The 57,671-nt window shown below is 42.7% G+C and carries 58 protein-coding genes (2 of these 58 running past the window's edge); 19 read left to right on the top strand and 39 right to left on the bottom strand.

Features of this window, described 5'->3' with window-relative positions:
- The 12 genes from IGI89_RS00605 to rpsP all read right to left on the bottom strand — a co-directional run.
- Nucleotides 1-282, bottom strand: the 5' end (the start) of a protein-coding gene (locus IGI89_RS00605) for an NAD(P)H-binding protein (protein WP_082741566.1). 369 nt of this gene lie to the left of the window's left edge; only the first 282 of its 651 coding nucleotides appear in the window; the start codon lies at nt 280-282; the stop codon falls past the left edge of the window.
- 135 nt (nt 283-417) lie between these two features.
- Complete coding sequence (locus tag IGI89_RS00610; RefSeq protein ID WP_034878711.1) at nt 418-843, bottom strand: Rrf2 family transcriptional regulator; 426 nt, start codon at nt 841-843, stop codon at nt 418-420.
- 191 nt (nt 844-1,034) lie between these two features.
- Nucleotides 1,035-1,439 (bottom strand): VOC family protein, encoded by a 405-nt coding sequence (locus tag IGI89_RS00615; protein WP_438735111.1) that lies wholly within the window; start codon nt 1,437-1,439, stop codon nt 1,035-1,037.
- Nucleotides 1,440-1,706: 267 nt separating this feature from the next.
- Complete coding sequence (locus IGI89_RS00620; protein ID WP_176285408.1) at nt 1,707-2,426, bottom strand: AraC family transcriptional regulator; 720 nt, start codon at nt 2,424-2,426, stop codon at nt 1,707-1,709.
- A gap of 101 nt (nt 2,427-2,527) precedes the next feature.
- Nucleotides 2,528-3,541 carry an alcohol dehydrogenase AdhP gene (gene adhP, locus IGI89_RS00625; RefSeq protein ID WP_008377614.1) on the bottom strand — a complete coding sequence of 338 codons (1,014 nt, stop codon included), beginning with the start codon at nt 3,539-3,541 and terminating at the stop codon, nt 2,528-2,530.
- Nucleotides 3,542-4,316: 775 nt separating this feature from the next.
- The gene (gene rplS, locus IGI89_RS00630; RefSeq protein ID WP_002357176.1) at nt 4,317-4,664 is read right to left on the bottom strand and encodes a 50S ribosomal protein L19; all 348 of its coding nucleotides are present in this window, start codon (nt 4,662-4,664) and stop codon (nt 4,317-4,319) included.
- A gap of 166 nt (nt 4,665-4,830) precedes the next feature.
- Nucleotides 4,831-5,577, bottom strand: coding sequence for a tRNA (guanosine(37)-N1)-methyltransferase TrmD (trmD, locus tag IGI89_RS00635; RefSeq protein WP_005237230.1), 747 nt, complete (start codon nt 5,575-5,577; stop codon nt 4,831-4,833).
- Nucleotides 5,567-6,091 (bottom strand): ribosome maturation factor RimM, encoded by a 525-nt coding sequence (rimM, locus tag IGI89_RS00640; RefSeq protein WP_087664384.1) that lies wholly within the window; start codon nt 6,089-6,091, stop codon nt 5,567-5,569. The genes trmD and rimM overlap by 11 nt, the downstream gene beginning before the upstream one ends.
- Nucleotides 6,092-6,246: 155 nt before the next feature.
- Nucleotides 6,247-7,071, bottom strand: coding sequence for a hypothetical protein (locus IGI89_RS00645; protein WP_438735114.1), 825 nt, complete (start codon nt 7,069-7,071; stop codon nt 6,247-6,249).
- Between the two features lie 86 nt (nt 7,072-7,157).
- On the bottom strand, nt 7,158-7,415 hold the full coding sequence (locus IGI89_RS00650) for a hypothetical protein (RefSeq protein ID WP_005228919.1): 258 nt from the start codon (nt 7,413-7,415) through the stop codon (nt 7,158-7,160).
- Nucleotides 7,416-7,527: 112 nt separating this feature from the next.
- Entirely contained in the window at nt 7,528-7,773 is a 246-nt protein-coding gene (locus IGI89_RS00655) for a KH domain-containing protein (RefSeq protein WP_005228918.1), read from the bottom strand.
- Nucleotides 7,774-7,784: 11 nt separating this feature from the next.
- Complete coding sequence (gene rpsP / locus IGI89_RS00660; protein WP_005228917.1) at nt 7,785-8,060, bottom strand: 30S ribosomal protein S16; 276 nt, start codon at nt 8,058-8,060, stop codon at nt 7,785-7,787.
- 254 nt (nt 8,061-8,314) lie between these two features.
- On the opposite strand from rpsP, the gene IGI89_RS00665 reads away from it, so the two are divergent.
- On the top strand, nt 8,315-8,866 hold the full coding sequence (locus IGI89_RS00665; protein WP_016613846.1) for an NADPH-dependent FMN reductase: 552 nt from the start codon (nt 8,315-8,317) through the stop codon (nt 8,864-8,866).
- A gap of 83 nt (nt 8,867-8,949) precedes the next feature.
- Here IGI89_RS00665 and IGI89_RS00670 read toward each other — a convergent pair whose 3' ends face one another.
- Together IGI89_RS00670 and IGI89_RS00675 are read right to left on the bottom strand one after the other, a co-directional pair.
- Nucleotides 8,950-9,483, bottom strand: coding sequence for a dihydrofolate reductase family protein (locus tag IGI89_RS00670; protein ID WP_005237235.1), 534 nt, complete (start codon nt 9,481-9,483; stop codon nt 8,950-8,952).
- A gap of 6 nt (nt 9,484-9,489) precedes the next feature.
- Nucleotides 9,490-10,068, bottom strand: a complete 579-nt coding sequence (locus tag IGI89_RS00675; RefSeq protein ID WP_016619836.1) for a DNA-3-methyladenine glycosylase I — start codon at nt 10,066-10,068, stop codon at nt 9,490-9,492.
- Nucleotides 10,069-10,168: 100 nt separating this feature from the next.
- Between IGI89_RS00675 and IGI89_RS00680 the strand changes: the two genes are divergently transcribed.
- From IGI89_RS00680 to IGI89_RS00690, 3 genes are read left to right on the top strand one after another with little or no spacing between them, the layout of a single operon-like run.
- A complete protein-coding gene (locus IGI89_RS00680; RefSeq protein WP_008377404.1) occupies nt 10,169-10,555 on the top strand; it encodes a GntR family transcriptional regulator in 387 nt (128 codons plus the stop codon).
- A complete protein-coding gene (locus tag IGI89_RS00685; RefSeq protein ID WP_005237238.1) occupies nt 10,552-11,433 on the top strand; it encodes an ATP-binding cassette domain-containing protein in 882 nt (293 codons plus the stop codon). Before IGI89_RS00680 ends, IGI89_RS00685 begins: the two co-directional genes overlap by 4 nt.
- Before the next feature lie 12 nt (nt 11,434-11,445).
- Nucleotides 11,446-12,606: an ABC transporter permease gene (locus tag IGI89_RS00690; RefSeq protein WP_438735117.1), complete on the top strand. Its 1,161-nt coding sequence runs from the start codon at nt 11,446-11,448 to the stop codon at nt 12,604-12,606.
- Between the two features lie 46 nt (nt 12,607-12,652).
- Here IGI89_RS00690 and IGI89_RS00695 read toward each other — a convergent pair whose 3' ends face one another.
- The 4 genes from IGI89_RS00695 to IGI89_RS00710 form a co-directional block, all read right to left on the bottom strand.
- Nucleotides 12,653-12,853: a CsbD family protein gene (locus IGI89_RS00695; RefSeq protein WP_008377398.1), complete on the bottom strand. Its 201-nt coding sequence runs from the start codon at nt 12,851-12,853 to the stop codon at nt 12,653-12,655.
- 398 nt (nt 12,854-13,251) lie between these two features.
- Nucleotides 13,252-14,670 (bottom strand): signal recognition particle protein, encoded by a 1,419-nt coding sequence (ffh, locus tag IGI89_RS00700; RefSeq protein WP_438735119.1) that lies wholly within the window; start codon nt 14,668-14,670, stop codon nt 13,252-13,254.
- Between the two features lie 14 nt (nt 14,671-14,684).
- The gene (locus tag IGI89_RS00705; protein ID WP_005228897.1) at nt 14,685-15,023 is read right to left on the bottom strand and encodes a putative DNA-binding protein; all 339 of its coding nucleotides are present in this window, start codon (nt 15,021-15,023) and stop codon (nt 14,685-14,687) included.
- Nucleotides 15,013-15,486 (bottom strand): DUF523 domain-containing protein, encoded by a 474-nt coding sequence (locus tag IGI89_RS00710; protein WP_016613840.1) that lies wholly within the window; start codon nt 15,484-15,486, stop codon nt 15,013-15,015. The genes IGI89_RS00705 and IGI89_RS00710 overlap by 11 nt, the downstream gene beginning before the upstream one ends.
- A 150-nt stretch (nt 15,487-15,636) precedes the next feature.
- On the opposite strand from IGI89_RS00710, the gene IGI89_RS00715 reads away from it, so the two are divergent.
- Nucleotides 15,637-16,341 carry a response regulator transcription factor gene (locus IGI89_RS00715; protein ID WP_005237242.1) on the top strand — a complete coding sequence of 235 codons (705 nt, stop codon included), beginning with the start codon at nt 15,637-15,639 and terminating at the stop codon, nt 16,339-16,341.
- The gene (gene pnpS, locus IGI89_RS00720; RefSeq protein ID WP_016613838.1) at nt 16,341-18,071 is read left to right on the top strand and encodes a two-component system histidine kinase PnpS; all 1,731 of its coding nucleotides are present in this window, start codon (nt 16,341-16,343) and stop codon (nt 18,069-18,071) included. The genes IGI89_RS00715 and pnpS overlap by 1 nt, the downstream gene beginning before the upstream one ends.
- 166 nt (nt 18,072-18,237) lie before the next feature.
- Here the strand turns inward: pnpS and IGI89_RS00725 are convergent, their stop codons facing one another.
- Nucleotides 18,238-19,146: a phosphate ABC transporter substrate-binding protein PstS family protein gene (locus tag IGI89_RS00725; protein WP_016619830.1), complete on the bottom strand. Its 909-nt coding sequence runs from the start codon at nt 19,144-19,146 to the stop codon at nt 18,238-18,240.
- A gap of 187 nt (nt 19,147-19,333) precedes the next feature.
- A complete protein-coding gene (locus IGI89_RS00730) occupies nt 19,334-20,503 on the bottom strand; it encodes a pyridoxal phosphate-dependent aminotransferase (protein WP_438735122.1) in 1,170 nt (389 codons plus the stop codon).
- A gap of 178 nt (nt 20,504-20,681) precedes the next feature.
- On the opposite strand from IGI89_RS00730, the gene IGI89_RS00735 reads away from it, so the two are divergent.
- Nucleotides 20,682-21,401, top strand: coding sequence for a DUF2087 domain-containing protein (locus tag IGI89_RS00735; RefSeq protein ID WP_034872475.1), 720 nt, complete (start codon nt 20,682-20,684; stop codon nt 21,399-21,401).
- 160 nt (nt 21,402-21,561) lie between these two features.
- Here IGI89_RS00735 and IGI89_RS00740 read toward each other — a convergent pair whose 3' ends face one another.
- The 8 genes from IGI89_RS00740 to map all read right to left on the bottom strand — a co-directional run bounded on the left by IGI89_RS00740 (nt 21,562) and on the right by map (nt 29,785).
- Entirely contained in the window at nt 21,562-22,089 is a 528-nt protein-coding gene (locus IGI89_RS00740; RefSeq protein ID WP_005237249.1) for a type II toxin-antitoxin system Phd/YefM family antitoxin, read from the bottom strand.
- A gap of 101 nt (nt 22,090-22,190) precedes the next feature.
- On the bottom strand, nt 22,191-24,551 hold the full coding sequence (locus IGI89_RS00745) for a heavy metal translocating P-type ATPase (RefSeq protein ID WP_438735124.1): 2,361 nt from the start codon (nt 24,549-24,551) through the stop codon (nt 22,191-22,193).
- Between the two features lie 118 nt (nt 24,552-24,669).
- On the bottom strand, nt 24,670-24,879 hold the full coding sequence (gene copZ / locus IGI89_RS00750) for a copper chaperone CopZ (RefSeq protein WP_005237251.1): 210 nt from the start codon (nt 24,877-24,879) through the stop codon (nt 24,670-24,672).
- Nucleotides 24,880-24,916: 37 nt separating this feature from the next.
- Nucleotides 24,917-25,363 (bottom strand): CopY/TcrY family copper transport repressor, encoded by a 447-nt coding sequence (locus IGI89_RS00755; protein ID WP_008377382.1) that lies wholly within the window; start codon nt 25,361-25,363, stop codon nt 24,917-24,919.
- A 141-nt stretch (nt 25,364-25,504) separates the two neighbouring features.
- The gene (locus tag IGI89_RS00760) at nt 25,505-26,491 is read right to left on the bottom strand and encodes an aldose epimerase family protein (protein ID WP_438735126.1); all 987 of its coding nucleotides are present in this window, start codon (nt 26,489-26,491) and stop codon (nt 25,505-25,507) included.
- 286 nt (nt 26,492-26,777) lie between these two features.
- The gene (locus IGI89_RS00765; protein WP_061053869.1) at nt 26,778-27,998 is read right to left on the bottom strand and encodes a glycosyltransferase family 4 protein; all 1,221 of its coding nucleotides are present in this window, start codon (nt 27,996-27,998) and stop codon (nt 26,778-26,780) included.
- Between the two features lie 19 nt (nt 27,999-28,017).
- Entirely contained in the window at nt 28,018-28,941 is a 924-nt protein-coding gene (locus IGI89_RS00770) for a YihY/virulence factor BrkB family protein (protein ID WP_005237256.1), read from the bottom strand.
- A gap of 79 nt (nt 28,942-29,020) precedes the next feature.
- Nucleotides 29,021-29,785: a type I methionyl aminopeptidase gene (gene map / locus IGI89_RS00775; protein WP_005228863.1), complete on the bottom strand. Its 765-nt coding sequence runs from the start codon at nt 29,783-29,785 to the stop codon at nt 29,021-29,023.
- Between the two features lie 176 nt (nt 29,786-29,961).
- Here map and IGI89_RS00780 point away from each other — a divergent pair, with 176 nt between their 5' ends.
- Nucleotides 29,962-30,408: a flavodoxin gene (locus IGI89_RS00780; protein WP_005237258.1), complete on the top strand. Its 447-nt coding sequence runs from the start codon at nt 29,962-29,964 to the stop codon at nt 30,406-30,408.
- Between the two features lie 54 nt (nt 30,409-30,462).
- Here the strand turns inward: IGI89_RS00780 and IGI89_RS00785 are convergent, their stop codons facing one another.
- Nucleotides 30,463-31,038: a TetR/AcrR family transcriptional regulator gene (locus IGI89_RS00785; RefSeq protein ID WP_005228861.1), complete on the bottom strand. Its 576-nt coding sequence runs from the start codon at nt 31,036-31,038 to the stop codon at nt 30,463-30,465.
- Between the two features lie 231 nt (nt 31,039-31,269).
- On the opposite strand from IGI89_RS00785, the gene IGI89_RS00790 reads away from it, so the two are divergent.
- The 11 genes from IGI89_RS00790 (at nt 31,270) to vanS (ending at nt 42,730) form a co-directional block, all read left to right on the top strand.
- Nucleotides 31,270-32,505, top strand: a complete 1,236-nt coding sequence (locus IGI89_RS00790; protein WP_140965672.1) for an aminopeptidase — start codon at nt 31,270-31,272, stop codon at nt 32,503-32,505.
- Nucleotides 32,506-32,648: 143 nt separating this feature from the next.
- Nucleotides 32,649-33,296 carry a metal-dependent transcriptional regulator gene (locus tag IGI89_RS00795; RefSeq protein WP_008377371.1) on the top strand — a complete coding sequence of 216 codons (648 nt, stop codon included), beginning with the start codon at nt 32,649-32,651 and terminating at the stop codon, nt 33,294-33,296.
- 9 nt (nt 33,297-33,305) lie between these two features.
- Nucleotides 33,306-34,832: a glucose-6-phosphate dehydrogenase gene (gene zwf, locus IGI89_RS00800; RefSeq protein ID WP_438735130.1), complete on the top strand. Its 1,527-nt coding sequence runs from the start codon at nt 33,306-33,308 to the stop codon at nt 34,830-34,832.
- A 103-nt stretch (nt 34,833-34,935) separates the two neighbouring features.
- Nucleotides 34,936-35,724, top strand: coding sequence for a bifunctional hydroxymethylpyrimidine kinase/phosphomethylpyrimidine kinase (gene thiD, locus IGI89_RS00805; RefSeq protein WP_438735131.1), 789 nt, complete (start codon nt 34,936-34,938; stop codon nt 35,722-35,724).
- A complete protein-coding gene (locus tag IGI89_RS00810; RefSeq protein ID WP_218193177.1) occupies nt 35,721-36,200 on the top strand; it encodes an ECF transporter S component in 480 nt (159 codons plus the stop codon). Before thiD ends, IGI89_RS00810 begins: the two co-directional genes overlap by 4 nt.
- Nucleotides 36,201-36,205: 5 nt before the next feature.
- Nucleotides 36,206-36,751, top strand: a complete 546-nt coding sequence (locus tag IGI89_RS00815) for a TIGR01440 family protein (RefSeq protein WP_008377364.1) — start codon at nt 36,206-36,208, stop codon at nt 36,749-36,751.
- Between the two features lie 345 nt (nt 36,752-37,096).
- Entirely contained in the window at nt 37,097-38,149 is a 1,053-nt protein-coding gene (vanC, locus tag IGI89_RS00820) for a D-alanine--D-serine ligase VanC (RefSeq protein WP_438735133.1), read from the top strand.
- The gene (locus IGI89_RS00825; RefSeq protein ID WP_008377360.1) at nt 38,146-38,718 is read left to right on the top strand and encodes a D-Ala-D-Ala dipeptidase/D-Ala-D-Ala carboxypeptidase VanXY-C; all 573 of its coding nucleotides are present in this window, start codon (nt 38,146-38,148) and stop codon (nt 38,716-38,718) included. The genes vanC and IGI89_RS00825 overlap by 4 nt, the downstream gene beginning before the upstream one ends.
- Nucleotides 38,715-40,817 carry a membrane-bound serine racemase VanT gene (vanT, locus tag IGI89_RS00830; protein WP_008377356.1) on the top strand — a complete coding sequence of 701 codons (2,103 nt, stop codon included), beginning with the start codon at nt 38,715-38,717 and terminating at the stop codon, nt 40,815-40,817. Before IGI89_RS00825 ends, vanT begins: the two co-directional genes overlap by 4 nt.
- A gap of 97 nt (nt 40,818-40,914) precedes the next feature.
- Nucleotides 40,915-41,610 (top strand): vancomycin resistance response regulator transcription factor VanR-C, encoded by a 696-nt coding sequence (gene vanR-C / locus IGI89_RS00835; protein WP_034872470.1) that lies wholly within the window; start codon nt 40,915-40,917, stop codon nt 41,608-41,610.
- Entirely contained in the window at nt 41,600-42,730 is a 1,131-nt protein-coding gene (gene vanS / locus IGI89_RS00840) for a vancomycin resistance histidine kinase VanS (protein WP_034872467.1), read from the top strand. The genes vanR-C and vanS overlap by 11 nt, the downstream gene beginning before the upstream one ends.
- An 83-nt stretch (nt 42,731-42,813) precedes the next feature.
- On the opposite strand, the gene IGI89_RS00845 is transcribed toward vanS, so the two are convergent.
- The 10 genes from IGI89_RS00845 to ftsA all read right to left on the bottom strand — a co-directional run.
- Nucleotides 42,814-44,253, bottom strand: a complete 1,440-nt coding sequence (locus tag IGI89_RS00845) for a glutamate synthase subunit beta (RefSeq protein ID WP_008377350.1) — start codon at nt 44,251-44,253, stop codon at nt 42,814-42,816.
- Nucleotide 44,254: 1 nt separating this feature from the next.
- On the bottom strand, nt 44,255-48,760 hold the full coding sequence (gene gltB, locus IGI89_RS00850) for a glutamate synthase large subunit (protein ID WP_438735136.1): 4,506 nt from the start codon (nt 48,758-48,760) through the stop codon (nt 44,255-44,257).
- Nucleotides 48,761-49,126: 366 nt separating this feature from the next.
- A complete protein-coding gene (gene ileS, locus IGI89_RS00855; protein WP_315042630.1) occupies nt 49,127-51,922 on the bottom strand; it encodes an isoleucine--tRNA ligase in 2,796 nt (931 codons plus the stop codon).
- Between the two features lie 583 nt (nt 51,923-52,505).
- Entirely contained in the window at nt 52,506-53,261 is a 756-nt protein-coding gene (locus IGI89_RS00860) for a DivIVA domain-containing protein (RefSeq protein ID WP_005237274.1), read from the bottom strand.
- A 20-nt stretch (nt 53,262-53,281) separates the two neighbouring features.
- The gene (locus IGI89_RS00865; RefSeq protein WP_005237275.1) at nt 53,282-54,064 is read right to left on the bottom strand and encodes an RNA-binding protein; all 783 of its coding nucleotides are present in this window, start codon (nt 54,062-54,064) and stop codon (nt 53,282-53,284) included.
- Between the two features lie 18 nt (nt 54,065-54,082).
- Nucleotides 54,083-54,346, bottom strand: a complete 264-nt coding sequence (locus IGI89_RS00870; RefSeq protein ID WP_005228822.1) for a YggT family protein — start codon at nt 54,344-54,346, stop codon at nt 54,083-54,085.
- 26 nt (nt 54,347-54,372) lie between these two features.
- On the bottom strand, nt 54,373-55,026 hold the full coding sequence (locus tag IGI89_RS00875) for a cell division protein SepF (RefSeq protein ID WP_438735139.1): 654 nt from the start codon (nt 55,024-55,026) through the stop codon (nt 54,373-54,375).
- 16 nt (nt 55,027-55,042) lie between these two features.
- Nucleotides 55,043-55,714 carry a YggS family pyridoxal phosphate-dependent enzyme gene (locus tag IGI89_RS00880; protein WP_008377340.1) on the bottom strand — a complete coding sequence of 224 codons (672 nt, stop codon included), beginning with the start codon at nt 55,712-55,714 and terminating at the stop codon, nt 55,043-55,045.
- A gap of 12 nt (nt 55,715-55,726) precedes the next feature.
- Nucleotides 55,727-56,971, bottom strand: coding sequence for a cell division protein FtsZ (gene ftsZ, locus IGI89_RS00885; RefSeq protein WP_005237278.1), 1,245 nt, complete (start codon nt 56,969-56,971; stop codon nt 55,727-55,729).
- Between the two features lie 31 nt (nt 56,972-57,002).
- On the bottom strand, nt 57,003-57,671 hold the 3' portion of the coding sequence (gene ftsA / locus IGI89_RS00890; protein WP_438735142.1) for a cell division protein FtsA. Its footprint extends 654 nt past the window's final position; 669 of the gene's 1,323 nt are visible here — the last part of the coding sequence; its start codon lies off the right edge, out of view; it ends in the stop codon at nt 57,003-57,005.

Raw genomic sequence — 57,671 nt, forward strand, 5'->3', positions numbered from 1 at the left:
AAACAGGTGCACTAATTTTGCTGCCAGATCCACATGCAAGTACGCTTGGTCAGGACTTGTCGCAAACGCATCGACCAATACGTCAAACCCGTCGAGGTCTCCTTCTGTTAACGAAAAAGCATCTTTTGTAAGTGTTTTGACTGTATCACCAAATTGTTCTTTGGCTTTAGCTTCATTTCTAACGATAGCAGTCACCTCATGTCCTCGCTGTACTGCTTCTTGATAAATAGCTGAACCTGCATTTCCTGTTGCGCCAATAACACCGATTTTCATGATAATCATCCTTCCTCATCTTTTGTTTGACTAAAACAGTTGTTACTAATCAAGTTACAACTAGAGTATAAAAGAAACTTTCTTTCCTGTCAAGAAATTGCTTAGCAGGTGAAAGTTCTTTTTACTGTGTTGTGTCCGTTCAATCTACTGTTTGGCTTCTCCTCGAATGCCTTCAATGATTGATTGCAACGAGATGGCACTCATCTCCTGCTCGATTTTCTTTTGCAGCACATCATAGGTTTCTTCTAATACCCCTTGAATATTCCCCCCAATTAAGCAGTTGGGGTTGGTTTTTTTGTCTGCATGTAAAAGATGGTGATCTTTTTCAACACTCGCATAAATGTCTAACAAAGAAATCTCATTTGGTTCCTTTGTTAGTTTAGGGTTTGGTTTTCCTCTTTGGCTTTCGATCAATCCAGCAACCCGTAAATCACTCATAATCCGGCGAACATAAGCAGGATTCGTTTCAACGCTCTGGGCGATCCGATCACTTGATAAATCAGTTCCTTTAAAGAGGTGGATGTAAGCGAGGATGTGAATGGCGTCGCTGTATTTGGTTGAATATTTCACTTCGTCTCCACTCCTTTTTCTTGTATCATACCTCTTTTTTAGCATTTAGACAAAGGGGACTGATCAATCTTACAAAACTCAAGAATCCCGTCAAAAAAAACAGCCCTCAAAAAGTTAGCACAAAAGCCTAACTTCTTGAAGGAACTGCATACTGAACCACTTTTTTACTTTTTATTTAAACGATCACTTTGCTAATAGCCATTCATCCATGCTGATTCAAGCTGATTGCCGTCGGGATCAACGATTTCATAGCCGACCATCATATCCTCTGGAATCCCCATGTCAACTTGGAACGATTGGCCGCCATTTTCTTCTGCAATCTTCGCAAAATTCTTCGCTTCTTCTGGTGTATCGAAGCTAAACGCAATCAATGCACCACTTGTGTTCTTCGTATCCGCAATACGTCTGCCATTCAGAAACTGTTGATAAAACTCATGTTCTAACAACATTATCCAAATCGATTCACTCCAAACCATTCCGCTGCTAGTCTCGTTTGAGAACTCTTCATTTTTGACAAATCCCAACGCTTCATAAAAGGAGGTTGCACGTTTGATATCAGTGACAGGCAAATTTATAAACACCATTTTATTCGCCATTTTCTTGCCTCTTTTCTTTGATAAGTTGTATTGATGAATCCGCTCTCATTATAGCATCTATCGTTGGATTCACAAAAACATCAGACCTTATCCTACGCCGTTGGTTTCTATCAGCTCATTCAAAACTCGTTTTTCCAAGCAAAAAAACCTTTGCATGAAAGGCCTTTTGCTTTTATCACCTATGGAAAAGTAACCAGATACGCATCGCATAGAAGCCATTTTTTCGCTAATCAATTCAACTGCAAGCTGATCTGTTTTTTTCAATACTTAAAGCTCAAGTCTTGAATCGATCACGGTAGCTTTCCCACGATAAATTTTTCGATACTCTTTTGGCGTATAAGTAGTTGCTTTTTTAAATTTCTTACTAAAATAATTTGGATCATTGAATCCTGCTCTGACAGAGATTTCACTGATTGATCGATCACTTGTTGATAGTTCTTTTTTGGCAACTTCAATACGATAAATCATCAAGTACAATGAAAAGGTCATTCCTAATGTATTCTTGATCAAACGACTGGTGTGATACCGGCTTAAATGCAGGTGATCTGCTAAAGTATCTAACGTAATATGTTCTCTATAATTTTCATGAATATAGCGCAATATCTTATGTCTTAAAGAAAGCGAAGGAGAAGCCTCATTATTTTTCTCGATGTGTAGCAAGGAAATCTGATTGATGGATTGAATTCCCCGATCCAATGCATAAACAAAATCATTTGTGATCGGTTCGACCAAGTAATCAATCAAGCCGTAACGCAACGCTTTTTGAGCGGTAGCAAAACTTTCTACAGCAGAATACAAAATTGCTTTTGCATTAGGGCAAAATGAAAGCAATACTTTATATAATTCAAAAGAGTCCTCTTCGCCATCCGCATTAATCACTGCAATTTCAACCGGCTGCTCAAGACAGGTACGCTGAAGCGCTTTTTTTGAACAAACAGTCGGAAGCAAGATGACATTTGGAAAATGACGATCGATCAAACGAATCATATCGTTAACTGCTCCATGCTCTTTGCTATCAATGATCAATAAGTTACACACGAAATCTTCTCCTTCGTTTAATATTCACCCGTTGGTTTTTCTATTTCTATTTATTTCTCTTGAAAATCAATGACCATTCGCCCTTTGATTTTTCCTGAAAGCATTTCATCAAAAATATCATTGATCTCTTCTAACTGACGCATGACAACTTTTGGAACGACTTTTCCTTCGGCTGCGAATTGGAAAGCTTCTGCTAAATCAGTCCGTGTTCCAACAAGGGAACCGACGATTTTAATACCGTCCAATACAAGTCGAGGAATGTTCAAGTCCATGCTTTCTGGTGGAAGACCAACCGCTACAATCGTACCACCCGCACGAACGGCATCGACAGCAGAATTGAAGGCTGCTTTTGAAACAGCTGTTACTACAGCTGCATGTGCGCCGCCGGTTGCTTCTTGAATAATTTTTGCCGCATCTTCTTTCGCAGGATTGATCACAAGGTCAGCGCCATGATCTCTTGCAAAGTCCAATTGTTTCTCGTTGATATCAATCCCAATCACTTTTGCATTAAAGACATTTTTTGCATATTGCAAGGCTAGGTTTCCTAATCCTCCTAAACCATAAATCGCGATCCATTGACCTGGTTTAATGTCAGAAACTTTTACCGCTTTATATGTGGTTACACCTGCACAAGTAATGCTGCTGGCTTCAGCAGAACCTAAGCCCTCTGGTACCTTCACTGCATAGTCAGCTACAACGATACACTCTTCAGCCATACCGCCATCTACAGAATATCCGGCGTTTCTAACGGAACGGCATAATGATTCATTCCCGTTCACACAGTATTCGCATGATCCACAGCTTTCATATAACCAAGCGACACTTGCACGGTCACCGATTGCTAGAGAAGTAACATCATCACCGATCGCGACCACTCTACCGATTCCCTCGTGTCCAAGTACGATTCCAGATGCATCTCCGAAGTCACCATCTTTTACATGCAAGTCCGTATGGCAGACACCACAACACTCCATTTTCAATAATGCTTCATTCGGACGAAGCGCTCTCAATTCTTTTTCCTCAATTTTTACAACCTTATCGTTTGATACTACAGCTGCTTTCATGAAGACACCTCTTTCAATTCATTTAAATAAAGAACTTTCTTTTATTTGTGAAGTAATTAACTAACACGAAGAGGTCAGCAATAGCTAGATAAAAGAAAGTTCCCTATCGAGAAGGTTACCATAGAAACCATCAAAAAAAGGGGAATATATTGCTTTTTTTCTGTAATCATTTATGAGAAAAAAATAATGAAATAATTCAAGTTTTTTTCTTAGATTTCAAATTCCATAAACTACAAGGACTAAAAAAACGAAAAAAAATCATCATATAAATAACAAAAGTTTTAATAAAACCTATCAAGAGGAAATTACATAAACATGTAATCTTGGTCTTCCCCATTATTCTCTAATCCTTTTTTTATCAATTCGGTGATTTACGATTTATTTTCTTTCAGGCACTGAGTTTCATATTGGTATTTAACGTGATGTCCCTCATCAGTGTTTTCCTAACAATTTTCACTCCCTTTTTCTCCTTCTCTGCACATAAAAGCAAATAATGCTGAAAGGTGATCGATCAAACAATCTTCAACCTGCAATCTGTCACTATCGGATAGCCGATAAATGACCACAAAAAGTTTCAGTCGATGGCATTGTGTTTCACTCAGACGACTGTTCCCATCAAAATACAAGTTTACCCAGTGGTATGCAGCAATGATCCCCTCCTATTCTTATAGTCGTTTCATGATTTTATCACAACGAATAGAAAGTTTTTGTCACCTCAGACAAAAGAAAAAAGCCCTTGAAATCAAGGGCTTTTGCTTCATCTGATAATAAATGATTAACGACGAATTTCTTTGATACGAGCTGCTTTTCCGTGTAATGCACGTAAGTAGTACAATTTTGCACGACGTACTTTACCGTAACGAACAACTTCGATTTGTGCAACACGTGGTGTGTGCAATGGGAAGGTACGTTCAACACCTACACCGTTTGATACTTTACGAACTGTATAAGTTTCGCTGATACCAGCACCGCGGCGTTTGATGACAACACCTTCAAATAACTGGATACGTTCGCGAGTTCCTTCGACAACTTTCGCGTGAACGCGAACAGTGTCCCCAGGACGGAAAGCTGGGATGTCCGTACGTAATTGTTCTTGAGTTAGTTCTTGAATCAATGGATTCATGTTTATCATTCTCCTTATTCCCAAACATTCTTAAAGCATGAAAGCTCCAGCGGAACATCGTAATAGTTGAGTTTACACTCACTGAAACATCTTACCACAGTCGACCACAGGCTGTAAAGAGAATTTTCTTGTCATCGCGCAGAATATCAAAAAAACTGGCACTATTTTAGTTGCCAGCTTTCGCTTCTTCTTCAATTTCTTTTAAAAGCTTCTGCATTTCTTCCGTCAACGGATAATTTTCTAGCATATCAGGTCGGCGCTGAAAGGTGCGGCGCAATGATTCTTTTAATTGCCACTGCTCGATCAATTTATGATTGCCATTCATCAAAACTTCTGGTACTTTCATGCCTTTAAACTCTGCTGGGCGTGTATATTGCGGATGTTCTAATAAACCAGTGGAATGAGAATCGGTTTGTGCGGAGGTTTGATTGCCTAAAACTTCTGGTAATAGTCTGACCGTCGCATCGATCATGACCATTGCACCCAATTCGCCGCCAGTCAAGACGTAATCTCCCAGTGACACTTCATCAGTGACCAATGAACGGATTCGTTCATCGTATCCTTCATAATGACCACAAATGAAGACGAGGTGCTCTTCGGTAGAAAATTCTTCTGCCATCTTTTGATCAAAAGGTTTCCCCGCTGGGTCTAAAAGGATCACGCGTTTCTTCGTTTCTGGTGCTGCTTCTTCGATCGCTTTGATATTGTCATAGACAGGTTGGACTTTTAATAACATTCCTGCTCCGCCACCATAAGGATAGTCATCCACTGTTTGATGTTTGTTGTCGGAATAGTCACGGAAATTTGAGACGTTGATTTCTAACAGTCCCTTTTCCCGTGCTTTGCCAATGATCGATTCTCCTAGAGGACCTTCGAACATTCGCGGAAATAGTGTCAATACATCAATTCTCATCGTCTAACAACCCCTCTGGGATTTCCACAGTGACCTGACCATTTTCAAGATCGATCGTGTGGACAACCGACTCGATATAAGGAATCAAGGCATCCTTCTTCCCTTTTCGTTGAACGACCCAAACGTCATTGGCACCTGGTGAAAGGATCTCTTTGACTTTACCAATGATTGTGCCATCTTCTTCGACGACTTCCAGACCAATAATTTCATGGTAGTAAAACTCATTTTCTGCTAAATTCACCAAATCATCCTTGGTAACTTTTAAAATGCCGTTACGAAACGGTTCAACATCGTTAATATTGGGATAGCCCTCAAACGTCACTAAATCAAAGTTTTTGTGTTTGCGATGACCTGAAACAATCAATGTTATTGGCTCTTTATTTTCACGAAAAAGTGTCAATTCGGCCCCTTTACGGTAGCGTTCTTCTGGAAAATCCGTTTGTGATATCACACGTACTTCTCCACGGATTCCATGTGTATTGACGATTTTTCCTACGTTTAAATATTCTGTCACGTTCGTTCCCCATTTCTTCTAACTTCTGTTCTATTTTAGCATAGCAAAGTAGCGAATTCTAGCCGTTTCCTAGCGCCCCATGTTTTCCTCAAAATCATCGCGCGAAAAATGCCCCTTCGACGCTTGATCAAAGGGGCATTGTCCTAATATGAACCTTATTGATTCATAGAAACGGCCATTTTCAATGCTGAACGTGCATCTTGATGTTGCACCGTTCGAAGGGTCTTTTCTTGTTGCCAGACCACGGTAGTTGCTGTATAGTCATTTTTTCCCATATCGATGGTGATTTGACCGACCTCAGGCGCTGGGAGCATAGCTTCTTCCAGATACGCTACCACTTCTTTGGCAACCGGAACTGGATCTTGTTCCTCTTGATTGACTGCTCGAACAGTCAATGACCAATTTCCTTCTTGCCAGCTCAAATAACTGGAGCCAGCAGCTCCTTGCATATGCCCAGTAATGCCATATCCGAGATCAACGGCTTGTCCGCCATCATCAGCTGTTACATTGACCGCTGCAGCAGCTTCATCCGCTGATTGATAGTCTTTTGATTGAAAAGCAGCAATCGGTGTTTCCTCGTTCAAAGCCTTGTCATTGAGAGGCAACTGCTGATCAAGTCCATAATAAAGAATTGAGGCATCGGCTTGACTGCCGGCTGTGGCTGCATTCAACACTTTACCTGAAGCAAGTGGAATGTCCTTGGGTAAGACAAGATCAGGGAATACCGCTTGTATTTGAGCGTAGATATCTGCAGTACTATTCGTGTTTGAAGAATCCCTAGAAGCCGCCTGACTAGAAGATGTACTTGATTGACTTGTTTCTGATTGATTACTTGCTTGCGTTTGGGTACTTTCCACCATACTCGTCGCTGTTGTTTCGGCACTACTGGCTTGACTTGTTTCTGGTTCCTGTTGATTATTGCAGCCAGCTAAGGCGCCCATCGTCAGCAGCGTAACGAATAATCCTAGTTCTTTTTTCATGATGTTCCCCTCCTTATACAAAGGATACCCCTCAATAAAAAAAATGACAAACAAGTCAGATTGTCTGTCATTTTTTTGTTGATTTTTTAAAGATTTGTCACCCAATTTTGCAGTGATTGAAAGCCATCCTTGATCCATTGCCAAACTTGATTGGCGATCGTCGATAGGTCGCCCCAACGAAAGTTTTGTGTCCATTGGTTCAATTGCGTCATGATCTCCTCACGATAGACCCAAATTAAAAAGAGCAACAACAAGATCCCTAGCGTTCGCCAAAGAAAAGAACCAATTTTATAAATAAAGACGAGGATCAAAAGAACGACGATCCATGCGATTAGTTGAGACATACAAGCACCTCCTCCTTTTGATTATCTCAAAACCACCTTTTTTTGTCCTCCATCTTAAGCATGAATTTTACAAAAAAAGCATTCCTCAAAGAGAAATGCTTTTCATTCTTGCTTATTTACCATCAATGATATTCAAACGAACTTTTTTTGGTCCATTTGTCCGTACACTGTAAACGATTGTTCGAATTGCTTTGGCAACCCGACCTTGTTTACCGATGATACGACCAATATCCTCTGGTGCCACAGTAAGATTATATTCCAAGAAATCATCTGACTCTACCAGCTCAAGCTTGATATCCTCAGGTTTGGTGACAAGTGGTGAAACGATCGTTAAGACTAATTCTTGCAAATCTTTCATCCAAAGTCACCTTATTTCTTAGTGAATTTTGCTTCGTGGTGTTTTTTCATAACGCCTTCTTTAGAAAGGATGTTACGAACTGTATCTGAAGGTTGCGCACCTTTAGATAACCAATCAAGAACTAAATCTTCTTTGATTGTCACTTCAGCTGGGTCTAGTAAAGGATTGTAAGTACCAACTGTTTCGATGAAACGTCCGTCACGAGGAGAACGTGAATCTGCTACGACGATACGGTAAAAAGGTTTCTTTTTAGAACCCATGCGTTTTAAACGAATTTTTACTGCCATTATTTACACCTCCATTGATTTAATCACAAGAGCTAGTTTAACAGGTTTTTTCGATGGTGTAAAGAGTTTTTTCTTTACAGCTAAAAAAAGTTTCTTCTTTCTTATTTTCTAAGCATGGTTATCTTTTGCCAGAATGGATCAGGACGCGTATCATTAGTAATAGAGAAACTTTTTTGAGTCAAATCGTTTTATTTGCACCATTCACTTACTTTTGGTAAGCTTAATGAGTAGAAAACAACAAGGAGGAATTTTACATGACAAAAAAAATTGGTTTTATCGTCGGCAGTTTACGGGAAGGATCCTTTAATAAACTCGTAGCGAAAAAATTCGCATCATTATTACCAGAAGGTTTTGAAGCATCTTTCATCGAAATCGGCAACTTGCCTTTTTACAATGAAGATTTGGAAGTTGAAGGAAAAGTTCCTGCTGAATGGACAGCATTTCGGGAAGCATTAAGCGCCGTTGACGGGGTCTTCTTCTTTACACCAGAATACAATCGTTCTGTTCCTGCAGCATTGAAAAATGCATTAGATGTTGGTTCTCGTCCTTACGGTGCTAGCAGTTGGGGTGGCAAACCAGCTTTGGTTGTCAGCGTTTCTCCAGGAGCGATCGCTGGGTTTGGTGCAAACCATCACCTACGTCAATCATTAGTCTTTTTGGATATGCCTACTCTACAACAACCAGAAGCCTATATCGGTGGAATCACCAACTTGATTGATGAAAACAACGAAATCAACCCAGATACAGTAAGCTTCTTTGAAACGATCATTGCAAAATATATTGAACTCTTTCAACGATTCAACTAATTAAGAATCCAAACAAAAAGACCAAGAAACTCGGCACTGAGTTTCTTGGTCTTTTTACTGTGAAGAATAATCGTTTGCGCTTTTTACTCGCTGCCTGACACAGACTTTCGGACAAAATGAAGTTCTGTCAGTTCCCCCATCTGTTTTGTTTCAACAAACGTCAAGCGTCTCGCATAATCCCCCGGTTCAAACAGTCGCTTGCCCTCTCCTAAAAACACCGGCGCGATTTGAATAAACCATTCATCGATCAAATCAGCTTCCAGCAATGGTTTTAATAAGGAACCCCCACCTACTACCCATACGTTTTCCTCTTGTTTTAATGCTGAAACAAATGCAACTGGATCCGTTGACACTAGGGTTGCATCCGGCAGCGGCTCTTTTCGGGTACGAGAAAAAACATAGTTGGTCTTTTCAGGATATAGCAGTCCATCATCCATCAGTTTTTTTGCTTCTTGATAGGTCTTTCTTCCCATCACGGTCGCGTCGATGGTTGCAAAAAATGCTTCATAGGTCGTTGCAACACCGGTATCAGTTTGAAACAGCCAGTCCAGTTGATCCTCCATACCTGCTAAATAGCCATCGAGGCTGATTGCACCATAAAATACCACTTTTCCCAATTAGGCTCACTCCTTTATTTTTACGATTGCTTCTGACCTTCGACAAACACAAGTGACTAAGTGATCATTAACCATGCCGACCGCTTCCATAAACGCGTAAATAGTTGTCGTTCCGACAAATTTAAAGCCTCGCTTTTTCAAGTCTTTTGCTAGCTGATCGGAGATTTCCGAATGGGTCGGTACATCGGATTGCTGCTGAAATTCATTGATGACTGGCTCATGATTGACATATCGCCACAAGAATGCGGAGAAACTGCCGTATTCTTGCTGGATTTTTAAAACTTCTTGGGCATTGATGATCGCTGCTTCAATCTTTCGTCGATTGCGAATGATTCCTGGATTCATCATCAGTTCTTCCACTTTTTCTTCCGTATAGTTCGCTACTTTTATGATATTAAACTGATCGTATGCTGCATCGAAATTCGCCATCTTGTTTAAAATCGTTTGCCAGCTCAATCCTGCTTGATTCATATCTAACACCAGTTTTCGAAACAACTGCTGATCCTCATACTCAGGTTTTCCCCATACCGTATCATGATACTCCTGCATTGCTGGTGTACTGTTGGCCCATTCACATCGCTCCATTGTCCTCATCAGCTCCTTTTTGTTTATTTTATCATAAATGACTTTACTTCCACCAGTGTACTACGTATACTAGTACACATAAATGAAAGGAGCTGATTTTGTGGTTCGCATTAACAAAGCCAGCAGCAAACCTTACTATGAGCAATTGGTTTTAAGTATCAAAGAAGATATTCTGAACGGTGTTCTAACCGCCGGAGACCAAGTACCTTCGGTTCGTGAAATGGCCAAGCGCCTGTTGATGAATCCAAATACCGTCAGCAAAGCCTACAAAGTATTGGAAAATGAGCAAGTACTTGTCACCATCAAAGGAAAAGGCACCTTTGTGAAAGTTACTGAGGATCTGCCACGCGATGAGATTCGGATCTTACAAGTGAAAGAACGTTTGAAAGAATTGGTGATCGAAGCACGCCATTTACAGATCAGCATGCGTGAGCTGAGCGATTGGATGAATGGCTTTGAACAAGAGTTAGGAGGCGATCCACAGTGAAGATCGAGCATGTGACCAAGAAAATGGAACAAACAATTGTCTTAGAAAACGTGAACTTCTCTTTGGAAAAAGGAGAACTCGTAGGATTAATCGGCCGCAATGGTTCTGGGAAAACCACGTTGTTTCGGACGATTGCTGGGCATTATTTACTAGATGATGGGGAGATTTCCATCGATAACCAACGCCTGGATCAGCACCCGCAATTAAAAGAACAACTTTTTTATATTGATGAAAAAGAAAACTTTCTTTCGGCCTACTCTTTGAAAAAGCTCAATCAATTTTATCGGCTTGCTTATCCAAATTTCGATCAAAATCTTTACTTAGAATTGATGCAAAGTCACGGTCTTCCTCTGACGCTTTCCTACCGACGGATGTCAAAAGGTATGCAAGGTCTTTATAAAATGATTCTTGCGATTGCCTCAAATGCGACGTTCTTACTGTTAGACGAACCTTTTGATGGGCTTGATGTGATCGTCCGTAAAAAAGTGATTGGATTATTGCTGGAAAGCCTCAGCGAGTCGAATCGTACCGCCTTAATCGCTTCTCATAATCTAAATGAATTAGAACATATTATTGATCGTGCCTTGTTGATCAAAGGGAAAACGATTGAAGGAGACTACCGTTTGGAAACGATTCGCGAACAATCTCGCAAACTCCAACTCGTCTTTCGCAGCAAACAGATTCCTCCCCTTATCAAGCAGCACTCCAAGCTGATTCAAAAACAAGGTCGAGTCTTGACTGCTTTGTTTGACAATTACACAGAGGAGCTGGCGGCTGAGATCCAGCAACTTGATCCTTTGGTTTTCGAAGAATTACCTTTGACTTTGGAAGATCTGTTTGAAGCAAATTTACGACAAGAAGCATTGGTGGAAGGATAGAGGTGGAAAACGATGTTAAGCAATATATTTAAAGAACGCTACGGTAAGCTGTTGATCGGTTTTTGTTTTGTCGTGCTCTTCATGTATCTTAGTGCTGGCTGGCAATCACAAAATTCTTGGCACCAGCAAGAACGTTATTTGGCATCTGAGGAATTTATCAAAGATTTTAACGAAAATCGAGAATACTATGTCAAAAGCTACAACGGTGAAACCCCGGTTTACTTTGATTCGGCAGCAGAGTACCGCGATGCGGTATTGACAATCAACAAAGAGTACTCAGATGATTTTTATTACAATCGCCCGTATATGACCACCATGAATCAATTTGTGATTGTCTTCCTGTTTATTTGGGGCTTTTTGTCCTTTTTTGTCGATGGCCGCACCAATTTCAATCGCTTTTTATTTGCTTTACCCTTTAGCAGAAAGCACGTCTTTCGCAAGAAACTGCTTTTTATCGGCTTACCCTTGACCGCTTGTTTAGTGTTGGGCCTGTTAGGTCATATCCTGATCGAATACACAATGATCCCGGCTCGCTATCTCGCTGTGCCGCTTCAAGACGTGCTGCTTTCCGCCCTTAGTACTTTGGCAACGAATCTACTAGTATTTGCTGTCGGCATCTTGTTGGGCGTTTTACTGGGGAATCTGTTTACTGGCGTGCTGTCGGTGTTCTTCACTCTTTCTCTAGGAACAATGGGGTATAGCTTTTTCCAATGTACCCGCGAGTTTTTTAGTTTTGTGTTTCTTGGTCATGGGGATTTTCTGCTTCCTTTTCAAACGTGGATCGATTGGCCGAAAGGATATGTCTATCCTTGGTGGCTACTGCTCCTTTACCTCGGTTTGAGCGGCTTGCTGATTCTTGCTGCCGAAAAAGTGTTCTCGAAAATTTCTTTAGAAAATGACGGTGATTATTTAACGATCCCTAAATTGCGCGCCCCGGTTTATTGGCTGCTTTCTTTGGGAACCTGGTTCTATCTTTCCATGATTTCTTATTACCCGCTAGAAATTTTTTACCGTGATCTCTATGAGGGGTATGATGTCAGTCTTTGGAACATCGCCCTTCGGCTTGGCTTGTTGCTGGTTGCTTGCTTATTCATCAGTTTATTGCTTGTCTATCCTAAAGCACTGATGAATTGGTGGTACAAACGAAAAAACAAACAGGTCAGCAATATTTAAAAAAGCGTCCCTACAACAAGAAATTGTTGCCGGGACGCTTTTATGTTTAATGTTTAGGTTTGTCGTCGTCTTTTTTGTCAAAGAAGTCATTTACTTTGCGAGAAACATCATCCGCAAAATCTTCAACCTTATCTTTGGCTTTCCCATATTTATTTTGGGTTTTCCCTTTTAACTCCTCGGAGTCATCTCCTGTAAGTTTCCCTTTTGTTTCGGTTACTTTTCCTTCAATGCGATCTTTGTTTGTCATCGTAAAAACTCCTTTCATACTTGCTATAAATTAATAGTAGCATCATTTGCCAGAAAGCACGAATGTTCTGCTTCTATCTTATCCTTTGAGTTGTCCGCAACGATAGTTCTTCGCTATTTTTGACTCTTGGACGATTTAGGATATTCAGTAGAAAGCTGGCTTTCTCTATAAAAAGGGATGTTCTTTAGATGTTCTATTTGATGTTCTTTGAAGGAGTTCATTTAAAGAGGACACTGTGAACATAAAAAAACCATGACCTGAAAGAAGGCAATCTGAGGAGCTGCAGCTGCTAGAATCAGGAGGTACAGATTCTCGATTTGGTGTCTTTTCAGGTCATGTTTTTTTTAATTGTACCCTAAGAGAAGGTTCGGTTCTTAGTTCCTATCAGTGTTAAACGATTATTTGCGTTTTTTCTTTTTCTTCTTTTGTTTTTTGACCATACGATTCATGGCCATTTTTCCAAGTTTCCCTTTGACACCGCCGCCAAACATTTGATCCATGCCAGGAATGTTCATATTCCCTTTGCTCATTTGCTGCATCATTTTGCGGGATTCTTTAAATTGTTTGATCATGCGGTTGACTTCGACGACACTGTTGCCAGAACCGGCGGCAATCCGGCGACGACGGCTTGGATTTAACAAATCAGGATTTTCACGTTCTGCTGGTGTCATGGAATAAACCATGGCTTTTTGACGGGCAATTTGTTTTGGATCAACTTTGACGTTCTCGATGCCAGGCATTTGGCTCATTCCCGGAATCATTTTCAAAAGATCTTCAATTGGGCCCATGCCCATGACTTGATCGATCTGTTCAACAAAGTCATTGAAGTCGAAGGAGTTTTCCTTCATTTTTTGAGCAAGTTCTTCTGCTTTTTTCTCGTCGTAATCTTGCTGTGCTTTTTCGATCAAAGTCAGCATATCACCCATACCGAGAATCCGACTAGACATCCGATCTGGATGGAATACTTCAAGGTCGGTCAATTTTTCACCGGTACCAGTGAACTTGATTGGAGCGCCAGTAACTTGACGAATTGACAATGCCGCACCGCCACGAGTATCGCCATCTAGTTTGGTGATGACTACCCCTGTGATCCCCAGTTGTTGATTGAAGCTTTCCGCCACGTTGACAGCATCTTGTCCTGTCATCGCATCCACTACCAGTAAAATTTCATTTGGCTGTGCCAAGTCCTTGATTTGTTTTAGCTCTTCCATCAAGTTTTCATCGATATGCAAACGACCTGCTGTATCGATCAAGACATAGTCATTTTTCTTTTCCCAAGCCAAAGCCAATCCTTGGCGTACGATTTCAACTGGACTGACATCAGTTCCCATATCGAAAACAGGTACATCCAATTGCTGACCTAATACTTTCAATTGGTCGATCGCGGCTGGACGGTACACGTCACCGGCAATCATTAATGGACGTGCGTTTTCGGTTTTGATCAAGTGATTGGCTAATTTCCCAGCAAAGGTGGTTTTCCCTGCCCCTTGCAGACCAGCCATCATGATAATCGTTGGGATCTTTGGTGATTTTTCAATCCCAACTGTTTCTGATCCTAACGTTTTGGTTAATTCTTCGTCAACGATTTTAACGATCTGTTGCGCTGGAGATAAGCTTTCTAATACTTCTACCCCAACTGCCCGTTCACGGACATTTTTGGTAAACTCTTTCACAACTTGCAGATTGACGTCGGCTTCTAATAAAGCTAGACGAATCTCACGCATCATTTCTTTTACATCTGCTTCAGATACTTTTCCTTTTCTGCGCAGTTTGCTCATTGCCTGCTGGAGGCGTTCAGTTAAACTTTCAAATGCCATTTTTTTTCATTCCTTTATTCTTCAATTTCTTGGAGCTGTTGAATAAACCCCTGTAAGGTTTCGTCTTTTGGATAGTGAGTTTTCGTATACTCGCTTAGCTGATCCAGCAAGTCTTCCCGCATGATATAGTCCGAAAACATATGTAGTTTTTTTTCATAGTCTTCTAAAATACGTTCGGTGCGTTTGATGTTGTCATAGACTGCTTGACGGCTTACTTGATACTCTTCAGCGATTTCTCCTAGAGAAAAATCATCTGCGTAATACAATTCCATGTAATTCATCTGTTTTTCTGTCAATAACGTGGAATAAAACTCAAACAACGCATTCATGCGATTGGTCTTTTCAATTTCCATTTGCTTCCTCCTGTTTTGCAAGCCATTCGACATCGGACAAAACAGTCATGCCTTGTTGCCGAAAATACGCACAAGCGACACCGATCCCTGTTCTTTTGATTCCAGTAAAATTGCCATCATAAATCATCTGACTGCCACAAGAGGGACTTTTCTCTTTTAGGATCAGTTGAGTGATGCCTTGCTCTTGTAATTTTTGATAAGCAATTTTCGCGCCGGTAGTAAACTGTTCGGTCACGTCTTCCCCTGAGATGGTGACGACCTTCGCTCGTTGCGCCCAAACGTCCACCCCATCGCCACCAACGATTTCGGCCGGTTCCCGTGGGATCGGCAAGCCGCCAAGAACTTCTGGACAAACCATCATTGCTTGACCTGCTCTTACCAGTTCGATCAATGGTGGCACTGCTTGGTGTTTTCCATCATAACGGCAAAGTACACCGCCTAGACACGCACTGATTCCGATCATATAGCACCCTCAGCTTTCCTATGAAATCGTCCTTTATTATAGCATTTATTTAGTGGTTGCAATAGTACCAATTGTCTATTCATGCTAAAATAGGACTTGTTCGTTGAAATTTAATCGTTTCTTGAAAAAAAGAAGCTAAAGGAGTTTGCCATGAAAAAAATACTCGTTGTCGATGATGAACCTTCCATCGTCACACTTTTAACCTTTAATCTAGAAAAAGAGGGCTATCAAGTCGTTTCCGCCTCAGATGGTCAAAAAGCCTACGAATTAGCCTTGTCTAAGCCTTTTGACTTTATCATCTTAGATGTCATGCTGCCGAATATGGACGGCATCGAGATCACGAAGAAATTGCGTCAAGAAAAAATCGAGACCCCGATCCTCGTCTTGACCGCAAAAGATGATCCAATCGATCGGATCTTAGGCTTAGAGATCGGCGCCGATGACTATTTGACGAAGCCTTTCAGTCCTAGAGAGGTATTAGCTAGAATGAAAGCCATCTTCCGTCGTTTAGAACCCCGTCAACAAACACGAGAAGAAGATCAACCTGCAGAGATTCTGCAAGTCGGTGGGATCCAAGCAGACCTGACGAATTTCCAAGTCAGTGTGGATGGTGAGAAAATCTTCCTAACGCCAAAAGAATTCGAGCTGCTAGTTTACTTTATGAAACGAAAAGGTCGCGTAATCGATCGCGATACCTTGCTCAATCGCATTTGGAACTTCGACTTTGATGGACAAAGTCGAATCGTGGATGTTCACATCAGTCATTTAAGAGAAAAATTGGAAGCTGATCCAAAACGGCCGGAATACTTAGTAACGGTTCGGGGATTCGGGTATAAATTTCAGGAGCCAGTCTAATGAAAAAACGCTATGGCTATGGTTTATGGTCGATCGGTCTATTGCTGATTTTTTTCCTGTGCTGGCAAGTTCTAAGCAGTTTTTACCGTCAGCAAGTCATTGCCCAGCAAGTGGCTTTTCTCCAAGAGAAAGCCACCGTATTTTTGAATCTATCAGATAATCAAACCGCGGCCTTAGAACAGTTTGCGGATACCTATGTTGAAGATAGCAATAGTCGCATCACTTTGTTAGATGACCAAGGTCAGATCATTTTCGATACCTATGATCATACACTGCATGAAAACCGCTCCAATCGTCCAGAAGTCCAAGCCGTTTTGCGCGGAAGCTCCGTCGGTCAATCGCTGCGGGAAAGCGACACCTTGCATGAAGAATTGCTTTACGTGGCGATTCCTGTCAAAGAGGATGGAAACTTGACTCAAATCTTGCGAATCGCCGAACCGACCGCGGCTTTTTTTGCAAAAAATGAAGGAATCAAGCAGTCGATCTTGATTGTCTATCTTGTTTTTTGCTTTTTGATCAGCCTATTGATTTTCCATACCTTGCGCCAGCGAAATCGGCCGATCCAAACGATTCTGCCCGTCGTAAAAAAAATGATCACCTCGCCCGATCAACAAGCAATCATTATGCAAGAAACCCCTGAACATGATGAGTTGTATCAACTGATCAATCAGCTGAGCGAGCAAATGAGCCAGACCTATCGTGCCTATGCGGCTTCTGAACAGCAACTGTACGGCTTGCTCAGTGAACTGATGATCGGTGTCTTTATCATCAATGAAGAAAATCAACTGCTGCTGTTGAATCCGACGATGCAAGAACAGCTAGGGATGGAAACCGCACCGATCTTACCGCAACCTTTTACTGAAGTGATCCATGACACACAATTGATCCAGTTGATCTATCAATTTAATGACGAGACCCCTATTTTCCATGCGGAAACCACCCTTAGCGGGGAACGTTCAAAAGTCTTAGATGTTACCTTGCGAAGCTTCCAAGAAAACCAGTTGATTGGTATTTCTTATGACTTGACACGCATCCGACAATTAGAAAAGATGCAAAAAGATTTTGTCGGCAATGTTTCCCATGAATTAAAAACGCCGGTAACTTCCTTGATTGGGTTTACTGAAACACTGCTGGATGGCGCCAAAGAAGACCCTGAAACGTTGCAGACCTTCTTAGAGATCATTCAAAAAGATGCTTATCGCTTGAAAAATCTAATACAAGATATCATCCAATTGTCTCAAGACAGTGATTCTTTCCAGTATGTCGACCAACCGATCAACTTTTCTGAGCTGCTGCAACAAGTCGTTCAAACCTATGGTCCCGCAGCTGTTAAGAAGCAATTGACCTTTCAATTTGAAGGACCCGAACAATTCATTTTATCTACCAAAAAAGAGCTGCTGCAGCCCATCGTAAAAAATCTAGTTGAAAATGCGGTCACCTATTCAAAACCTGGTGGTGTCATCACATTATCCTATTCCGAGCAAGATGACCAGCTGCTTTTTCAAGTGCAGGATCAAGGCATCGGCATCGATGAAGAAGATCAAGAACGGATTTTTGAGCGGTTTTATCGGGTGGACAAAGCCCGCGCTCGCAATTCTGGTGGCACTGGACTTGGGCTGGCTATCGTCAAAGACTATACCAAATTATTAGGCGGCAGCATCAAGGTTGACAGTTTCCCTAAAATTGGTTCTACATTTACGGTGACTTTGCCGCTTCATGAAAAAAGATGATTATTGATAAAAAACAGCCGATAACAGGTGAATAAAGGTTATCGGCTGTTTTTGTAATCATTTTTAGTTGGTATTCCCCACTAGATGAAGTGCCATCCGATAGTATCTTCTTGATTGTTTAAACAAAAAAAGAAGGAGATTCCTCCTTCTTCGTCCATTCATTTCACTATTCAACATTCGTTACTTCGCCGTCTACACTGCGTTCTACTTTCATATCAGTGATTGGCAAGTAACCTAATTCGATAACGATTCCTTGTTGGACATCGTCTGTCATGATGTAATCAAGAAACGCTTTGACGTTTTCATCTGGCTCGCCGTTCGTGTACATATGCTCGTAAGACCAGATTGGCCATTTGTTATCTGCAATATTTTCAGGAGTCGCTTCTACCCCATCAAGAGATAGCGCTTGGATCGAATCGTCCAAATAGGATAAAGCAAGGTAGCTGATTGCTCCTGGTGTTTCAGCAACGATTTTACGGACTGTTCCAGAAGAATCTTGCTCTTGTGTTTGGATCGTCTCTGCACCATCTAAGCCCCATTTTTCAAAGGTCGCTCTCGTACCGCTACCTGATGCGCGGTTGATTACAGAGATTTCTTGATCTGCTCCGCCTAGTTCAGACCAATTCTTCACTTTGCCTGTAAAGATATCGATTAAATCTTGTTGGCTAAGGTCCGTAACGCCTGCGTCTTTATTTACCACTGGTGCCATACCAACTACAGCTACTTTATGGTCAACTAATTTGCTAGCATCCACACCATCTTTTTCATCCGCAAACACATCGGAATTGCCGATCGTCACCGCGCCTGCTTCTACTTGACTTAAGCCAGTTCCGCTACCGCCACCTTGAACCGTAATTGTATAATTGGGATTGTCTGCTGAGAAGCTTTCACCTGCTGCTTCAACCAAGGGTTGCAATGCAGTTGAGCCCACAGCTAAAATTTCTACATTTTCATTTGATGCGGCACCTGATGAAGATCCGCCTGATGCTTGACTGCTCTCAGTGCTTGCGCCACCGCTCCCACAGCCAGCTAATAATAATCCAGTTGCAAAAAATAAAAGTCCCAATTTTTTCATTTAGTAAATCTCCTTTCGTTATATGCTTAGTTTAGCAAGGCGGTGTAAACCCTTGATGGATTTCATGTAAAGAATCGATAAAGCGATGTAAATCTTTTGTAAAGTTCGTCGATTGCCTATAAAAGCCCCCACTGAATCCATCAGAGGGGGCTTACTTTATCTAAAAACGAAAGAAACGTTTGTAGAATCAATTGCTTTGCATATAGCGTGTCAAGCGATCCATCGCTTCCACCAAGTTTTCCATACTTGCCGCATAGCTTAAACGAACATAGCCTTCTGCTTCGGGACCAAAGGCGATCCCAGGAATGATTGCTAATTGATTCTTTTCGGCTAAGTCGACACAAAAAGCCATGGAATCTTGGTTGAAACCTGCTGGTATTTTGGCAAAAATGTAGAATGCACCAGATGGCTTCGCCATTTCAAAACCAAGGGCAGTCATCTTTTCAAACAAGTAATCTCGGCGTTCACGGTAATCGGCTTTCATGACTTCTGCATCATTGATGCCTTCGATCAATGCCCGCACTGCGGCTTTTTGAGAAATCGTTGATGCCGCAGTCACTAAGTATTGGTGGACCTTAATGATCTGAGCAGTCAACGCTTCTGGTGCAAAAATGAAGCCGACGCGCCACCCAGTCATCGCGTGAGATTTCGACAAGCCATTGATCACGATCGTTTGATCCCGCAAGTATTCAGCAATGGACACATGGGTTTCATCATAAGTCAACTCACTATAAATTTCATCGCTAATAACAAAAACGGGGTATTTTTCTAAAACTTCTGCCAATGCTTTGACTTGTTCTCGGTTATAAACGACCCCTGTTGGATTGCTAGGATAATTTAAAATGACTGCCTTGACTTGCTCCCCATGTTCTTTTAAGGCTGCTTCCAAAACTTCTGGCGCTAAAACAAAGTCATTATCCGTCGTATCAAGATAAATCGGTTTGGCATGAGCTAAATGGATGACTGGTTCATAGCCTGGATAAATTGGTGCTGGTAGAATCACTTTATCGCCAGGTTCTAACGTGGCTAATAAAGAAGCTGAGATTGCTTCCGTTGCACCGATCGTCACTAATACTTCTGATTGAAAGTCGTAATCAAGCTGATATTTATTTTTCAAAAAGAGACTGGCTGCTTGCCGAACATCTGCTAAGCCTGCCATTCCAGAATAGTGGCTGAAATTTTGTTCGATTGCTTGGACACCCGATTTTTTCACGTGCTCCGGTGTGTTGAAATCCGGCTCGCCTAACGTTAACTTTAAAATATCAGGAATTGAAGAAACCCGTTCATCAAATTTACGAATCAATGAAACAGCTATATTGTACACTTCGTGATTGAAGCGTTGGCTTACGTCTGCCATAGTATCACTCCTTTGAATTAAGCAAATTCATTCGCTATTGTTGTTAATCCTAACACAAAAAGGCGACGATTTTAAGCAACGGATGAAATTTATCTAATAACCACAATTCCGTTTGCTTATTTACAAACAAAAACATTTTATGTTAGTATATAATCAAACAAAAAAAGGATAACCCAAAATGAAACCTTATCAAGAGTTTACCATTTCTGATTATCAGCAAGGATATGTCGAAACAACAACGGATTATTGTTGCGTATTTTGTCAGGAGACCTTCGACAAAGAAGAAATCTATCCCGTTGATGGCGCCTTTTTTACGGCAAAAAAACGAATGATACAGCATATCACTGAGCATCACGGAACCGTTTTATCCGCATTATTGGCTTTACCCAAAGAACAAACAGGCTTATCAGAAAGCCAGCAGGAGATTTTACAACTGTTTGCCCAAGATGTTAGCGATACTGTGATTGCCCAGCGCTTAGGTATCTCTTCTTCGACTGTCAGGAATCATCGCTTTAAGCTAAAAGAAAAGCAGCGACAAGCGACTGTTTTTCTAAGTATCATGTCCTTGTTGCAAGAAACCCCGTTGCTGCCGCCTCACAAAGGGGCGACGATGCTTGATGATCGCTATGCCATTACGGCTAGTGAAAGAGAAAAGATCATTGCTACTTATTTTGATGAAGCGGGGTTTATCAAACAGTTTCCGAGCAAAGAAAAGCGCAAGATCGTTGTCTTAAGTGTGCTGGCACAAAAATTTGATCCGAAGAAAAATTATTCAGAAGCTGCCGTAAACGATGTATTAAAACAAGCGATCACCGATTATGTCACTGTCCGACGATATTTGATCGAGTATGGATTTATGCAACGGACGAAAGACGGGAAAACTTACTGGCTGACTTAAAACCCAGTCTGTAGTTGGATGGAATTTTTGTTGGTTGGATGGACAGTATCTTTCACAGTTTTGATAAGTTAACAAGCTCCAGTTTTTTACAAAAAAAGACAAAGTACGAAAACACCCGTACTTTGTCTACTGTCTGAAACGCTGGGACAAGTTCCAGCGTTTATTTTTCTTTTAGAAAGATTTTTTTGATGATCAATTTATCAAATAATTGCGTTTGATTGTCTTGTTCCCCAATGACTTCAGCAGTCACCGATTTGCCGTCTTGTTTTTTGCGCAACTGATAAACAATCTTGCCTGTTTCTTTCAATTCGTTCACCATGTCGACGACACCGCCAAAACCTGTTTTACGAGTGATGAAGCCTAACGCCACCATCCGCTCATCTAAATTTTTTGCCGAGATGCTGGCACCGGTGATCAGTGCTTGCCGCATGATTTGTAAGAATTCTTCTAGCCCTGCCACTGGCGGCTGTTCAGGCTCTTCTTCCATCAGCGGTCGCTGACGCAAATAATCTAATTCCTGCAATAACGTTTCGTACTGCTCTTGTGTCAACATGACCCCCGCCACTTTTTCACGATTGAATACATATACTGCTGTTCCTGCTTCTCGCGCTTGATTAAATACATCCATCGGAGATTTTTTTACTTCAGTAATTGAAGTAGTGGGAACATCCAACTTCTTCAGTTCCATAATCAACGTCCTCCTTGTCTCAACGAACACATTATAGCATAAATCCAGAAGCAGATTATAGAGGTATTTCACTGCTCCTAGGAAAAGAAACAAAAAAGCGGCTAATCGCCGCTTTTTTCGATTGATAAGGTCATTGCATTGATGGCAACGATGATCGTACTCATAGACATCAAGACAGCTCCGACAGCTGGGTTCAAAATGATCCCGATTGGTGCGAGCACGCCAGCTGCCAAAGGAATAGCAAAAATATTGTATCCTGCGCCCCACCAGAGATTTTGAATCATCTTGCGCCTTGTTTTTTTCGCCAAAGTCAAGAAGTGCAAGATGTCTTGAGGTTCGCTATTCGTCAAAACGACATCGGCTGAATCGATCGCTACATCGGTTCCAGCTCCGATCGCAATCCCGATCGTCGCTCTTGCAAGACTTGGGGCGTCATTGATCCCATCGCCTACCATTACGACGCGCTTGCCCTCTTTGACATAGTCACTGACTAGACGTTCTTTATCGTCTGGTAACATTGCCGCATGGAAGGCTTCGATTCCTAGGTAATCGGCTACGGCTTGCGCCGCTTCTTGGTTGTCCCCAGTAGCCATAACTGGCGTGATGCCTAAGTCTTTCACTTTTTGAATAAATTGACTCGCTTCTGGTTTCACCTTATCCCCTAATGCGACGATTCCTTCCACTTTGCTGTCATGAACCAAATAGCTAATGGTATTGCCCTGCTCTTGATAATTTTTCAAGGATTTCCCTTGATACTGGATGGTTAATTGCTCCAATCCTTTTTGATTGACGATCAACCACTTTTGTCCATCGATTACGCCTTCCAGACCAATACCCGTCCTTGTTTGAACATCAGTCGCCTTTTTGGCTGTGATGTTTTCCTTTTCTGCTTGGGCTAAAATGCCTTCTGCGATCGGATGATTGGCGGTTTTCTCAAGACCTGCTAGGTAAGCTAGTACTTCTGATGCAGAAAGGCTGCCTGTCGCCTCGATGCCAGTTACGGTAAACGTTCCTTCTGTTAACGTACCGGTCTTATCGAGGATCAGATAATCAACATGATGCGCATTCTCCAGTGCGTTGCGATTTTTTAAGAGCAAGCCGTTTTTGGCAGCGATCGATGTTGAACGAGCCACGACGAGGGGAATCGCTAGGCCTAACGCATGGGGACAGGCAATGACGAATACCGTGACCATTCGATCAAGAGCAGTCGGTAGGTCAGCAACAAACAGCCATACAGCAAAGGCCAAAACACCAGCAACTAAGGCGATATAGAACAACCATTTCGCCACTTTGTCCGAAAGTGCTTCTAAGCGGGATTTATCAGCTTGGGCTTTTCGTACCATTTCCATGACTTTTGCCAAATAGCTGTCTTCGCCAGTCCCTGTGACTTCCATCGTAATGGTACCATTGCCGTTGACAGATCCTCCAATGACAGTACTGCCGATGGTTTTAGGTACCCGTCTGGATTCACCGGTAACTGCCGACTCATCGATCGTTGTTTCCCCTTCAAGAATCGTTCCGTCTGTAGGAATCTTATCTCCTGAGCGAACGATCAGCTGTGTTTTGTTGGTCACTTCTTCTAATGGAATCTGTTCTTCTGATCCATCTGCATTTTTCCGAATCACTTCTTTTGGCAACAGTTCTGCTAATTTCTGTAATGCATTGCCGGCATTAGAAACGGCATTCATCTCGATCCAATGCCCCAACAACATGATCACGATCAGAGTCGCTAGTTCCCAGAAGAAATCCATTACATGAGGAACAGCAAGAAAATGATTAGCGATAAACGCGTAAAGACTATAAAAATAAGAAACCGTGATCCCCATAGCAATCAAAGTCATCATGGCTGGGCTTTTTTGTTTCAATTCCATTTTTGCACCACTTAAAAACGGCTGCCCCCCATAGAAAAACAGGATCGTTCCTAAAATCAATACAACCCAATCTGAGCCGGGAAACGTGAACTGAAAGGGCAATTCGATACCCATCATTGGTGATAAAATGACGATTGGAATCGCCAAAACCAAGGATAGCCAAAACTTTTGCTTAAAATTTCCCATATGCATACTATGATCCATACCAGACATCTCATGATCCATATGACTGTGATCCATGCCAGACATCTCATGATCCATGTGGCTGTGATCCATGCCAGACATCTCATGATCCATGTGGCTATGGTCCATACTGGAAACCTCATGATCCATGTGGCTATGGTCCATACTGGAAACCTCATGATCCATGTGAGCATGGTTACTATCGGCGCTTTCATGCTCCTGCAGTTTTGATGTCGCCCCTTGATGATCCACCCCATTCATCTCATGGCTTCGGGGCTCAGGGACTTCCTCCGCCTGTGGGTGTGTGAGTCCTTCTTGCCCTTTATTATCCTGCTCATTCCTAGGTTCATGCCTATGATGGCTTGACGTCTGACGATTGTCTGCAGGTGACGTTTTTTTCTGATTCATCCTAGTATTCCCCTTCCTATTTCACTGAATATCCGTACAGTCTTGCGCCTTCATACAAAAGCTTCAAGCGGCTGGACTTTCTAGATTTTTCTCCTTATCACTTTAGCGTTTGCATCGCTTATTCAAAAACACCTTGATAACCAGCTTCAGTTATTGCACTGATTAAGGCTGTTTCTGTCACTTGCGACTCGTCAAATTTGACCGTCCCACGAGCTTTTTTCAAGTCCACTTTAGCTTTTTTCACACCCGGTACTTCATTTAAGGCTTTTTCAACTTTTGCGGCACAATGGGCGCAATTCATTCCGCTGATTTGCATATTTTTTTTCATTACTATTCCTCATTTCTTTTAACAGTTTGTTGGCTACTTATTTTGTTGCATGGGTTTTGCATTGGCACTGACCAGGAATACAATTACACGAAATCGCTGCTACTGGCACTTTTTGGTCGACTGCTGCTTGGAGCATCGCCAAATCTTCTGCCGTCAATGCTGCTTCTTGGATCATTTCTGCTAATGTTTGTCCGACTTTTTTGGCACAAATATGAGAAAAAAGATTCTCAGCTGCACTGCGAACAGTGGCTTCTTCTGAAACAAGTGGCGAGTAAACAAACTTTTTCCCTTGGCTTTCTGTTTTCAATACGCCTTTTTTAACAAGTCGTCCTAAAAGCGTTTTGACTGTCGCTGCTTTCCAATTTTTATTTTCGCTTAACAACGCGGTGATCTCTTTCGCATCGGATTGTCCCAATGTCCAAATCACACGCATGACTTCCCATTCAGAATCGCTGATTTTGATTGGTTCGACCACTGATTGCATTTGTCCACTTCCTTTCATAACTGATTCACATTTTTAAGTTTACATCTGTAATCGCACTTTGTCAAAAAAAAGCATCGCCAAACTTTCTGCATTTTGGCAATGCTTTTTTCTATTTCGTTAAAAATGGTTTGGTTCCAACGTTTAAAAGTGGACCTGATACGTCGTCACAGAGTGGAAGGGTTCTTCTGGGCGCAGCACGATCTCACCAAAGTGGGTGAATTTCTCAGAGCCAGGAACACCTTGTGTTTCGATCGCCATCCCGCCATGTTTGGCAAAAGGACCGGTCTTCATTTGGGCCCCAGCTTCTCCCTCACCTGTTGTGTAAATAACAACAGCAGGACGGTCAGTAGTTACAGTCAGCTGCACTTTTTGATCGGGACTGGTTACTTTCAGATCCCACTCTTGCTCATGATCCAATAAGAATGGATCATCCAACATGGTCGTTCCCATTGGGCGTTCTTGTCTAAAATCAAACTTTGTGCCTGCGACAGGCGTTTTTTCACCGGTCGTCGTCACGTCATCGTTCGTTTCAGCCACATGTTCGGCATTGATTTGAACCAAGTGGTCATCGATCGACTGTTGGGTATCACCTGTCAAATTGAAATAACCGTGGTTCGTTGGGTTAAATAAAGTCGCTTTGTCTGTGTTAGCGTCATATGCAAGCAATAGTTCATTGTCATTAGTCAACGTATAGGTGACTTGATAACGAACATTTCCTGGAAAGCCGCCGTCGCCATCTTGTCGTGAGGTAGTAAAAACCACGCCGGCTCTGTCTGCTTCCTCAAAAGTTTCAGCGATCCAGATATCCGTGTCCAGCCCCTTTGAACCACCATGAAGCGTATTGCCGCCATCATTGTCCTCCGTTTGGTATTCTTGCCCCTCAACCTCAAAGCGGGTACCTGCGATCCTTCCTGCTACTGGACCGATCGTTGCACCATAATAGCGTGCTTGGCGATGTCCTTCGATCGTATCATAACCGACCACAATGTCGCGGCCTTCTTCTACTGGAACGACCCAATCCAATAAGCGTGCGCCTTCGGGACTCAGCCTTACGATGGTACCGCTATCATTGGAAAGCTCATAAATCGTTCCCATTTTTTCTGAGGTCGTTTGTTTCACATTTGGCATTCGTTCATATCCTTCTTTCTTTGTTTAGTCTGCTACTCTTTTTAAGTATAGCCGTTAAGGGCTAGATCCGTCAATTCAAGACGGACGGATTCAGTAAGCATTCATTTTATGCCGGGCCGTCTTCACACAAATAAAAAGCGGCAAGAATGCCCAACTGGTTGATTGAATCATGGTCAGCTGATCGTGAGAGAAAGTACTAGGAGAAGCGCTGGCTGCTCCTGTCTTTTCTTCAATAATCAATCACATTCGCTTCGCCTGTTGGGCTCCTATGCCGCAATTGTATCGTTTATTTTTTGTGTTTTGCTTGGTAATGTTTTCTCTTTCGTCGCTTTTCTTTAGTCTGAGAAACATTAGCAGCTAAATCTTTGTTTTCTTTTTCTTGATCAGCATTTCTTCTTTCAGCACGTTTAGTTAGTACACTTTGTCTGAATCGCCGATTTCCCAGAAACTTTAACGCACACATGAGTGGTTGACGATTTTCACCGACTAATCCGATCAGCTCAATAAACAGCTCAATTCCAAAACCTGTGCTAATGATTAATAAAACAATCGCTGTATTGCTCGCGTAATTCATTAGTAAAGCAATAAAAGAAAAGACTAATGCTAAGGCATAGATCGTTAACACTGTGCCGCGATGAGAAAATCCTAACGACAACAATCGATGATGCAAGTGCATTTTATCGGCAGAGGAAATCTTCTGTTTATTAAACTTTCTTCGGATCATCGCATAAACAGTATCCGTGATTGGTACACCGAGAATAAACATGGGCGTCAGAACAGAAATAAAAGTTGCGTTTTTCAATCCTTGTAGAGAGAGGACCGAGATCATAAACCCTAAAAACAATGCACCGGTATCTCCTAGAAAAATGGTTGCTGGATAAAAATTATATGGAAAGAAACCGATGATTGCTGCGATCAAAGTAAAAATGACCATTGGTACTTCCACAAAATTCGGCAGAAAGAAATAGCTGATAATCCCTATCGTCGTCAAACTGATAATAGAGACGCCGCTCGCCAAACCATCGAGACCATCGATTAAGTTCACCGCATTGGTAATTGCCAGTATCCAAATCAAAGTCATAGGCAATGCAAACCATCCCAGATCAATAAAGCCAAAATAAGGAATCGTGACTGTGCTGATTTTTATTCCAGCAACGAAATAAATTTCCAGCGCTGCAAATGTCAGACCTATTAATTTTTGCATTGGCGACAGTTCAAATATATCATCGAGCAATCCTGTAATCACCACTATTGTTGCACCTAAAAGAATCGGCCAAACGAAGTCGAAAGGAATCATTGTTCGAAATTCCCAAAGCAGCGCAAAGGAAAAGGCTAAAAAAATACTTAATCCCCCAGCTGAAGGCATAGTCTTCGTATTGATCCGACGCTCTCCTGGACGATCAACTGCACCAATCTTGCAAGATATCAATTTGATGACCGGTGTCAATAATAAAGACACGATCATTGTTATAAATAAGCGCATTACAAATTTGAATGCAAAATCCATCGTTTATTCTCGCTTTCCGTTATTTCTCTTTATTGGTAAATGTATCTTCGATTTTCGAAGAAATCCGCTGAACAGGATCTGTTCGTTCTTTGATCTCTTGTCCTGATACATACTCTTCTACCACTGCGTTGATGATTCCACCCAAGATAATAATCGTCGCAGCAAGATTCAACCAGATCATTAAAACAATAAAACTTCCAATAATTTGATAGCCAATGATTTTCGCAGCAAAGTAACGGGCGTATAAGCCAAACACTTGTGACAGCAACATCCAGCCAATCGTTGCAAAGATCGCCCCCGGCAAAGTCGAACGCAACTTGACCTTTGCATTAGGCACTAACCAATAGATCAGCATCATGATAAACAGCAAAGCAACGATCGTGACTGGCCATTTGACTGTTTGGAACGTATCGATCAGATTGTCTTGAAACTTAAAAATCGGCTGCAAAAAATCAAGAATGATTTTTCCAAGCCCAAATACCATCGTAACACCAACGATCGCAATCATAAAGAGCAGGATGATCACAAATGATACTGCGCGCACCACGATAAAATTGGAACGCTGGTCCACACCGAAGGCTTTGTTCATCGCAATTTGCAAGGCATTGATACTTTGACTCGCAGACCACAACGCAGCCAAGGCGGAGATCGATAACAGTCCGCCAGAGCTTGTGGTGAGGAGGTTTTCGATCGCTGGGCCGATAAAATCATAGATTTGATTCGGGATCAATTCCTGTACATAAGATAAAACCGTGTTCGGATCAATTGATAAATAAGGCAAAAGATTCCCCAGCGCAATCATTAACGGGAAAAGTGAAAGCAATAAATAGTAGGCCACGACGACCGAAGTGGTCCCCATTTCTGAATCAGTTATTCTATTTTGCGTCGTTTCGATGAAACGCATCAGCTTTTGATTGCTTTTTACTTTATCAACGATTTTCATGTTTCTTCCTCCGCCAGCGAATCATCTGCCTTTTTTTCTTTGTCATACGTAACAACCAGAAGTCTCCTACTTATAAAATTTAGTAGGTTCCTTCTTCTCCTTGAGAAGTTAAAATTCTCGGACCTTCTTTGGTGATCGCCAAACTATGTTCATATTGGCAGCTTAAGCCACCATCTAGAGTATAGGCGGTCCAGCCATTAGGGTCCATTTTCATTTTCCACGTCCCTGTATTGATCATAGGTTCGATGGTAATGACCATTCCTTCTTTTAAACGTAACCCTTTGCCGGCTTCTCCGTAGTGAGGGATCATCGGACTTTCATGGATCGTTGGGCCAATGCCGTGTCCTACGAAATCACGCACAACCCCGTACCCTTCTTTTTCCGCATAGGTTTGAATGGCATGACCGATGTCACCGATTCGGTTGCCCACTTGCGCTTGTTCGATTCCTAGATACAATGCTTTTTTGGTTACTTCCATTAATCGATCAATCTCAGGCGTCGAGTTCCCTACGACATAACTCCAACAAGAATCAGAAATGGCGCCTTTTAAATCAATACACATGTCGACTTTGATTAGATCGCCGTCTTTCAATGGTTTTTTTCGAGGAAACCCGTGACAAATCTCATCATTGATACTGCAGCAAGTGGCATATTTGTAATCTTCAAAACCAATTTGGGCAGCGATGCCGCCGTGGCTTTCAATATAATCTCTGACAAACACTTCGATATCCCAACTCGTGATACCTGGTTTGATGAAACTGCGTAATTGTTTGTGGACATCTGCTAACAGCGCGCCGGATTCGGCCATGCGGTCAATTTCTCTGGCAGATTTTAATGTAATCATGTTCTCGTCTCCCTTAATTAAATTCCTCTTATTTTACCATAGAAATCCCTTATTTTACAAAATTCACAGACATTGTAAAGAGTTTTTCAAGTTTTGTTTTCAAACTTTCGTGCATTTGCTATAATCTGTAAGAGAGTTTTCCTTGAGAATAGGAATTAGATTGGAGGAAAAAGCCCATGGCTTTAGCAAAAATCGTCTATGCAAGCATGACGGGGAATACGGAAGAAATTGCGGATATCGTTTCTGAAGCCCTTGAAAATCTTGACATGGAAGTAGAAATGAATGAGTGTACCCAAGTGGATGCAGATGACTTTGAAGATGCCGATATCTGTATCGTCGCAACGTATACATATGGAGACGGGGAGCTACCGGATGAGATCGTCGATTTTTATGAAGATTTGCAAGAACTTGATTTAAGCGGCAAAATCTTTGGAGTCTGCGGCTCCGGTGATACTTTTTATGATGACTTTTGTAAATCCGTTGACGACTTTGAAGCCGCCTTTAGCAAAACTGGTGCGACAAAAGGAGCTGACAGCGTCAAAGTTGACTTGGCTGCAGAAGAAGACGATATTCAAAACTTAGAAGCCTTTGCCAAAAAACTAGCAGAAGCATTCGCTGAATAAAACAAGAAAACCTCTGACAAAATCAATTGATTCTGTCAGAGGTTTATTGTTTGCTTAATGATAACTGATATCGATGGGTGTTTCTCTTGCTAAAATATTATCGGTGGTTTCCGTCATCAGCTTAGCAATCTGATCTTCTGTCGGATGAATGATTCCCGAAGACATCAATGCCGCTAAGCCGGTAGCGACGATCCAGACACCGGTGTGCAAAGATTGTAATTTTACATCAGATAGATCTTGATATTTTGGTTCTTTTTTCACTGATTTCACAAAAAGGTCAAATGAAAACTGTTGCATGGAATCCCCACCACCATGCTCTTCTAAGTATAGCGCTCGGTATAATCGTTTTTCTTTATTTGCAAAGCCAATATAATTTAGCGTTAAGTCAACGATGACATCTCCCCGTCTTTCAACTGGAAAAACTTCTGTCGCTAAGTAGTCGTAAATCTGATTGATCAATGCATTTTTTAAGTCATCCATATTTTTAAATTCTAAGTAGATCGGTTGCGTTGAACATTTCATCTTCGCTGCGATATTGCGTGCGGTAAAACGTGTAAATCCTTCGGTTGCGACAACTTCATAGGCAGCTTTTAAAATCTGGTCTCTAGTAATAGTTTTCTTTCTTGCCATAATTTTTTAATCTCCTTAATTCTGCTATACATCGCTTTCAGAAATACCTTTTACTTATTGTATCATGTTTTTTTAAGTTTGCAAAAAAACTTTTAAATTTATTGCCCTTAGTGTTTCCAGTTTTTCAATTTGAAGGCCACTGTTTTTTTGCTCACTTTTTCGTTTGTTTTCAAAAATACTTAGTGCTATCATGAAGACAGTTATAAATTTAGAATAAATGGAGGAATTTTAATGGTTTTACCAAACTTTAATCAGAACCTTGAAAAATATGCCCAACTGATCACTGAAGTTGGCGTAAATGTCCAAAAAGGGCACACGATCGTCATCCAAATCGCCGTGGACCAAGCACCTTTAGCTCGCCTATTAACGAAAAAAGCGTATGAATTAGGTGCAGACGAAGTAATCGTCCAATGGACCGACGATGAGATCCAAAAAGAATTTCTGACTCATGCGGCCGAAGATCGTTTGTCTACGATTCCTCAGCACAAAATTGATCAAACGGAAGACTGGGTTGAAAAAGGTGCCAGCCGTATCAGTGTCGTTTCCGCGAATCCAGATGCGTTAGCGGGCGTCGACTCAGACCGAGTGGCAACCTTCCAAGCAGCTTCTGGTAAAGCGATGATGAAATTGCGTCAAGCAACACAAGCCAACAAAGTCAGTTGGACTGTGGTTGCGGCGGCTGGTCAAGATTGGGCCCAAAAAGTATTCCCTGATGCTTCCCCTGAAGAAGCACAAGACAAGCTTTGGGATCAAATTTTCAAAACGACGCGTATCTATGAAGAAGATCCTGTCGCAGCTTGGAAAAAACACGATGAAACCTTGCAAGTTAAAGCCGAAGAATTAAACAAAGAACAATTCAGTGCTCTGCACTATACGGCACCTGGTACCGATTTGATCATCGGTTTGCCTAAAAACCACTTGTGGGAAGGTGCTGGCAGTTACAATACCCGCAATGAAAAATTCATGGCGAACATGCCAACAGAAGAAGTCTTTACTGCCCCAGATAATCGTCGCATCGATGGCTATATTTCAAGTACGAAACCATTGAGCTACGCAGGCACCATCATCTCTGGGATGAAGTTCACCTTCAAAGACGGCAAAGTCGTGGACTTTTCTGCGGAACAGGGCGAAGAAGTGTTAGGCAAATTGCTAGCGATCGATGAAGGAGCGAAATCTTTAGGTGAAGTCGCTTTAGTCCCTGACCCTTCCCCTATCTCACAATCTGGCATCATCTTCTTCAATACGTTGTTTGATGAAAATGCCTCAAACCACTTGGCTTTAGGCTCTGCTTATGCCTTCAGCTTACAAGGCGGCACTGAGATGAGTGAAGAAGAACTGGCAGCGGCTGGTTTAAACCGCAGCCAAACCCACGTAGACTTCATGGTCGGCTCTGACCAAATGTCCATCGATGGCATCAAAGAAGATGGCACCACAGTTCCTGTCTTCCGCAATGGTGATTGGGCTTAATAAAAAAAGGCTGAGGTGGAGTAGCTCCCCTCGGTCTTCTTTTTACATAGAATATTGAGAACCGGCGGCTTTTTTCATAGTAATCAGCTGGCTTTTTTGATAAAATCTACTTTGATAGTCTTTGATAAGAGAGGATGGATCCGATGACACCAAATCGTGAAGATTATTTAAAGCTTATCTTAGAGCTTGGTGGTGACCAAAAGAAGATCAATAACAAACAAATCGTGTCAGGTCTGGACGTCTCAGCAGCTTCAGTAAGTGAAATGATTTCAAAATTATTAAAAGAAGGCTTAGTGGAACATTCACCTTATCAAGGGGTACAGTTGACTGAAACTGGTTTAGCTTCTGCAAGTGCCCTCATTCGTAAGCATCGTTTATGGGAAGTCTTTCTTGTGGAGCACCTGCATTATTCATGGAATGAAGTTCATGATGACGCAGAAGTTTTAGAACATGTCACCTCAGAAACGTTGGCGAGCCGCTTAGAAGCCTACCTTGATCATCCTCGGTATTGCCCACATGGGGGAATGATTCCTGAACAAGGAGAACTCATTCACGAAGGCGAAAAAAACACCATGAGTTCTTATCCGGTAGGAACCAAGATTCGTATCGCCCGTGTCCTTGATGAACGAGAACTGCTGGATTACCTTGTTTCGATCCAATTGAATATTCATGAAGAATACGAGATCATCGATGCGGCAGCATACGAGGGTCCGATTACGATCAAAAATGACACAAAAGAAATTGCTGTCAGCTACAAAGCCGCCAGCACGATTTTTGTCGATAAACTGTAAGGAGTGAAGATGATGGAAAAAAAGGTCCTTTTTACGATTTTTGGCGGTACGGGCGACCTTGCCCAACGCAAACTATATCCTTCTTTGTTTCGGTTGTACAAAAAAGGCGATTTGAAAGAAGATTTTGCAGTCATTGGTACTGCACGCCGTCCTTGGTCGGATGAACACTATCGTGAAGTGGTGATAGGTACAATCAAAGAGTTAAGTGACTCACAAGAACAAGCAGAGACATTCGCTTCTCATTTCTACTACCAATCACATGATGTAACCGATACGAGCCATTATGATTCATTAAAGGATTTGGCGGAAACCTTAGATCAGAAATACCATTTAGAAGGCAATCAGATTTTTTACTTAGCAATGTCCCCTAATTTCTTTGGGACGATCGTTTCTCACTTGAAATCCCAAGGAATGCTGGATACTGACGGCTACCATCGGGTGATCATCGAGAAACCGTTTGGAAGCGACTATAATTCAGCAAAAGAATTGAATGAAGAGATCAATCAAGTCTTTACGGAACAAGAAATCTACCGAATCGATCACTATTTAGGAAAAGAAATGATCCAAAATATTTCGGCGATTCGTTTTGCCAATAACATTTTTGAGTCAATGTGGAACAATCGTTACATTGACAATGTTCAGATCAATATCGCAGAAAACTTAGGCGTAGAAGAACGCGGCGGCTATTATGATAAGAGCGGTGCCTTGAAGGATATGGTCCAAAATCATATTCTGCAGATTCTTTCCTTATTAGCCATGGAACCGCCAGTGGCTTTTTCTGAAAAAGAATTACGGACAGAAAAAATCAAAGCCTTAAATGCGATCCGTATCTACTCCGAAGAAGAAGTGAAACAACACTTCGTTCGTGGGCAATACGATAAAGGACAATTAGAAGACAAGAAATTTGTTGGCTACCGTGAAGAAGCCAATGTGGATGAAGAGTCGGCAACGGAAACCTTCGTTGCTGGAAAATTCTTGATCGACAACTTCCGCTGGTCCGGTGTACCTTTCTATGTACGAACCGGGAAACGCTTGACGGAAAAAGGCACTCGCATCAACATTGTCTTTAAACAAGTCCCTGTCAATGTCTTTAAGCAAGACCTGAATGAACAAAAGCAAAACGAGAGTTTGGCACCGAATGTGCTGACAATCTACATTCAACCGACAGAAGGCTTCTCTCTTTCATTGAATGGAAAAGAAATTGGCCAAGGGTTTGAGACATTGCCAGTGAAGCTAGATTATCGGAATAGTACTGAAATCGTCGAAAACACCCCTGAAGCCTACGAAAAATTGATTTTAGATGCTTTGAACGGGGATGGCACTAACTTTACCCATTGGGATGAAGTTGCCCAATCTTGGCGCATCGTTGATGTGATCCGTCACGCTTGGGACCAAGAAACGCCTGATTTTCCAAACTATGCCGCAGGAACGATGGGACCCCAAGCTGCCTATGATCTCTTAGCTGCCGATGGTTTTGAATGGATCTGGCGCCCCGATGAATGGTATCGTGAGCGAGATTTACTAAATGAAAAATAAGCAATTGGTCAATTGGATGAGGAAAAAACATCCAATTGGCCGTTTTTCTTTTTTACCAACTGTTTATAATAGAAAGAAATGAGAAACGAAAGGAGCAGCATAGATGAAACAAGTCTTATCGATCGCCGGTCTTGACAGTTTGGCAGGCGGCGGCATGACGGCGGATTTGAAAACATTTGAGGAATTCGGGGTGTTTGGTCATGCCTTATTGACCTGTGTTGTCGCCATTAACGATAATCTTTTGTTCCATGATCTTCCTGAGCCTGTGATCCGAGCACAATTGGATTCGCTGCGTTCGACCGTATCCCTAGATGCAATCAAAATCGGGCTGCTTCATCAAACGGCCATCATTGAATTGCTGCGGGATTTTTTACAAACATTTACCGGACCGATCGTGCTCGATCCAGTTCTTGCCTTTAAAGAAGGAGATACTGACTTTAACCACTCCTATCAAGCAGGATTGATCTCATTGTTTCCTTACACAGCATTAGTAACACCTAATCTACTCGAAGCTCAGCACCTCTCTGGTCAAACCATTACGACGTTGGCGGAAATGAAAACCGCGGCGAAAAAAATCCATGCATTGGGTGCCCCAAATGTCCTGATCAAAGGTGGCAGTCGACTAACTGGGGAAACAGCCTACGACCTTTTATACCACTATGGACAATATACTGTTTTTGAAGCAGAAAAAAGTACCCGCCCCACAACCAACGGTGCTGGTTGTACCCTTTCATCGGCGATTGCCGCTTTACTTGCCAAAGGTACTTCATTGGAAACAGCTGTTCAAACTGCAAAAGCATTTGTTTGGGCAGGAATCGAAGAGGGGCTACCTTTAGGTACCTCCGGAAACGTCAATCAACTTGCCTACTTCAGAAAGGATGAATACGTATGAAAGTAAGAAATTTAACTACGATCGCTATGCTGACGGCACTCACGTGTGCACTTTCTTTGACCTTTATCATTCCTGTTCCACAAACGAAGGGCTTTGTGACCTTATGTGAAGCAGGGATCTATATCTCGGCCCTTTTGTTCGGACCTAGCGCCGGGGCCTTCGTAGGCGGAATGAGCGGTGGCATCATTGATTTTCTATCAGGCTATCCTGAATGGGCCTTCTTTTCCATTGTGATCCATGGTGTACAAGGCTGGATCGTGGGTAGAATGAACCATCGACCACTAGCAGCCGTTATTGTTGGCAGCTTGATCATGATCGCCGGCTACGCAGCAGCAACAGTTTTACTATTCGGGTTAGGCGCTGGGATCGCCTCGATTCCAAGTAATTTGATCCAAACGGTCTTTGGCAGCATCGTTGCTTTACCGCTGACCCATGCCTTACGCCGCACGAAAAAGTTTTCTTTAAATGAAAGGTGATTCTCATGACAGATATCAATCAATTAAAAACGGATTTAACTACAATCGTTGAAGAAGTCATTACGACAGCGAACGTTGATGAAAATGATCTTTTTGTTCTCGGCTGTTCAACAAGTGAAGTGGTTGGTGGCTTGATTGGCAAAAATTCCAGTCAAGAAGTAGGCATGGTTATCGTTGAAACACTACGAGCGATTTTGCGTCCCAAAAATATTCATTTAGCCGTTCAAGGCTGTGAACATCTCAATCGGGCTTTAGCCGTTGAGCGTGAAACGGCTCGACTATATCAATTAGAAGAAGTCGCAGTAGTGCCCCAGCTGCATGCAGGCGGTGCTTGCTCAGTTGCGGCTTTCCAGCTGTTCGATGAGCCTATTGAAGTGGAGCACATAGTGGCAAAAGCTGGCATCGATATTGGTGACACAGCGATCGGCATGCATGTCAAACATGTTCAAATCCCGATCCGTCCCTCTATCAAGACCCTTGGCGCTGCCCATGTCACAGCTCTGGGATCACGGCCCAAATATATCGGTGGTCCTCGTGCTCATTACGCATAATAAGCGAATCGTATAATGAGCGAAAAACCATCTTCAAAAGGAAAAAGCATGCTTCGGCGTGCTTTTTTTGTGTCAACGTTCCTGCTATTGCCTCTCCTTTCCTTCCTTAAATGTGCTCTCCTTTCACTATTTTCTCCGCTCCATCTTATGGCAGCTTTTTCTACTTCAAATTCTGTTTCCTTTCTTGCGTAAAAAGAGCGACAGCTGTCGCCTTCCTTTTGTCATAAATTCGTCACAATTTCATCACAAAAAGAAAAGAAAGATACCAGTAAGCCCGTAAATTTCTTTTTTCTTTCCTTGATAGACTGAATGTAGCAAGAATCGAAAAGTGGAAGGAAGAAAAATATGAAAAAATTCGCCATTATTTTTGGAGGCAATTCATCGGAATACACCGTTTCTTTAGCCTCAGCAACTAGCGCAATCGAAGCACTCCAATCATCTCCCTATGATTACGACCTCTCTTTGATCGGGATCGCCCCAGATGCTATGGATTGGTATTTGTACACAGGAGAACTGGAAAACATCCGACAAGACACGTGGCTGTTGGATACGAAACATAAACAGAAAATCCAGCCGCTTTTTGAAGGAAACGGCTTTTGGCTAAGTGAAGAGCAACAAACGTTGGTACCTGATGTTTTATTTCCCATTATGCATGGCAAATACGGGGAAGATGGCAGTATCCAAGGATTGTTTGAATTGATGAAACTACCTTATGTAGGCTGCGGTGTGGCGGCCTCCGCATTATGTATGAACAAATGGTTATTGCATCAAGCAGCAGAAGCGATTGGCGTACAAAGCGCTCCTACGATTCTCTTGACAAATCAAGACAACCAGCAAAGACAAATCGAAGCCTTTATCCAGACCCATGACTTTCCGGTTTTCTTTAAGCCTAATGAAGCTGGCTCCTCAAAAGGGATCACAAAAGTGACTTGTGTCGAAGAAATTGCTCCTGCCTTGAAGGAAGCCTTCGCTTATTGTTCAGCAGTGCTCTTACAAAAAAATATAGCTGGCGTTGAGATTGGTTGCGGTATCTTAGGCAACGACTCTTTGACTGTCGGTGCTTGTGACGCTATTTCATTAGTAGAAGGCTTTTTCGATTTTGAAGAAAAGTACCAGTTGATTAGCGCCAAGATCACCGTTCCTGCACCATTGCCTGAAACGATTGAAACCAAGGTCAAAGAACAAGCTCAGCTGCTCTATCACAGTCTTGGTCTTAAAGGACTTGCTCGCATCGACTTTTTTGTCACGGATCAAGGAGAACTATACTTGAATGAAATCAATACTATGCCGGGCTTTACTAGTCACTCCCGCTATCCTGCCATGATGGCAGCAATCGGCTTATCCTATCAAGAACTACTACAAAAACTGCTTGTCTTAGCAAAGGAGGAAGGCAAATGAATCCCTATCTACAGTTAGTTAGCAAAGAGTTTCCATTAGAAAAAAACCAAGAGCCGCCCCACCTCGTCCTTGCTGCTTTTAGTGAAGAAGAAGTTTACTTGCAGCCTGAAGCAGCCAAACAATGGGAACGCCTCGTCAAAGCCTTAAAACTTGAAAACGAGATCTGCTTATTAGACGGCTATCGAACCGAAAAGCAGCAACGGCATTTATGGGAATATTCCTTAAAAGAAAATGGATTAGCCTATACGAAACAATTTGTGGCGTTGCCCGGCTGCAGCGAGCATCAGTTAGGCTTAGCGATCGATGTTGGTTTAAAAGGCCAGCAAGGTGATTTGATCTGCCCACGGTTTCGTGACAGCGCAGCGGCGGATTTATTTACACAGGAAATGATGAACTACGGATTTATTTTACGCTATCCCGCAGACAAACAGGAGATTACAGGGATTGGCTATGAACCATGGCATTTTCGTTATGTCGGTCTGCCTCATAGTCAAATCATCGCCAGTCAACAGTGGACATTGGAAGAATACTATCAATATCTTGAACAAACCGCGAGGCAGTTCGCATGAAGAAGAATCAAGGAATTGAGCAGTTTCGGGTGATTTTAGCGATGATGGTGGTGGCGATCCACTGTCTGCCCCTTCATCGATTGTGGCCCAATGGTGATATCCTGATCACATTGACTCTTTTCAGAATCGCCGTCCCCTTCTTTTTTATGATCAGCGGGTATTATGTGTTCAGTGATTTAGCCACCCAAAACAGCTATCCTGCCAGACAACGTATCTGGTTATTTATCAAAAAACAGCTGCAAGTCTATCTCATTGCCACACTGCTCTTTTTGCCGCTTGCTTGGTACAGCGGCATACTAGGATTGAACATGCCACTAGACACTTTTATTCAAACTTTGCTAGTCAACGGCATTCTTTACCATCTTTGGTATTTTCCTGCGATCATTACCGGCGGTCTACTAGTGATGGGCCTCTTGACACGGCTTTCTTTCAAGCAGGTGTTTTTCATTGCTGTCGGTTTGTATGTGGTTGGTTTAGGTGGGGACAGTTGGTCTGGCCTGGCTGCACAAACACCCATCACGCCACTCTATTCACTGATTTTCCAACTATTGGATGGAACTCGCAACGGCATTTTTTTTGCTCCCTTATTTTTGATCTTAGGGGTACTAGCCAGAAGATTTGCCAAAAAACCTGCTTCTCCCCATCGCTATAGTTATCTGATGATTAGTCTTATTTGCTTGCTTTTGGAAAGTTATCTCTTGCATCACTTTACTACACCTAAACATGACAGCATGTATGTCTTTTTGCCCTTCGTTCTCTTGTTTTTATTTCCGATCATTCAGCAATGGCAAGCACCCATGATCTGGAAACAAGCGGGTCGTCTGTCCCTTTGGCTCTATTTGCTCCATCCTTATACCATTGCAGTAACCCATTTTCTTAGTCAAAAGCTACCCTTGCTGCAAAACAATCTGATCAATTTCTTGGTGGTCTTAGGACTGACCATTGGGGTGGTGCATGGTCTCTTTGCTTTGCAAAAGCTGTTGCCGTTTCCGAAAAAAACGCCGCTCCACTTGCAGCGGGCAGCCAAAGAATTCTCAGCCCCCGCCCTGTTGCACAACTTGCAGGAAATCAAACGAGTGATTCCATCCACAACAAAAGTGATGGCGGTGGTTAAAGCAGATGCCTATGGTTGCGATGCGCAATTGGTCGCTCGTACCTTGGAAAGAGTAGGCGTCGATTTTTTTGCTGTTGCCACCATAGAAGAAGCCATCGAATTACGGCGAGCTGGCATTAAAAGTCGCTTACTGATTTTAGGGTACACTTCTGCCCAACGTGCCAAAGAGCTGAAACATTATTCCTTGATTCCAACCATCGTTAGTGAGGCCCATGGGCATGCTTTAGCCCAAACAAGCATTCCGATCGAATGCCATTTAGCGGTAGATACTGGTATGCACCGCTTAGGCGTTGCACCTGATGTTGAGACAGTTACTGGACTTTACGCCTTGCCATCTCTCAAGATCACGGGCATTTTTTCCCATCTAGGCTCTTCAGATCAGCTGGATACGGCAAGTATCTTGCGGACACAAGCCCAAATCACTTGTTTTGATGATCTGTTGGCTGGCTTATCCGCTAAAAATATCGCCTATGGACTGACACATCTGCAAAGCAGCTACGGAATATTGAATTACCCAGAGAAACACTATGATTATGTACGTCCAGGTATTCTTCTAACTGGTTCATTGAGCGTCCCGAACGAACCAACGAAGCAGAAGATAAACATACAGCCGATTTTGACACTCAAAGCCTTACTGGTAGACAAAAAAACAGTTGCCGCTGGTGAAGCGATCGGCTATGGATTAGGCACTGTTTTTGATCGACCAGCCACGATCGGGATCGTTAGCATCGGCTACTGCGACGGGGTTCCACGTGCCCTATCAAACCAAGGGTTCCAGCTTTCTTATCAAGGTGCTTTACTCCCGCAGATTGGGTTGGTTTGTATGGATATGCTCTTGATCGATTTAACGGACTATCCAGAACTGGCGGTCGAAAGTTCGCTCGAAGTAATCAGCGATTGGACGACTACCGCTGATCAAGCACAAACCATTACCAATGAATTGATCAGCCGCCTAGGTTCCCGCATCACCTCTAGTTCAAAGTAGAAAACGAATGCATTCGCTTACCGATTACGGTATGATGGGTGTAGAGTAAATGGTAGTGTAAATGAAAATGATCGTAGATAGTTGGAGTGAATCAAGGATGGCAGAAAAAATAATTGTTGTTGATGATGAAAAAGAAATCGCCGAGTTAGTCACGACGTTTCTAAGGAATGAAGGCTTTCAAGTGGAACCTTTTTATGATGGAACGAGTGCTTTGGCTTATCTCGAAAAAGAAACAGTCGATGTGGCAGTTTTAGATGTGATGCTGCCGGATATCGACGGCTTTCAGCTGTTACAGACCATTCGCAAAACCCACTTTTTTCCAGTACTGATGCTCACTGCCAAAGGAGAAGATCTGGATAAAATTACCGGTCTAAGTCTAGGTGCAGATGATTATGTGACTAAACCCTTCAATCCATTAGAAGTTGTTGCTCGGGTCAAAACGCAACTACGGCGATACCAACGATACAATCAGTCAGCTGTTCCGCAGAAGATTGAAGAATACGAAAAGGAAGGCTTACTGTTGAAAATCAACAGTCACCAATGTTTTCTTTATGGCAAAGAGGTTTTCTTGACCCCCATCGAATTTAAAATCCTGCTTTACTTATTTGAACACCAAGGATCGGTCGTTGCCTCGGAAACTCTTTTTGAAGCAGTCTGGAAAGAAAAATATTTAGATAACAATAACACAGTGATGGCACATATTGCCCGTCTGCGGGAAAAGCTAAACGAACAACCCCGCAAACCGAAATTAATCAAAACTGTATGGGGGGTCGGCTATATCATTGAAAAATAGAAGTCCATTGATCCGGAAACTTTTGACTCAATACTTTATCACCACAGGTGTTTTAATGCTCCTTTTGATTCTGATCCCTTTAACTGTTCGCTTTGTAGCAGGATTGAGGGTTTGGTACGGCTATGAGCCCATTTATCAAATATTAAGGCTTTTTGCTGATTATTGGCTCGTCTGTCTAGCGATCGGTGCCTTGCTGATTTGGGTGAGCACAACGATTTATTATATGAGTAAAGCCATCAGCTATTTGAATGAAACGATTCAAGCCACGAATCAATTGATTGCTGAACCTACGAAGCGAATCGTTCTTTCCAGCAATCTGATCGACGTGCAAGAAGAAATGAACCAGTTGCGGGAAAAAAATCTACAGGATCAACGAGCTGCCAAAGAAGCAGAGCAGCGGAAAAATGATTTGATCGTCTATCTCGCACATGATTTACGCACACCTTTGACCAGTGTGATCGGCTATTTGACACTTCTAGAAGAAGAACCGCAGCTTTCTTCCGAACTACGCGCACGCTATACCAAGATCGCCTTGCAAAAAGCCCAGCGGCTAGAATTATTGATCAGCGAATTTTTCGAAATCACTCGTTTTAATCTTACAACGATCGCCTTACAGACCGAAACCACGGATCTTAGCTTGATGCTAGAACAGTTGACGTTCGAATTTTTACCGCTGCTAGAAGAAAAGAACCTTCATTGGCAACTGCAGCTACAGAAAAAAGTCTATGCGACTGTCGATACAGAGAAGATGGAACGCGTCTTTGATAACTTGATCCGCAATGCCATCAATTATAGTTATGCCGATTCCCCCTTGCATTTAGCCATCAGTGCCTCTGATGATATCCTGATTCGTTTGACCAATCATGGAAAAACGATCCCTGCTGAAAAGATTGGCTTGATTTTTGAGCCTTTTTACCGCATGGACGCTTCCCGAGCAACGGCGACGGGTGGGACCGGTCTGGGGCTGCCGATCGCCAAAGAAATCGTTGAAGCATTAGGTGGAAAAATCTGGGCGGAAAGCCGTGACGAAACCATCGTCTTTTCGATTCGCCTACCGAAGGCAGCAATGGAAAAAAATGAACAGCGGTCAAAGCCCCATCCATCTGAACCAACTGCTTAACAGGCAAACAACCTGAGCATTTCGCTGTTCCCCTTCTAATTCAGAGGGAGGAAGAGCTGCTCAGGTTGTTTTTTATTGATTGCTTATTGATACACCAATGATCGTAACGCTTGATCGACTTTTTCTGCCGCTAAGCGTCCTTCGCGAATCCCCCAGATGACTAAACTCGGTCCTCTTTTAGCATCTCCTGCGACTAACACTCGTTCATTGTTCGTCGTGTAATCATCGTACACTTCTCGCACACCAAAGGCATCGAAGAGTTGGGTCTCTGCACCAACAAAGCCCATTGCCAACAAAACCAAATCCGCCTTGATCACTTGCTCTGTGCCAGGGATTGGCTGAAACTGTTGATCTACTGAGACCGTTTCGATGGCGATCAACTGGCCGCGTTCGGCGCCGATAAAGGCTGTTGTGGACACCCCATGATACGTCACTTGTGTTTGCAGGACTTCAGCCGCTTCTTCTTGCCCATATCCTGTGCGGGCTGTCATTGGGTATTCAGGCCAGGGATTGCTGTCGGTACGTGTCAATGGCAGTTGGGGCGTGATCTCCAATTGACGCACAGAAGCGGCTCCTTGCCGAATCGCTGAACCAATACAGTCATTTCCAGTGTCGCCGCCGCCAATCACGACGACGTGCTTGCCAGCAAGTTTTTTACTTGTTGCCGCTTTGCCATGCTTTAAGACATCTTTGGTTGCTTCCGTCAGATAATCGACTGCAAATTGCACCCCAGTCAATTCACGACCTGGAATCTTCAAGTCACGAGGAACACTAGCTCCTGTTGCCAAAATGACCCGATCATACTGAGCGGACAATTCTTCTGCTGACAAGTCACGACCGATCTCCGTATTTGCGACAAAGGTCACGCCTAGCTCTGCCATCAAGTCAATACGTCGCTGCACAACATCTTTATCTAATTTCATATTTGGAATACCATACATCAGTAAACCGCCAAAGCGATCACTGCGTTCATAGACCGTCACTTGATGTCCTAGTTGATTCAAGCGCCAAGCAGCAGATAAACCAGCCGGTCCGCTACCAACGATCGCCACCTTGAAACCAGTCGCTTCTTGAGGCAACCCGGAGGCTTTGACCCAATCGTTTTCAAAAGCAGTATCGATAATAAAGCGTTCATTGTCGTGGATCGTGACGCCCGAGCCATTCAGTGCCTCGGTACAGCCTTTTTCACATGGAGCTGGACAAACACGTCCAGTCATTTCCGGTAATGGATTGGTTTTGGCAAGACGCTCAAAGGCGGCTTGGAAACGCCCTTGATAAACCAGATCATTCCATTCAGGAATCAGGTTGTCATTGGGACAACCGGAAACCGCCCGTTGACCGCCGTAAAAAGAACCCGTATGACAAAATGGGATCCCGCAATTCATACAGCGTGCCGCTTGCTCTTGACGCTCATTTTCAGGCAATGGCATCTGTAATTCTTGCCAGTCTTCGATACGTTCTGAAACCGGTCGGGTAGGATTTTCTACTCTTGGGTACTTTAAAAAACCAAATGGATCTGCCATATTAGTCACGCTCCTTTCCTGGGATGGTCAATTGTGGACCGACGACAGCTTCGAAGGCTTTCGTCACAAGTTCCTCCCCGATAAATCCTTGCTCAGCCAAGGTCTCCGTCGCTTGGATCATCTGATGGTATTCTGTCGGATAGACTTTGATGAAATGTTGTTGCTGATTTTCCCAATCTTCTAAAATCTCAGCCGCCTTCAATGAATCCGTATAGGCAAAATGTTGCTGGATCATCTCCTTCAACTGGTGGTCATCACCGCTTTCACCAATCCGGTACAAATCAACCATTTCCCGATTGCATTTATCAGCAAAGGTTTGATCGGGATCGTAAACATACGCCACGCCGCCGGACATTCCAGCACCGAAGTTGCGACCGGTTTTTCCTAAAATCACCACGACACCGCCAGTCATGTACTCACAGCCATGGTCACCAACGCCTTCGACAACGACTTTGGCTCCACTGTTACGGACACAAAAGCGTTCGCCAGCAATGCCGCGGAAATAGCCTTCACCACGATTCGCCCCGAAACAAGCAACATTACCGACAATCGGTGAATGCTCTGCATCGTAAGCAGCATCTTCAGGCGGCACAATGATCAAACGGGCACCACTCAATCCTTTGGCTACATAATCGTTGGCCTCGCCAATCAGTTTCAACTGGATGCCCTGTGTGGCAAACGCCCCAAAACTTTGACCAGCAATGCCGCGGTACGTAAACTGCAACAAGCCTGGTGTTACTTCGTAATTGCCAAAGCGTTCTGCGATCCAGCCCCCTAAACGAGCGCCGACTGAACGTTGAACATTATTGATCGTATGATTCATAACGATTTCTTGATTATTGTCGATGGCTGCTTGGGCAAAAGCGTCTAATTCTGGCCATTGTCGTTTCTCAAGGAATGGGTCCTTCACTTTGCGTTCGATCGGGATCGTCGTTCCAATCATTCTAGAAAAGTCTAATGATTTTGCTTTGCCTTTGGCAACGAAGCGTGGTGTCAACAATTCCGCGTGTCCTACCATCTCATCAATCGTGCGAAACCCTAGCTCGGCCATCGTTTCCCGTAAATCTTCTGCTAAAAAGTACATCGTATTGATGATGTGCTCAGGTTTCCCTGCGAAAAATTTGCGCAACGCTGGGTTCTGTGTAGCAATGCCGACAGGACATGTATTGATACTGCAAACTCGCATCATGACACAACCAATCGCAACTAGCGCTAAAGAGGCAAAGCTATATTCTTCTGCTCCTAAAAGAGCAGCAATGGCGATGTCACGCCCCGTCATCAATTTTCCATCTGTCTCTAAGGTCATTCGCTGCCGCAAATGATTCATAGCTAACGTTTGATGGGCTTCTGCAAGCCCCATCTCCCAAGGCAAGCCAGCATCCCGAATCGAATTTCTCGGAGAAGCACCGGTCCCACCGTCATAGCCTGAGATCACGACTACGTCTGCACCGGCTTTAACGACACCGGTAGCGATCGTACCCACACCTGTACTAGAAACCAATTTGACATTAATGCGGGCATACGGGTTGATTGCTTTTAAGTCATAGATCAGCTGGGCTAGATCTTCAATCGAATAAATGTCGTGATGTGGTGGCGGCGAAATCAGTCGGACACCAGGTGTTGAGCCACGAATCTCCGCTACCCATGGGAAGACTTTGTTGCCTGGCAATTGACCACCTTCACCAGGTTTTGCCCCTTGGGCCATTTTGATTTGGAGTTCGTCCGCACTCATTAAATATTCGGCGTTGACACCAAAACGGCCAGAAGCTACTTGTTTGATGCGACTATTATAATTAATGCCATTCACTGGTTTGAAACGATTTCGGTTTTCTCCACCTTCTCCACTGTTGGATTTTGCACCGATCGCATTCATCCCTTCAGCAATACAGCGATGCGCCTCTTCACTTAGAGAGCCGTAAGACATCGCACCGACTTTAAACCGTTTGACGATCGTTTCAACAGGTTCCACCTCAGCTAAAGGAATACTGCGTCTCGTGTTCCCAAAAGTCCACATAGAACGGAGGGTCGTTGGATTCTCTAACGCGTCTTGGTTCATCTCCGCCGCATATTCTTTATAAAGCGCATAGCTGCCTGTACGAACAGCTTTTTGAAACCCATAGATCGTTTTTGGATTGAACAGATGATGTTCCCCGTCGGCTTTGTATTGGAAACTACCACCCGAATCAAGATAATCCACGCGTTTCTCGCCATACGCCGCTTCATAACGCATTAAGTATTCTTGCTCGATTTGCGCTAATGAAAGTCCACCGATACGAGTAACCGTGCCGGTAAAGTATTCGGAGATGACTTTCTCAGAGATACCAACAGCTTCAAACAATTGCGCCCCATGGTAACCGGCGATCGTTGAAATCCCCATTCGTGACATGATTTTGACAATGCCCTTTTCACATGCCTTACGGTAACTTTCGATCTTCTCTGAAAGCTCAAAATGCGCCAATGTCTGGTAAGCCCCATAAGGGTGGACCCCACTTACTCCGTAGCCGACTAACATGGCATAATGATGGACCTCACAGACTTCCGCAGTATCCGCAACGATTGATACCAAGGAACGTTTGCCTTTTCGCACCAAGTAATTGTGCAGACCTGATACCGCCAAGAGAATCGGAATCGCCACTTTTCCTTCTTGCGCTTGGATGACTTCCCGATCACTTAAAATGACGATCGTTGCCCCAGAATCGATTTTTTGCTCCGTCTCTTTAAAAAGCGCTTCTAATGCTTGTTGCAAAGCTGCCCCGTTTTCTGGTACATAATCATAAAGAATCGACTGTAAAGCCGCTTTTTGACCATTTTGATCTAACTGTTTGATTTTTTCATATTCACTCGTTTTTAACACCGGACTAGCAATCTTCAGCTTATTACAATTGATTCGAATATCCTTTGAAACATCCCCATCTCGACCTAAAAACAGCTCGGTTCCGATCACCAATTTTTCGCGAATCGCATCGATTGGCGGATTGGTCACTTGGGCGAATTGTTGCTTGAAGTACGTAAACAAGGATTGGGGACGTTCGCTCAAAATAGCTAAGGGTGAATCAAACCCCATGGAGATCACTGGTTCTTCTCCCGTTTGAGCCATTGGTAAAATCAACGTGCGAATGATCTCATCCGTGTAACCATTTCGTTTCCAAAGGGTCTGGATCGCATCATCTGCTGTTTCCTCCTGCTTCTCAGTCTCAGGAAGCAGCTCTGGTGTCAATAAGTGATCCGCTAGCCACTCCTGGTAAGGATGGGCATTCGCATAATGCGCTTTGATTTCTTGATTGCGTAAGATCACCCCTTTTTTGGTATCCACCAAAAACATATTTGCTGGTCCAAGCACCCCTTTTTCAATCACTTCCGATGCTGGAAGATCCACAACGCCTGACTCAGAGGCCACGACCACAAAACCAGTTTTCGTGATCGAGTAGCGAGATGGCCGTAACCCATTTCGATCGAGTGCAGCCCCTACCAAATCCCCATCGGTAAAACATAAAGCTGCCGGTCCATCCCAAGGAGCCATAAAGCTTGCGTTGTACTCATTAAAAGCCGTCAGCTCCGGTGACAATCCAGCTTCTTTGGACCACGCTTCTGGCACCATCATCAACAATGCTTGAGGAATATCTCGCCCTTGACGGTACAAATATTCCATACAATTTTCTAGTTTCGCCGAATCAGAATTTTCATCATCATAGACTTCGATTTGATGTCCATGCATCCAATTTTCTGCCCCGCGTAACGTGTTGATTTCGCCATTATGGGCTAAGAAACGAAAAGGTTGCGCCCGACTCCAGCTTGGAAAGGTATTTGTCGAAAAACGAGAATGGGTCAATGCGATACAAGAGGTCATTTCTGGGCTTTGAAGATCTTTGAAAAATAAGCCAACTTGATAGGCATGCAGCATTCCTTTATAAACAACTGTCTTACTGGACAAGCTGCAGATAGACAACTCATCAGTATGATACGTTTTTTCCAGTTTACGTCGTAGCCGGTAAAGCTGATCTTCAAAGGGACGGCCAGCAGTTACATCGACAGGTTTTTCAATAAAGACTTGCACAAATGAGGGCATGACTTTTTGCGCCCCCGGTCCACACTGATAATAATCATAAGGCACATCCCGTTGCCATAAAACGGTAAAACCCATTTGTTGAATGTCTTTAGTTACTTCTTCTTGGACCTGTGCTGCTCGGAGCTTTTCTTTCGGTAAAAAAAACATCCCAACAGCATAGGCGCCTTTTTCAGGCAATGAGATTTCGGCCTCTTTTGCTCGCTGTTGAAAAAATGGGTCAGGCATTGCCATCAAAATTCCAGCTCCGTCACCTGTGTCAGGTTCAGCGCCAGTTCCCCCTCGGTGGTTCATCCGTTCTAACATTGTTAAGGCATTTTGCACAAGTTCTCGGGAATAGCGACCATCTTTTTGTGCAATAAACCCCATCCCACAAGCATCTTTTTCAAAAGCGGCATCGTACATCGTTTGGTTCGTTTTCCTCATCATCTCTAAATCACTCATGGAATCACACTTTCTTTCAATATTCTGAATATTCCGATTTTTAACAGTTTACAACCTGTTTTTCTATCTGGCAAGTTTTTTTTACTTGATCCGAGCTCGTTGGTTTCTTCTGTTGACTGTGAAATACTCTATCTCGAACAAACAATTGCCTACAGACCTTAAGGAAGAAACTTCGTCTAGTAAGGTTTTTTTATTATACAATAAACTGTCGAAAAATTATTGCAAACAAATGAGAATCGTTATCAATTGCCACCTATTTTCTCATATTCATGTCAGAAACGTGCGTTTTTCTCCCATTCTCAAGGAATAAGAATGAGCAAGCGCAAAAAAAGATGACCCGCAATGGGGTCATCTTTTTTCGTTCTTTTATTTTTCAAAGCCTTCTGCAACTGCTTCGGGATAGTTTTCTTTGACGATGGTTGCACAATGCCCACAAAGTGTTGGCAGTTGCTCTTCTACACCAACATCTACCCGGACTTGGCGACAACGTTCACATACTTCCCCTTCGGCTTTTTCAACTAAGATCGCCACATCCTCAAATTGATATGCCATTTCAGGAGCTGCTTCACCGGCTTCTTTGATCGTTAAGAAATCTGGTGAAATGATCAGCAGTTGTGCAATATCTGAATCGATAGCTTTTAGCAATGCCGCAACTGGCTCAGTTGGATAAACAGTGACTTTCGCTTCAAAGGACTTTCCGATCAATTTTGCATTACGCGCTTCTTCTAATGCTTTTAAGACATTGTCACGGAAATCAAGGAAGGCCCGCCAAAGATCGAGCAGTTCTTCTTGGTTAGCAAATGTATCATAGCCAGGGAACTCCGCTAACTGTACGTATTCCTCTTCTTCTTTCAAGTGTGACCAGATTTCTTCTGCGGTATGCGGAATGATCGGTGTCAATAATTTCGTCAATGCAACCGCTGTTTGATAAAAGACAGTTTGCATAGCACGGCGTTGGAAATCATTTTCAGCTTCGATATAAACGACATCTTTTGCAAAATCCAAATAGAAGGAAGACATATCGACTGTCAAGAAGTTGATGACTGTCCGGTAAATATGCAAGAAGTTATATTTTTCATAGCCATCTTCCCGAATCGTTTTGATGGTTTGATTCAAACGAACCATCATGTATTTATCGACAGAACGCAAGTTTTCAAAAGGTACGCTGTCTTTTGCTGGATCAAAATCACTCGTGTTCGCTAATAAGAAACGCATGGTATTGCGAATCTTCCGATAGACTTCTGACACTTGATTCAAGATATCCATAGACACTCGGACATCCGCTTCGTAGTCAACACTGCTGACCCAAAGACGCAAAATATCCGCACCCATTTGATTGATCACTTTTTCTGGTGCAATGGTATTACCAAGAGATTTACTCATCTTGCGACCTTCGCCATCTAAGGTGAAGCCTTGAGACAAGACGGCTTTATATGGTGCGACTTCATTGATCGCAACACTAGTCGTGATACTTGAGTTGAACCACCCACGATATTGGTCAGAACCTTCCAAGTACATGTCAGCTGGGAACGTCAATTCTGGACGTTGACGTAACACGGCTTCGTGAGAAGAACCTGAATCAAACCAAACATCCATGATGTCAGTCTCTTTCGAGAATTTGCCATTTGGTGAGCCCGGATGCGTGAAGCCAGCTGGCAGTAATTCTTCTGCTTCTTTTTCAAACCAAATCGTTGAACCATGTTCAGCAAACAAGTTTGCCACATGCTCGATCGTTTCAGGCGTAATGATGGCTTCGCCGTTTTCTGCATAAAAGATTGGCAACGGAACGCCCCACGCACGTTGACGAGAGATCACCCAGTCGCCGCGGTCGCGAATCATATTGTATAAACGAGTTTTGCCCCATGGAATGATCCAATCTACTTTTTCGATTTCATCCAAAATATTTTGACGGAACTTATCAATAGACGCAAACCATTGTGGTGTTGCCCGATAGATGACTGGTTTTTTCGTCCGCCAATCATGTGGATAGCTGTGAGTAAAGAAGTTTAGTTTTAATAGGGCTCCTTTTTCTTCTAAAAGCTCAGTGATCATTGGATTGGCTTTGTCATAAAAGACCCCTTCAAATCCTGGCGCTTCTTCTGTGAAGACCCCACGGCTATCGACTGGTGATAAGACATCTAGACCATATTTTTTGCTGACGATGTAGTCATCTTCCCCGTGTCCTGGTGCAGTGTGGACCAAACCAGTACCGGCATCCAATGTCACATGGTCCCCTAACATCAATAGAGACGTACGATCATAAAAAGGATGTTGTGCCGTCATTTTTTCCAATTGATCGCCAGCCAATTCTTGTAATACTTCGACAGATTCCCAACCGATCTCATTCGTCACGGTTTCTAATAAATCTTTTGCCACGACGAATTTGCGGCCATCGGCCAAGATTTGAACATAGGCAAAGGTTGGATTCACAGAGATTCCTAGATTCGCTGGTAAGGTCCATGGCGTCGTCGTCCAGATAACAAAAGATGTATCTGAATCAAGCAAATCTTTGCCATCTGCTACTGGGAAAGCCACATAGATCGATGGTGATTTCACATCTTTGTATTCGATCTCAGCTTCTGCTAATGATGATTCACTAGATGGTGACCAGTAAATTGGTTTCAATCCTTTGTAGATGTATCCTTTTTCTGCCATTTTTCCGAACACGCGGATTTCTGCTGCTTCATAGTCTGGTGTCAATGTGATATATGGATGATCCCAGTCACCAGAAACGCCTAAACGTTTGAAATCAGCTCTTTGTGTATCCACTTGTGTCAAAGCATATTCTTCACATTTTTTCCGATATTCTGCCAAGCTCATTTCTTTGCGCTTGATTCCTTTATTGGTCAGTACTTGTTCGATCGGCAAACCATGAGTATCCCAACCAGGTACATAAGGTGAACGGAAACCTGACATCGATTTGGAACGTACGATGATGTCTTTACTGATTTTGTTCAATGAGTGTCCAATATGGATGTTTCCATTTGCGTAGGGAGGGCCATCGTGTAAGACAAAGGTTGGCTTGCCTTCATTTAATTCTTGACGACGTTGATACAATTGATTTTCTTCCCATTCTTTTTGCCAATCCACTTCGCGGTTCGGCAAGTTGCCTCGCATTGGAAAAGCGGTTTTTCCAAGATGCAGTGTTTCTTTCATTTTCATTCTTGTTTCGCTCCTTTTCGTCTCTCAACGTTTTGGTATAGTTTCAAAATCCATCGACTCGATCAACCGATTGCTTCTATTGAACGTATCAAAATGGATAGGTTGCCATGACTTCCTTGTGTTTAGGTCTCACTGATTTTTAAAAATCAATCCTAGTGATTCCTCGTTTGGTTACTACGATCCCGGCAGTCGCCTAGTACTGTTCATCATCTATTCTGTCTTGCTTCGCAAGCCAATCATAGTGATTCTTAGTACGGTTACTACGCTCCCGGCGGTCGCCTAGTACTGTTCATCATCTGCTCTGTTCCGCTTTGCGGACCAATCGCAGTGATTCACAGCAAAAAACACGTCCGTCCCTGGTAAGGGACGAACGTGTTCGTGGTACCACCCAAATTTTATTGTCGGTTGACAATTCTTTGATGATCGGTAACGGGATCAGGCGTCGTTCTCTACTCGAGTCTTTGAAAAGTCAGCTCTTTCAAGAACGCAACTCACAGATGATCTGATTTCTTACAGGGTTTTATTTGGCTTCCACTCTCCCAAACTCGCTTGAAAAATATAAGAAATTTTTCTGTTCTGTGTCTTAGTTATTATCTGTCTTGTTCAATTCGTCTAATAAGTTTCTCGCATCATCTAATGTTTTCACTTCAGGGCTTTCACTTACATCAACGATTTTTTCATCTGATTCAACAATGTCCACATCAAATGTTTCCACTGCTTCTGAGTTTACTCCAGAACCATTTTCACTGTCAAGTTCTTTTGACAAAACTTCTCTGATCACTTGGTGGGAATCTTGTACATAGCTTGAAAATGGCGCCAAAATTTCTTCCCACTCAGGACTCTTCACTTGTTCTAATTGCGTTTGCAACATAACTAATAAGTTGTTATGGAAGACTCTGGTTTTCTTCTTCAAGTCATTTGTTTCTGTCGCCAATTGACGGGCATTGTCGGTTGCATCCGTCAAAATCTCTTTGGCTTTTTCTTCCGCTGAGGTCATCAAGGCATGCGCATGTTTTTCTGCAGTAGCAACCATTTCATCCGCACGGTTTTGAGCAGAAGTAACGATTACTTCTGATTCTTTGCTTGCGCTTGTTTTTACTTTATCCGCCGTATCTTGAGCCACGATAATGGATTGATTCAAGGCATCTTTCAATTCATTGAAATATTCAAGTTTTTCTTCTGCGTGTTTCAACGATTTTTCTAACTCACGATTGCGTTGAACGGCTTCTTCATAATCACGAACGATCATATCCAAGAAGTCATCGACTTCATCTTGGTTGTAGCCTCTCATTTTTACTGAAAAGTTTTTATTTTGAATGTCTAATGGAGTTAATGCCATATTCTATACACCTCTTTGATTTATTTACGTAATACACCTAATAACAATCTAACTTTTTCTTTTTTCGTGGTTCCTTCTAACCCCTGTATTTGAATCCGACCAAATCCTCTTACCGAAATGATATCCAGTAAATCCAGAACAAAATCTGGTCGTAATGCTTCTGTCCAGTTTACTTTTACTTTTCCTGATTCGATCAACTGTTTCGAACGCTGGCGTGAGATGTTGTATACGGCAGAGATCACTGTATCAAGACGCAATGAGCTAACCGTTTCTCTTTCCTCGGTCCAACCATCTTTAGGCACGATCAAATCGGTATATTTTGTTTCTTCCAATCGAACGGATACGTTACCGATTTTATCCACTTGGAGTTGAATAAAATGACTGACTTCAGTGGCAACGAATACTTGCCATATTTCACCATCGGAAAGAATGTCTCCAAAGTATTCCCTCTTGACTCCAGTCCCCATTAATGTGCCTAAAACTTTTCCATGACTCAACACCGTAAATTTTTTCGGGTATTGAATCGTAAATAAAGTCATGTCAAACTCATCGGTGGTGGGCTCATAGTAATCGGGATAAATCAAACAACGTCGTCTCTCAGCAGCTTCATATCCACCAAAAAAGCGGAAACTTAAATCCGTTGATTGACGAATCAAGCTTTCTAAGATATACGCTTGTCTCGGATCTAAAAAATCAGTCAAGTAAGGCGCATACTGCATTTGCACTTGTTCGATCCATCCTTGAGCGGAATCAATAAAAGGGCGTTCATCGTTTCGAAAATGTTGATAGACATTTGCGTTCACCGATAACCACCCCTTACGTTAAAATAAAATTGATTGTAGGATCAATATCAATGCTTGTGATGCTAGCTGTAAGACAATAATTGCAAATGCAATCGTAAAATCGATACCAGCAAAACTTAATTTCAATCGATCAAATAAACTCAAATACGGTTCACACACTTTTGCTAAGAAACGGCCAAAAGCGGACTGATACCCTCCTGGAAACCAAGACAAAAGTGCATAGATCACTAATAAAATGGTATACAGATAAACAGCATCACTCAGTAATTTAACGAATCTCAAGAATAAAATTGGCGTTCCTCCTCACTTTAGATATCAAAAAAATTGGTATCTGCTAATGTTTGGGCAGTGCCTTCAATTTCCATACCCTTAGGCGTGCAAAGAAAAATTTCATCGCCAACACGCTTGATATCACCATCTTCAGCGTACACTGTTCCTGTTAAAAAATCAACTATTCGACGAGCTTGGTACTCTTCAATTAAATGAAAATTAACAAGTACAGCATCTCCATTGATGACTTGCTTCGCAATCCCCATAGCTTCTGAATAAACGCGTGGTTCTACGATCGTTATTTTTCCAGCCATTTGTGGAGAAGTTTCTTTAGCTTTTGTGTCTTTGACTCTCGTATTAGTTCTTTGTTGCGCCATTGGAACGACTTTTTCTTCCGTCTTAGGCACCGATCTTACTCGTTCAGCCGCCGCTGAGGATTGTTGATAGGCAGCAGTTTGAGGCTGCTGTCTGTATTGATAGGCTTGATTTTGTGGTTGACTTGTTGTATAAGAAGCCGCTTGGCTAGAAGCACGCGTACTCGCTGTTGTTCTAGGGGCGGTAAAAGCTCCTCCTTGGTTCACAGCTGGTTTCGCTGCCGTGCGTGCAGGTTCTTCAGTGGCAAATGTTTCTTCATAAAAATCTTCTTCGTCAGTCAATCCAAAAAAATTGGTCAGTTTCTCTTTGAGCGACATCGGTCAACCTCCTTTTTTATTGAAATAATGCTGTTCCTACACGAATAAATGTTGCGCCTTCTTGAATCGCAATGGGAAAGTCATTACTCATTCCCATACTCGTTTCTAAGCAAGGGGCATGTGTAAGATGCAGGTCAGCGATCTGTTGTTGAATCCTTTTTAATTCTTTGAAAATCTGATGCTGCTCGTCTTTGGAAGCAGTGAGCGGGGCCATCGTCATCAATCCAACAACACGAATTTTGTCGAACGAAGCGAGTGCTTCAATAAAAGCCACCACCTCTTCTACGAAAATCCCTTGTTTCGTTGCTTCCTGCGAAACATTCACTTCCACAAAGCAGTTGATCGGATGCTCTGCTCGTTTTTGAATTTCTTGTGCCAGTTTGATTGAATCCAACGCATGGAAAAAATCAATCTCATTTATAACTGATTTTACCTTTCTGCGCTGTAAATTACCAATAAAATGCCAACGGACATCTGGGTAATCAGTTAATGCTGCCTTTTTTTCAAGTAGCTTTTCTACTCGATTTTCTGCACAATCACGCACACCATTTTCTAGAAGTTCTCTTGTCGTTTCTGTATCGACGGATTTTGTCACAGCTGTCAAACAGACCTCACTGGCATTTCTAGAAACAAGAGCACAGGAGTCCTGTATCTCTTGCTGGATCTTGTGCAAGTTCTCAGAAATCATGTGCTCTGCCCCCTAGCGTTTACGACGGAAAAATGGTGGTGTGCTTAATTCGTCGTCATCATTCGAGCGTACTTCATCACGGCTGAAGGTGTCGAATTCTTTCTTTTCTACATTTTCAAATGTGTTTTCTTCTACTTTAGGTCGTACATTTTGTTCTTTACGGATATCCCAATCACCAAAACCATTGCTTTCTTCTGCTTGTGCAGGACGCGCTTGGTCCATATCTAAGGTTGGTTTTTGTGGGATAGAATGAATTTGGCTTTGACTTTGTCTGCTAGAGCGAGACCCACGTTCTTTTTTAGAAGGGTCAATGCCAGTTGCAATGACAGTCACACGGATTTCATCGCCTAAGTCTTCATTGATTGATGTACCTAAAATAATATTTACATCACCTGTTGCCGCATGAGCGACGATATCAGAAGCATCTTGTGCTTCAAATAAAGTCATGTCCAATCCGCCAGTGATGTTCAATAGCACTTGTTCAGCACCATCGATCGATGTTTCTAGCAATGGTGAAGAGATTGCTTTTTTCGTTGCTTCGATCACGCGTTCTTCGCCGCTAGCAACACCGATTCCCATCAAAGCGGTGCCTTGATTTTCCATCACTGTTTTCACATCAGCGAAGTCTAAGTTGACATAGCCAGGTGCAGTGATCAAGTCTGAGATCCCTTGAACCCCTTGACGCAAGACATTGTCTGCTTCACGGAATGCTTCAAGCATTGGCGTTTTCTTGTCAACAACTTCTAACAAACGGTTGTTTGAGATGATCAATAAGGTATCGACATTCTCTTTTAATTTAGCGATTCCTTCAGCAGCAAAACGGCCGCGTTTTGGTCCTTCAAATGTAAACGGACGAGTAACGACGCCGACTGTCAATGCCCCGATTTCTTTGGCAATTTTAGCTACGATCGGTGCAGCACCGGTCCCGGTTCCGCCACCCATACCAGCGGTAATGAAAATCATATCTGCGCCTTCTAATGATTCACGAATAGAATCTTCACTTTCTTCTGCTGCTTTTTGACCAACTTCTGGTTGTGAACCAGCACCAAGACCACGGGTATATTTAGGGCCTAATTGAATGACTGTTTCTGCTTTTGAATTTTTTAATGCTTGAACGTCAGTGTTGGCTGCAATAAATTCTACGCCTTTGACATTTTCTTCGATCATACGATTGACTGCGTTGCCGCCACCACCGCCGACTCCGATGACTTTGATCACAGCGCCGTCATTGATGTTATTATCAATTGAAAATTCCATAGTTTATCTTCCTCCTGAGAATCGTTTTAGATTATTCAAAGATATTTGAGAAGAAATCTTTTACTCGGTTTGTGATCGACTCACCTTTTTTCTCTTCTTCTGTTTCTTCATAAGTTTCTTCTGGAGCTTCATATTGTTCGTAATGCACTTCTTGTTGTTGAATGGCAACGGGCTGTTGCGCGACTGTTTTTTCACCAGTGATCGCACTTTTGGCAAGCTGATAGACTTCGCTTAAGTTTGCTGAATAGTCAACGATACTGATTACATTGGTGAATACAGGATTTCTAAGTCCCATATGATTAGGAACGTAAAGCTTAACGTTTGTTTCGAATACTTCTTGAGCCAAATCTACGACACCCGGCAGGCTTGCAGCACCACCAGTCAAAATCACGCCACCTGGCAAATCAAGTCCATCAATTTCATCTAAGACTTCTTTTGATTTGGTAAAAATCTGTTCCATACGTGCTTCGATGATTTCTGACAAATAGCGTTCATCGATCTTCACAGGTTCTGATTTCCCAATCACATCCACTGGAAATTCTTCACTAGCGGACGTCCGTTCAGGATACGCATCCCCATAATTGATTTTTAATGCTTCTGCATTGTTGAAGGAGGTATTTAAAACTGTCGAAATGTCTTTTGTGACAAATTCGCCACCCTCTTGGTTCACATGGGTAAATTTCAATTGCTTGTCGTGCAT

The sequence above is a fragment of the Enterococcus sp. AZ141 genome (assembly GCF_051714385.1).
Taxonomy (GTDB): Bacteria; Bacillota; Bacilli; order Lactobacillales; family Enterococcaceae; genus Enterococcus_D; species Enterococcus_D entomosocium.

What these genes read in the sequence shown, in the direction of transcription:
- copZ (WP_005237251.1), bottom strand. Translation starts at nt 24,879, where the DNA reads ATGAAAAAAAATATGCAAATCAGCGGAATGAATTGCGCCCATTGTGCC.
- IGI89_RS00710 (WP_016613840.1), bottom strand. Translation starts at nt 15,486, where the DNA reads ATGATCGGAATCAGTGCGTGTCTAGGCGGTGTACTTTGCCGTTATGAT.
- IGI89_RS00815 (WP_008377364.1), top strand. Translation starts at nt 36,206, where the DNA reads ATGACAGATATCAATCAATTAAAAACGGATTTAACTACAATCGTTGAA.
- thiD (WP_438735131.1), top strand. Translation starts at nt 34,936, where the DNA reads ATGAAACAAGTCTTATCGATCGCCGGTCTTGACAGTTTGGCAGGCGGC.
- gltB (WP_438735136.1), bottom strand. Translation starts at nt 48,760, where the DNA reads ATGAGTGATTTAGAGATGATGAGGAAAACGAACCAAACGATGTACGAT.
- IGI89_RS00645 (WP_438735114.1), bottom strand. Translation starts at nt 7,071, where the DNA reads ATGAAAAAAGAACTAGGATTATTCGTTACGCTGCTGACGATGGGCGCC.
- ileS (WP_315042630.1), bottom strand. Translation starts at nt 51,922, where the DNA reads ATGAAAATGAAAGAAACACTGCATCTTGGAAAAACCGCTTTTCCAATG.
- IGI89_RS00745 (WP_438735124.1), bottom strand. Translation starts at nt 24,551, where the DNA reads ATGAATCAGAAAAAAACGTCACCTGCAGACAATCGTCAGACGTCAAGC.
- ftsZ (WP_005237278.1), bottom strand. Translation starts at nt 56,971, where the DNA reads ATGGAATTTTCAATTGATAATAACATCAATGACGGCGCTGTGATCAAA.
- IGI89_RS00740 (WP_005237249.1), bottom strand. Translation starts at nt 22,089, where the DNA reads ATGGAACTGAAGAAGTTGGATGTTCCCACTACTTCAATTACTGAAGTA.
- IGI89_RS00785 (WP_005228861.1), bottom strand. Translation starts at nt 31,038, where the DNA reads ATGGCAAGAAAGAAAACTATTACTAGAGACCAGATTTTAAAAGCTGCC.
- IGI89_RS00795 (WP_008377371.1), top strand. Translation starts at nt 32,649, where the DNA reads ATGACACCAAATCGTGAAGATTATTTAAAGCTTATCTTAGAGCTTGGT.
- IGI89_RS00825 (WP_008377360.1), top strand. Translation starts at nt 38,146, where the DNA reads ATGAATCCCTATCTACAGTTAGTTAGCAAAGAGTTTCCATTAGAAAAA.
- rpsP (WP_005228917.1), bottom strand. Translation starts at nt 8,060, where the DNA reads ATGGCAGTAAAAATTCGTTTAAAACGCATGGGTTCTAAAAAGAAACCT.
- IGI89_RS00715 (WP_005237242.1), top strand. Translation starts at nt 15,637, where the DNA reads ATGAAAAAAATACTCGTTGTCGATGATGAACCTTCCATCGTCACACTT.
- IGI89_RS00650 (WP_005228919.1), bottom strand. Translation starts at nt 7,415, where the DNA reads ATGTCTCAACTAATCGCATGGATCGTCGTTCTTTTGATCCTCGTCTTT.
- map (WP_005228863.1), bottom strand. Translation starts at nt 29,785, where the DNA reads ATGATTACATTAAAATCTGCCAGAGAAATTGACCGCATGGCCGAATCC.
- IGI89_RS00665 (WP_016613846.1), top strand. Translation starts at nt 8,315, where the DNA reads ATGACAAAAAAAATTGGTTTTATCGTCGGCAGTTTACGGGAAGGATCC.
- IGI89_RS00695 (WP_008377398.1), bottom strand. Translation starts at nt 12,853, where the DNA reads ATGACAAACAAAGATCGCATTGAAGGAAAAGTAACCGAAACAAAAGGG.
- IGI89_RS00675 (WP_016619836.1), bottom strand. Translation starts at nt 10,068, where the DNA reads ATGGAGCGATGTGAATGGGCCAACAGTACACCAGCAATGCAGGAGTAT.
- IGI89_RS00780 (WP_005237258.1), top strand. Translation starts at nt 29,962, where the DNA reads ATGGCTTTAGCAAAAATCGTCTATGCAAGCATGACGGGGAATACGGAA.
- rplS (WP_002357176.1), bottom strand. Translation starts at nt 4,664, where the DNA reads ATGAATCCATTGATTCAAGAACTAACTCAAGAACAATTACGTACGGAC.
- ffh (WP_438735119.1), bottom strand. Translation starts at nt 14,670, where the DNA reads ATGGCATTTGAAAGTTTAACTGAACGCCTCCAGCAGGCAATGAGCAAA.
- IGI89_RS00770 (WP_005237256.1), bottom strand. Translation starts at nt 28,941, where the DNA reads ATGAAAATCGTTGATAAAGTAAAAAGCAATCAAAAGCTGATGCGTTTC.
- IGI89_RS00705 (WP_005228897.1), bottom strand. Translation starts at nt 15,023, where the DNA reads ATGGAAATTGAAAAGACCAATCGCATGAATGCGTTGTTTGAGTTTTAT.
- IGI89_RS00810 (WP_218193177.1), top strand. Translation starts at nt 35,721, where the DNA reads ATGAAAGTAAGAAATTTAACTACGATCGCTATGCTGACGGCACTCACG.
- IGI89_RS00730 (WP_438735122.1), bottom strand. Translation starts at nt 20,503, where the DNA reads ATGGCAGACGTAAGCCAACGCTTCAATCACGAAGTGTACAATATAGCT.
- adhP (WP_008377614.1), bottom strand. Translation starts at nt 3,541, where the DNA reads ATGAAAGCAGCTGTAGTATCAAACGATAAGGTTGTAAAAATTGAGGAA.
- IGI89_RS00790 (WP_140965672.1), top strand. Translation starts at nt 31,270, where the DNA reads ATGGTTTTACCAAACTTTAATCAGAACCTTGAAAAATATGCCCAACTG.
- vanT (WP_008377356.1), top strand. Translation starts at nt 38,715, where the DNA reads ATGAAGAAGAATCAAGGAATTGAGCAGTTTCGGGTGATTTTAGCGATG.
- trmD (WP_005237230.1), bottom strand. Translation starts at nt 5,577, where the DNA reads ATGAGAATTGATGTATTGACACTATTTCCGCGAATGTTCGAAGGTCCT.
- IGI89_RS00725 (WP_016619830.1), bottom strand. Translation starts at nt 19,146, where the DNA reads ATGAAAAAATTGGGACTTTTATTTTTTGCAACTGGATTATTATTAGCT.
- IGI89_RS00860 (WP_005237274.1), bottom strand. Translation starts at nt 53,261, where the DNA reads ATGGCATTAACTCCATTAGACATTCAAAATAAAAACTTTTCAGTAAAA.
- IGI89_RS00735 (WP_034872475.1), top strand. Translation starts at nt 20,682, where the DNA reads ATGAAACCTTATCAAGAGTTTACCATTTCTGATTATCAGCAAGGATAT.
- IGI89_RS00880 (WP_008377340.1), bottom strand. Translation starts at nt 55,714, where the DNA reads ATGATTTCTGAGAACTTGCACAAGATCCAGCAAGAGATACAGGACTCC.
- IGI89_RS00690 (WP_438735117.1), top strand. Translation starts at nt 11,446, where the DNA reads ATGTTAAGCAATATATTTAAAGAACGCTACGGTAAGCTGTTGATCGGT.
- IGI89_RS00845 (WP_008377350.1), bottom strand. Translation starts at nt 44,253, where the DNA reads ATGGCAGATCCATTTGGTTTTTTAAAGTACCCAAGAGTAGAAAATCCT.
- IGI89_RS00760 (WP_438735126.1), bottom strand. Translation starts at nt 26,491, where the DNA reads ATGCCAAATGTGAAACAAACGACCTCAGAAAAAATGGGAACGATTTAT.
- IGI89_RS00875 (WP_438735139.1), bottom strand. Translation starts at nt 55,026, where the DNA reads ATGTCGCTCAAAGAGAAACTGACCAATTTTTTTGGATTGACTGACGAA.
- vanC (WP_438735133.1), top strand. Translation starts at nt 37,097, where the DNA reads ATGAAAAAATTCGCCATTATTTTTGGAGGCAATTCATCGGAATACACC.
- IGI89_RS00755 (WP_008377382.1), bottom strand. Translation starts at nt 25,363, where the DNA reads ATGCAATCAGTGGTCGAACCAATCAAAATCAGCGATTCTGAATGGGAA.
- pnpS (WP_016613838.1), top strand. Translation starts at nt 16,341, where the DNA reads ATGAAAAAACGCTATGGCTATGGTTTATGGTCGATCGGTCTATTGCTG.
- IGI89_RS00615 (WP_438735111.1), bottom strand. Translation starts at nt 1,439, where the DNA reads ATGGCGAATAAAATGGTGTTTATAAATTTGCCTGTCACTGATATCAAA.
- zwf (WP_438735130.1), top strand. Translation starts at nt 33,306, where the DNA reads ATGATGGAAAAAAAGGTCCTTTTTACGATTTTTGGCGGTACGGGCGAC.
- IGI89_RS00765 (WP_061053869.1), bottom strand. Translation starts at nt 27,998, where the DNA reads ATGGATTTTGCATTCAAATTTGTAATGCGCTTATTTATAACAATGATC.
- IGI89_RS00620 (WP_176285408.1), bottom strand. Translation starts at nt 2,426, where the DNA reads ATGATTCGTTTGATCGATCGTCATTTTCCAAATGTCATCTTGCTTCCG.
- IGI89_RS00655 (WP_005228918.1), bottom strand. Translation starts at nt 7,773, where the DNA reads ATGAAAGATTTGCAAGAATTAGTCTTAACGATCGTTTCACCACTTGTC.
- vanR-C (WP_034872470.1), top strand. Translation starts at nt 40,915, where the DNA reads ATGGCAGAAAAAATAATTGTTGTTGATGATGAAAAAGAAATCGCCGAG.